We start from the raw sequence: 57671 nt of genomic DNA, 5'->3' as shown, positions 1-57671 counted from the left end.
ACTCGGTCATGACCCGCAGGGCCCGCGTCGCCAGGCGCTGTCCCCTGTGGGCGGGGCCCACGCCGTAGCCGAGGACGCCCGTGACCGGGCTGAGCAGCACCTCGCCCAGGGCCTGCCGCCCATCCGTGGTGATCGCCAGTTGGATGCGTTCGCCGTCGCGCCGCGCCTGCCTGGCCCGGTCCAGGTACCTGCGGGCCGCGGTCAGGTCGAAGGGGGACTCCAGCGGCGTCCAGTGCGCGATGTCGGGGTCGTCGAAGAGCTCGCTCATCACGGCGAGGTCCTCGTCGGACCACTCCCGCAGCACCAGGTCGTGGCCGGTGAGGAGGAGCGGGGCGGGTACGGGGTTCACGGGTGTCCCTCGGGTCGTCGGACGGCATGGCTGCCCTCGCGCGGGCGCCTGCGCCGTGGGTGCCGGGTTCGCCGGGGCCGCGGTGAACAGTCTGCTGGAGGGGGCGGCGCCGCGTCGATGCGCGTTCCGTCGCCCCGGTCGCGCCGCGACTCGCTGCCCGGTACACGAACCGGACCCGGGACGTGCCTACCGGGACACCGGCTCGCCGCTCTCCTGGGACCCGCTGTCGGGGTCCCCCGCCAGCGGGGAGTCCGGGGGCGGCTCGGACTCGGACGCGCTGTCGCTGGGGCTCGGGGAGGGTGAGCCGTCGCCCGGGGACGGGCTGGTGCTCGGCGAGGGGCTGGTAGTGGTCGAGGGCGATGTCTGACCGCCGCCGGGTCGGCTGGCCGACGCGCTGGCGCTCGGTGACCCGGAGGGCGAGGTGGCGGCGGGGGGTCGGTCCCCGCGCGGCGGGGTGGACGGTGACGGCGAGGACGAGGGCCACGACCGCCGCTGCGGCTCGGGGTCCGTCCGCTGCCCCGGGGTGGTCGCGCCGGTCGGCGGCGCGCCGGCCTCGGGCGTGGCCACCGCCGGCGCGGAGTCCTTCGGGGTCGGGCTGCCCGGGTCCCGGTCCTGCGCGGTGTCCACCGGGCCCACGTTCAGCGGGGTGCGGGGCCCTCCCCCGTCCTCCGAGGCGCCGGTGAGGCCGACCACCGCACCCAACACCACGGCGAGCAGCGCGCCCGCCCCGGCCACTGCCAGGTTCCGGCGCGACCGGGCACGGCCCGCCGCACGCAGCCGGTCCCACGGGCGCCGCCCGGCCCGGCTCTGGGCACCCCCGGGACCTGACCGGGCGGCACCGCGCGCAGCGCCCACGGCCGGTCTCCGGATCGTCGCGGCGGCCCGGGTCCGGGGCAGCGGGGCGGTGAGCGCCTCCGCGTCCCGGCCCCGGGGGGACCGGGGAACCAGCCCCAGGACGCGGCGGCCCGCCGCGGTCCCCTCCTGGTCGCCCAGCGCCCCGCGCAGCGCGATGGACGCCTCCAGTTCGGCGCGCGCCCGCTGGACACTGCCGGTGCACAGCGCCAGCACGCCCAACTCGTGGTGGCAGTACGCCTCCGCGGCGACGTCGCCGGCCTGCCGGGCCGCCTCCTGGCCGAGACGCAGCGCCCGTTCCCAGGCGCCCCACCGCAACGAGGCGGCGAACGCCGGGGCCGCGGCGAGCGCCAGCCGTACCGTGGCCTCGTGCTCGCCGTGGTCCCGGCAACTCGCCATGGTCGCGAGCAGGACCTCCGCCTCGGCGTCGACCCTGTCCACGGTCACCGAGGGGTGGGCGGCCCACCAGGCGTAGTAGTGGGCGGCGGACCTGGCGTACCCGGCGGGCCGTCCGGGCAGGTCCTCCAGTTGGGTGCGGACCCCGGGGGCGAGCCGGTGGTGGGTGGCCACCGGAACGGCCAGCCCACGGCTGACCAGCTCGGCCAGCGCCGAGTCCCCCAGGGCGTCGCCGACCAGGGCCGGCAGGTGCGCGGGGTTGGGGCACTGGCCGCCGAGCGCGACGGCGAACCGCAGGGTCTCCCGGGCCGCCTCGCTCACGTCGGCGGCGAGCCGGCTCGCCGGGGCGGCGCTCTGCGCGAACGTCGGCAACGGCACCTGCGGCTGCGAGGTGCGGTCCTCGGCGTCGTCCAGCAGTGCGTCGTCCTCGTTGGCCTCCTGCGGGTCGAACGGGTTGCGGTCGGCGGCCCGCAGTCGCGAGGCCAACTCGGCGCACTGGGCGTCACGCTGCCGCAGCAGCGCGCCGGCCTGCACGAACCGCAGGGGCATCCCCTCGGACTCGAACCACAGGTCGGCGGCCCAGGACCGTTCGTCCTCCGCCAACGGGCGGCGCACCGCCCGGCTGAGCAACTCCTCGCAGGCGTCCTGGCTCAGCCCGGACAGCCGCACGTCCTGGAACGCCGAGTCGGGTGCGAGCGGGGGCGCGTCCGGCGGCGCGACCACGAGGAACGCGCACTCGGGGGCGGCGGCGGCCAGTTCCTCCAGCGCCTGCCCGGAGAGGTCCGCGTCGTCCACCAGCACCACGGCACCGACCCCGCGGAGCAGTTCGAGCAGTCGGTCCCGGTCCGGCCGGTACCGGGGGGCCCGGTACACGGCGTGGAACAGCGCGTGGAGCACGTCGGTGAGGGTGCGTCGGTAGGCGGAGAGCCGAACGACCCCGTCCGGGGCCGCCACGTCGGCGCAGCCGTCGGCGACCGCGCGCAGCAGGGCGCTGCCGCCCGCCCCGGGGCGGGCGGTGAGTCGGACGCAGCGGCCTCCGGCCAGCAGCCGGACCAGGCGGTCGCGGTCGCCTTCCCGTTCCAGCAGCGGCAGTTCCTCCACCGGCTGGCTGCCGACCGGCGGCGGGCCCGGTTCCGTACGCCGCGCGCTGGCGCGTTCTTCGGGACCGAGTCGGTGCGGTACCGGCAGCGCGTCCGGTGGGCAGGGCTCGACCTCGGTGCCGTCCGGTGACCCCAGGGTGAGCACCAGTTCCCCGGCGATGACCGGGGAGTGGCGTTCTGTGCGGCTGGGGACCACCGTGCCGGAGACGCCCCGGGCGGGGAGCGACGGGCCGGCGGGCAGGGCACCGGCCGGGGCGGGACGCGCGGGCAGTGCCCGTGACGGGCCCTCGGCCGGTCGGCGTGCCGGCGCCTCGTCGGGCCCGTTCCGTGCCTCTTCGGGCTCCGCGGACTTACCGGAACGTGGGTTCATGGCTCCACTCCCTGACTGCGGCGGTGCGGGCGCCCCGCCGCAGGCTCCGCGGCCCGACGTTTCGCTCCCGCCTCCCGGTGGGTCCGCTGCTCCGCCCCTGGCGCACGGCGACTCGCTCAGGGGCGCACTCTACTCCGTCCGGACGATGGTCAGTTCGAGTGGCGCAGGGGCCTGGTGGGATTCTCCGGACGGGGTTCAGCCGTCGCCCGACGGGGGCGCCGGGGCGGTGGACGCCTCCCTGGCGTCGGAGACCCCGTCGATCGCCAGGCCGCCCTCGATGGCCAGGATCCGGTGGAGTCGGGTGGCCACCAGCAGCCGCTGCATCTGGGGCGGCACCCCGCGCAGCACCAGTCTGCGGTCGCACCGACCGGCCCTCCGGTGCACGCCCATGATCACTCCGAGCCCGGAGGCGTCCCAGGAGTCCAGCTCGGTGAGGTCGAGAACCAGGTCTCCGTCACCCGCGTCCACCGCGGTGTGCAGAATCGTCCGGGCGTCCGCGGCGCTTCGTACGTCGAGGCGGCCCCCGACGGTGAGCACGGCGTGGTCGCCCCTGATGTGCATGATGCGCTCCTGGGTGTGCTGCCGAATGCGTGCTGCCGGACCCCTGCGGTCGATGTCCTGCGGTGGGACGCCGACCGGCCGGCGTCCCACGGTCGAAAACGGTGTGATCGGTGGTGAGAGTTCATTCCTCTCGGTCGAAAGCACATGTGGTCGCTGTCAACCGTTCAAGAACAGTCAGAAATTCACTCGAACGAGTGAGCCTCTTCGGGGTGAGACGGTGTTCCCCGACAATCCGCCGCTCATGGTCCGAATGAACCTCACCACGCCGACCTTCCCGTGCCGGCGCCGCCACGCCGGCCCTCGTGTCGGTCCGGGGCGCCGCCGTTCCCCGCCGCCCCCGGGCCCCGGCCGGCCGTCCTGGCCCGCCGGCCCTCCGGACCGGCGGTCCGACCACGTGGTCCACGTGACGTCAGATGGTAGACGTAACGCCGGACGGCGCCGCCGGGAGGTACCACCGAACGCCAGTTGGACGAGGCCGGTGACCGCTCGCCGGGATCGGGACCGGGGGCGGCCGGAGGCCGGGGCGGCGCCGCGGACCGGACGGCTCAGTAGTTGTAGAAGCCCCGGCCGCTCTTCCGGCCGATGTCGCCGGCGTCCACCATCCGCCGCATCAGCTCGGGCGGGGCGAACTTCTCGTCCTGGGTCTCGGTGTAGATGTTGCCGGTGGCGTGCGTCAGGATGTCGATCCCGGTCAGGTCCGCGGTCGCCAGCGGGCCCATCGTGTGCCCGAAGCCCAGCCGGCAGGCGGTGTCGATGTCCTCGGCGGTGGCCACCCCCGACTCGTACAGCTTGGTGGCCTCCACCACCAGCGCGGAGATCAGTCGCGTGGTGACGAAGCCGGCCACGTCCCGGTTGACCACGATCACCGTCTTGCCCACCTCCTCGGCGAAGGTCCTGGCGGCGGCGAGCGTGGCGTCGTCGGTCTTGTAGCCGCGCACCAGCTCGCAGAGCTGCATCAGCGGAACGGGCGAGAAGAAGTGCGTGCCCACCACCCGTTCCGGGCGCTTGGTCACCGCGGCGATCTTGGTGATCGGGATGGCCGAGGTGTTGGAGGCGAGCACCGCGTCGTCCCTGACCAGCCCGTCGAGGTCGCGGAAGAGCTGTTGCTTGATCTCGATCTTCTCGAACACCGCCTCGACCACGATCTCGGCGTCCGCCGCCGCGTCCAGCTCCGTGGTGGTGGTGATCCTGGCCAGAGCGGCGTCGGCGTCCGCCTCCGTCAGCTTCCCCTTGGCCACGAACTTCGCGTAACTCGCCGAGATGCCGTCCTTGGCCCGGCCGAGCGCTTCCTCGGTGACGTCACGGAGCACCACGTCGTACCCGGCCTGAGCCGAGACCTGCGCGATGCCGGCTCCCATGAGGCCGGCGCCGATGACGGCAAGCTTCTTCGCCACTGACATGTCCCCTCTCACTATCCCTGGGCGCTGACCTTAACGGTCGTTCACTGTCCGTGGCACCCGGACGAGGTGTGCGTCACATCGCACTGCCCAGGGCGGGGAGGGACGGTCAGCGGGGGACGCGGTGGATGCTCGCCCCCAGGGCACGGAAGTGCTCGAGCAGCCCCGCGTAGCCCCGGTCGATGTGGTGGATCTCGCTCACCGTGGTCTCCCCCTCCGCGACCAGACCCGCCAACAGCAGACCGGCCCCGGCCCGCACGTCGCTGGCCCGCACGGCGGCACCGGTGAGCCGCTCCACCCCGCGGACCACCGCGTGGTGTCCGTCCATCTCGATCCGCGCACCCATCTGGGTGAGCTCGTGGAGGAAGAGGAAGCGGGCCTCGAACACGTTCTCGGTAATCATTGCTGATCCCTCAGCGATCGCGTTGAGCGCCGCGAACTGCGGTTGCAGGTCGGTCGCGAACCCCGGGTAGGGCAGCGTCGCCACGTCCACCGCCGACGGGCGCCGGTCCATCCGCACCCGGAAGCCGTCCGGCGTCCGCACCACCGACGCGCCCGTCTCTGCCAGCTTGTCCAGGACGATCTGCAGGTGGTCCGTCCTGGCCCGCCTGATGGTCACGTCGCCGCAGGTCATCGCCGCCCCGACGGCGTAGGTGCCGGCAACGATCCGGTCCGGCACCGTCTCGTACACCACCGAGGAGAGCCGCTCCACCCCCTGCACCTCGATCGTCGGAGAGCCCGCCCCGCCGATCTTCGCTCCCATCTCCTCGAGCATGGTGCACAGGTCAACGATCTCCGGCTCCCGCGCGGCGTTCTCGATCACCGTGGCCCCGCGGGCGGTCGCCGACGCCATCAGCAGCGTCTCGGTCGCCCCCACGCTGGGGAACGCCAGCGCCACCGGCCGGCCCCGCAGCCCGTCCGGGGCCCGGGCCACCAGGAACCCCTGGTCCATCTCCACCTCGGCGCCGAGCCGCAACAGCCCGTGGACGTGCATGTCCAACCCGCGGGCCCCGATCGCGTCCCCGCCCGGCAAGGCGATCCTGACCTGCCCGCACCGGGCCAGCAACGGCCCGAGCAGACTGATCGACGCCCGCATCCGCCGGGCCAGGCGCTCGTCCACCTCGTGCCCCGGCCGCTGTGGGCTGGTGATCCACGCCGTGCCGCAGTGGCCACCCTCGCCCGTCCACTCGACGTCCACCACCGCTCCGAGGTCATGGAGCAGATCGGCCATGATCTCGACGTCCAGGATGCGGGGGACGTTGCCGAGGCGACTGGTGCCCTCAGCGAGCAGCGTGGCGGCCATCAGCTTCAGCGCGCTGTTCTTCGCTCCCGGGACCGTCACGCTTCCGGCGAGGCGCGCCCCGCCCTGCACTCGGAACCGTTCCATCTGAGAATCTTATGTGTGGTTTGCCGCAAACCCCCGGTGCGGTGTCACCCACTTGCCGTACCCCGCTCGCTAGGCTCACCCCATGGTCAACCTCACGCGCATCTACACCAGGACCGGTGACGACGGCACGACGGCGCTCGGCGACATGAGCCGCACGGCCAAGACCGACCTGCGGATCTCCGCGTACGCGGACGCGAACGAGGCCAACGCCGCGATCGGCGTGGCACTCGCCCTCGGCGGGCTGTCCGAGCCCCTGGTGACCGTGCTCACCCGGGTGCAGAACGACCTGTTCGACGTGGGGGCCGACCTGGCCACCCCGGTCCAGGAGAACCCCGAGTACCCGCCGCTGCGGGTCGGGCAGGGCTACGTGGACCGGCTCGAGGCCGAGTGTGACCGCTTCCTGGCCGACCTGGACAAGCTGCGCAGCTTCATCCTGCCCGGCGGCACCCCCGGTGCGGCCCTGCTGCACCAGGCGTGCACGGTGGTGCGCCGCGCCGAACGTTCGACCTGGGCGGCCCTGGAGGTCCACGCGGACACCATGAACCCGCTGACCGCCACCTACCTCAACCGGCTCTCGGACCTGCTGTTCATCCTGGCCAGGACGGCGAACAAGGAGCGCGGCGACGTGCTGTGGGTGCCCGGCGAGAACCGCTGACACCCTGCCGACCCGGGCCGCCCACCGCCGGTCAGTCCGCGCCCGTCCCGGGAGCCCTCCCTGAGCCTTCCGGACGTTCCGGCTCCGGCTTGGGCCACACGGAGTAGCTGCCCGCGATCAGCAGGTGGATCACGGTCACCGCGACCATCCTGTCCTGCCACCAGGTCAGCGGTTCCGTCCGCCGCGGGTCGTCCACCATCCACACGGCGAGTTGGAGCAGCGCCCCCGCCACCGCCGCGGCGACCAGCGTGCGCAGCCACAGCGCCCACTCGTACCGGGACCTGGCCCGGCCGTACCTCGGCGGTCGCGCCGGCTTGGGCCCCCCGGAGAGACGGTGCGCGGCCCAGGCGTCCACCCGGCTGATCGTCCAGTGGCCGTACCCCACCGAGAACCCGAGGTACACCGCGGCCAGCCCGTGCGAGGAGCTCGCCGCTCCCCCGTCGCGCAGGTCGATCACGGCTGCCACCAGCAGCACGACGTCCACCAGCGGCACCCCCGCGAGCACCACCGTGCTCGTCCTGCGCAGCCCCAGCGCGTAGCGCAGGGCCAGGCCGAGCAACAGCAGCACCCAGAACCCGACCTCGCAGGCGACAACCAACGTCAGCACAGCTCCTCCTCCCGCCTGCCGAGTCTCCCCGGGCCACCCCGGGGACCGCCTCGTCGGCGGTGGTGATTCCGCACTGCATCGTTCGATGTACGACGAGCCCCGGCCCGCCCTCCCCCGTGGCGACGACAGATCGGCCCATCGATGGTGTGATGGGGCGACCCGACGAACGGAAGACACACGATGCGACTGCTCGGGCGGACGCCTCGACCCCACCGACACGATGTGGTCATTGCCGCTGCCGGACTGCTCAGCGGGCTGGTCCTGTGGTCCCTCGGGCTGGCCACCAGCGACTGCCCGGTGCCCCTGGCCGTGCCCGGCGCCCTGACGCTGGTGCCGCTGGCGGTGATGACCGGCGCGGAGCTGCTGCGCAGGACCGCGCCCGCGGTGGCGCTGCCGGTGGCGACGGTCGCCCTCGCCCTCGACCAGGCGGCCGGCTCGCTGCTCGCCACCGTCCTGATGTTCACCGACGTGGTGTACGCGGCGGTCTACTACGGCACGCCCGCCCGGGCCCGCCGCATCCCCCTGGTCTGCGTCGCACTCACCGTCCTCGCCACCGTGGTGCCCCTGGCGGTCACCCGGGACGTGGACACGCTGCTGGTCGGCGCGGTCGTCGGCCTGGTGGTCCTGGCCCCGGCGTGGACCGGCGCGGGGATGCGCGCCCACCGGGAGACCGCCGAGACGGAACGGCTCAGGGCCGAGCAGACCGCCCTCCTCGCCGAGCTGGACCGGCGCGGCGCGGTCCACGCCGAACGGGCCAGGATGGCCCGGGAGCTCCACGACATGGTGGCCAACCACCTGTCCGCCATCGCCATCCACTCCAGCGCCGCGCTGTCGGTGGCCCGGAACGACCCGGAGGCCGCCCAGCAGGCGCTCGGAACCATCCGGGAGAGCAGCGTCGCCGGTCTGGCCGAGATGCGCAGGCTGATCGGGCTGCTGCGCACCGCGAGCGCCGACGAGCAGCCGGCGCCGGTTTCCCGGCTCGACGCCCTCGACTCGCTGCTCGAGCCGGCCGGTGTGGCGGGAACGGCCAGCGGGCTGACGTTCAGCCTCCACGACCGCAGGCCGCGGGCCCAGGCCGTGCCCACGCCGGTGGAGCTGGCCGCGTACCGCATCGTCCAGGAGTCCGTGACCAACGCCCTGAAGCACGCCGCCCCTGGCGCCGTGGACATCACCCTCGAGCAGTGCAGGCAGCGGCTGGCCATCACCGTGGACAGCCCGTTCCGCGCCCGGCCGGGGCCGCGCGTCCCCGGCGCGGGGGCTGGCCTGATCGGCATGGCCGAGCGGGCCGCGCTGCTCGAGGGAACCCTCCTGGCCGGTCCCTCGCACGGCCCGGTGGAGGGGCCCGACGGCGAGCCGCGCCCCGGGCCGGTGTGGCGGGTCCGCGCCGAGCTCCCGCTGCACTCCGAGCCGGTCGGCACCCCGGCCACCAACTGAACCCAGGGAGCACCGTCACCGTGACCATCCGCGTCGTCGTCGCCGAGGACCAGAACGCCGTTCGGGCCGGCCTGGTACTGATCCTGCGGTCCGCTCCGGACATCACCGTGGTCGGCGAGGCGGTGGACGGGGTGGAGGCGGTGCGGCTCGCCCGTGAGCTGCGGCCCGACGTGGTGCTGATGGACGTGCAGATGCCGCGCCTCGACGGGGTCGCGGCCACCCGCGCCGTCGTCGCGGAGGGGCTGGCGGACGTCCTGGTGCTGACCACCTTCGACCTCGACGAGTACGTCTTCGGGGCGTTGCGCGCGGGCGCCGCCGGGTTCCTGCTCAAGGACACCGAGGCGGAACGGCTGCTGGAAGGGGTGCGGCTGGTGGCGGCCGGTGAGGGCATGGTCTCGCCCGCGGTGACCCGGAGGCTGATCTCCGAGTTCGCCCGGGGGAAACCGGCCGTGGCGGCCACGCCGGACGCCGTGCGGGAGCTGACCCGACGGGAGTTGGAGGTGCTCGTCCGCATCGGCGAGGGGCTGTCCAACCAGGAGATCGCCGAGCGGCTGGCCATGGCGGAAACCACCACCAAGACCCATGTCAGCCGGATACTGGGGAAGCTGGGCCTGCGCAGTCGGGTGCAGGCCGCGGTGCTCGCCCAGGAGCTCGGCCTCACCCGGTGACCTCGCCCCGGGCCCGGGTGATCAGGCGACGTTCACCCGCTGGCCCGGCGGGGCGGCCTCCAGCCAGGCCAGGAAGCCCGTGAGGGCGTCCTCGCTCATCGCCAGTTCCAGCAGGGCGCCCCGGTGGCGGCAGGTGAGCACCACGGCGCCGGAGAGCAGCGCCAGCTCCTCCTGCCCGCGCGGGGTGCGGCGGCGCAGCACCTCGATCTCGGCGCGTTCCAGCGCCCGGCGGGGACGCGGCGCGTAGCTGAAGACCCGGAACCACTCCACCCGGTCGCCGCTGTACCTGGCGACCCCGAAGACCCATCCCTTGCCACTGGGCTCGACGGTCTCGCCCAGGACGTCACCGGCGTCGCCGGGCAGCGCGGGGGCCTGGGCCTCGGCGTCGGCGGGCATCCGCAGCCGCAGGGAACAGTCGAAGGTGCCCCCGGAGCGTTGGATCAGCCGGCGGCGCAGCCCGAAGGCGAACAGTCCGAGCAGGGCGACGGCCACCACGACACCGAGCACCTCCAACGCGAGGATCACGCCCACCGACCTCCTCGCTCGAGACGCCGTGCCCCACCTGCCCTACATGTGACCTGCCGAGTACGGTCCGTTGTGCCCTGGCCACCCGGTGGGCGCCCCGTTCGCGTACTGCTGGTGCCGACCGTCGGGCCGGTGGCCCGACGGTCGGTCAGCGTGACGCGCCCGCGGCGGCCCGCAGTCGTACCTCGGCCCGCCGCTCGGCTGCGGCGTCCGTCTCCGACTTGGCCCGTCCCAGTGCGCGCTCCGCACGCTCGATGTCGATCTCGTCCGCCAGTTCGGCGATCTCGGCGAGGATCGACAGGTTGTCGTCCGCGAACGACAGGAAGCCGCCGTGCACGGCGGCGACGACCGTCCCACCGTCCACGCCGCGGATCGTCACCGGGCCGGACTCCAGCACGCCGAGCAGCGGCTGGTGACCCGGCATGATACCGATGTCACCGGACGAGGTGCGCGCGACGACGATGGTGGCCTCTCCGGACCAGACCTTGCGGTCGGCGGCGACCAGCTCGACGTGCAGCTCAGCCACAACGGCTCCTTGGTTCAGCACCGGCCGGGTACGACCGGTGTCGGGTCAAAGAATAACGGGAGTGCGGGTGGGGGGCGGGCCCGGGCCCGCCCCCCACCCCGAGCCGGGGGCTCAGGAGACTCCCAGCTCCCGCGCGTTGCGCTCCAGGTCGTCGATGCCACCACACATGAAGAACGCCTGCTCGGGGAAGTGGTCGTACTTCCCGTCGGCGATGGCGTTGAACGCGGCGATGGACTCGTCCAGCGGGACGTCCGACCCGTCGATGCCGGTGAACTGCTTCGCCGCGTGGGTGTTCTGCGACAGGAAGCGCTCGATCCGACGGGCCCGGCGGACGGTGAGCTTGTCCTCCTCGCTCAGCTCGTCGATGCCGAGGATCGCGATGATGTCCTGGAGGTCCTTGTACTTCTGCAGGATTCCCTTGACCCGGGTCGCCGTGTCGTAGTGCTCCTGGGTGATGAACCGCGGGTCCAGGATGCGGGACGTGGAGTCCAGCGGGTCCACCGCCGGGTAGATGCCCTTCTCGGAGATGGGCCGGGAGAGCACCGTGGTGGCGTCCAGATGGGCGAAGGTGGTGGCCGGCGCGGGGTCGGTCAGGTCGTCCGCCGGGACGTAGATCGCCTGCATGGAGGTGATCGAGTGGCCACGGGTGGAGGTGATGCGCTCCTGCAGGATGCCCATCTCGTCCGCGAGGTTCGGCTGGTAGCCCACCGCGGAGGGCATCCGGCCGAGGAGCGTGGACACCTCGGAGCCGGCCTGGGTGAAGCGGAAGATGTTGTCGATGAACAGCAGCACGTCCTGCTTCTGCACATCGCGGAAGTACTCCGCCATCGTCAGCGCGGTCAGCGCGACCCGGAGCCGGGTGCCCGGGGGCTCGTCCATCTGCCCGAAGACCAGCGCGGTCTTCTCGAGCACGCCGGACTCGGTCATCTCGTCGATGAGGTCGTTGCCCTCACGCGTGCGCTCACCGACACCGGCGAACACCGACACACCCTCGTGCAGGTTGGCGACACGCATGATCATCTCTTGGATGAGCACGGTCTTGCCCACACCGGCGCCGCCGAAGAGGCCGATCTTCCCGCCGCGGACGTACGGGGTGAGCAGGTCGATGACCTTCAGGCCGGTCTCGAACATCTCGGTCTTCGACTCGAGCTGGTCGAACGCCGGGGCCTTGCGGTGGATCGGCCAGCGCTCCTCGACCTTCAGCGAGGCCCGGTCCACGTTCAGGACCTCACCCAGGCAGTTGAACACCTTGCCCTTGGTGACGTCGCCGACCGGCACCGAGATGGCCGCACCGGTGTCGCTCACCGGCGCCGAACGGACCAGGCCGTCGGTGGGCTGCATGGAGATCGTGCGGACCAGGCCGTCGCCCAGGTGCTGGGCGACCTCCAGGGTCAGCGTCTTCTTGGCGCCCTGCTCCGCCGGGTCGTCGACCTCGACGTGCAGCGCGTTGTAGATGTCCGGCATCGCGTCGACGGGGAACTCCACGTCGACGACCGGGCCGATGACCCGGGCGACGCGGCCCGTCGCCGTGGCCGTCTCAACAGTGGTGGTCATATCCTTCAGTCACTCCCCGCGGCGGCGCCGGCGAGCGCCTCGACGCCGCCGACGATCTCGCTGATTTCCTGGGTGATGTCGGCCTGACGGGCCGCGTTGGCAAGCCGCGTGAGCGACTTGATGAGCTCTTCGGCGTTGTCGGTCGCCGACTTCATGGCTCGACGGGTGGCCGCGTGCTTGGACGCGGCGGCCTGCAACAGCGCGTTGTAGACCCTGCTCTCCACGTACCGGGGCAGCAGGGCGTCCAGCACCCCGTCCGCCGACGGCTCGAACTCGTACAGCGGGAGCAGTTCGCCCTTGCCGGTCGACTCCGGCTCGTCGGCACCCCCCTCCAGGCTCAGCGGCAGCAGCCGGCGGTCCACCGGCGTCTGCGTCAGCATGGAGAGGAACTCGGTGTAGACGATGTACAGCTCGTCCACCCCGCCCTCCGCGGTCTCGGTGGTGAACGCGTCGATCAGCGCCGCGCTCACCTCCTTGGCGTCCGCGTAGGTCGGTGCGTCGGTGAAGCCGGTCCACGACTGCGCGATCGGGCGGTTGCGGAAGCCGTAGTAGCCCACGCCCTTGCGACCGACGACGAAGGACACGACCTCCTTGCCCTGACCGTCCAGCCGCTCGGTGAGCTGCTCCGCCGCCTTGATCACGTTGGAGGTGTAACCACCGGCGAGACCGCGGTCACTGGTGATCAACAGCATGGCGGCCCGGGTCGGGCGCTCGGCCTCCGTGGTCAACGGGTGCCTGGTGGTCGATCCGGTGGCCACCGCGGTCACCGCGCGGGTCAGCTCACTGGCATAGGGGGTGGACGCAGCCACCTGGCGCTGTGCCTTGATGATGCGCGAGGCCGCGATCATCTCCATCGCCTTGGTGATCTTCTTGGTCGCGGTGACGGAGCGGATGCGCCGCTTGTAGACCCGAAGCTGGGATCCCATGGGTCAGCCGGTTCCTTCCGTCACTTGGAGGTGCTGACCTTCGGCGCGTCCTCACCGAGCAACTGGCCGTCCGAGGTCTCGAACTGGCGCTTGAAGGTGGTGACGGCGTCGGTCAGCGCTTCGACGGTCTCGTCGGGCAGCTTGCCGGTCTCGACAATCCCCGTGAGCAGGTCCTTCCGCTCCCGGCCGAGGTAGCCGAGGAACTCCTTCTCGAACCGGGAGATGTCCTCCACCGGCACGTCGTCCATCTGGCCACTGGTGCCGGCCCACAGCGAGACGACCTGCTCCTCGATCGGGTACGGCTGGTACTGGCCCTGCTTGAGCAGTTCCACCATCCGCTTGCCCCGCTCGAGCTGGGCCTTGGAGGCCGCGTCCAGGTCGGAGCCGAAGGCGGCGAACGCCTCGAGCTCGCGGTACTGGGCGAGGTCCACCCGGAGCCGGCCGGTGACCTGCCGCATCGCCCTGAGCTGGGCCGAGCCACCGACCCGGGAGACCGAGATACCGACGTTCAGGGCCGGGCGGATGCCCGCGTTGAACAGGTCGGACTCCAGGAAGCACTGCCCGTCGGTGATGGAGATCACGTTGGTCGGGATGAACGCCGACACGTCGTTGGCCTTGGTCTCCACGACCGGCAGACCGGTCATCGAGCCGGCGCCCATCTCGTCGGAGAGCTTGGCGCACCGCTCCAGCAGCCGCGAGTGCAGGTAGAAGACGTCACCCGGGTACGCCTCGCGACCCGGCGGGCGGCGCAGCAGCAGGGAGACGGCGCGGTAGGCGTCGGCCTGCTTGGACAGGTCGTCGAAGACGATCAGGACGTGCTTGCCGTCGTACATCCAGTGCTGGCCGATGGCCGAGCCGGTGTAGGGCGCCAGGTACTTGAAGCCCGCCGGGTCGGACGCCGGGGCGGCGACGATGGTGGTGTACTCCAGCGCGCCGGCCTCCTCGAGGGCACCGCGCACCGAGGCGATGGTGGAGCCCTTCTGGCCGATGGCCACGTAGATGCAGCGCACCTGCTTGGTGGGGTCACCGGAGCGCCAGTTGTCCCGCTGGTTGATGATCGTGTCGATCGCCAGCGCGGTCTTGCCGGTCTGCCGGTCGCCAATGATGAGCTGGCGCTGACCGCGGCCGATGGGGGTCATCGAGTCCACGGCCTTCAGGCCGGTCTGCAACGGCTCGTGCACGCTCTTGCGCTGCACCACGGACGGCGCCTGGAGTTCCAGGGCGCGCCGACCGCTGGCCTCGATCTCGCCCAGGCCGTCGATCGGGTTGCCCAGCGGGTCAACCACGCGACCCAGGTAGCCCTCGCCGACCGGGACCGAGAGGACCTCGCCCGTGCGGTGGACCGCCTGGCCCTCCTCGATGCCGCTGAACTCACCGAGGATGACGACACCGATCTCGCGCTCCTCGAGGTTGAGGGCGAGGCCGAGGGTGCCGTCCTCGAACTTCAGCAGTTCGTTGGCCATGGCCGAGGGCAGCCCCTCGACCTTGGCGATGCCGTCACCGGCCTCGGTGACGGTACCGACCTCCTCGCGCGAGGCCGCGTCCGGCTTGTACGACTGGACGAAGTTCTCCAGCGCGTCCCGGATCTCCTCCGGCCGGATCGTGAGCTCCGCCATCTGGTGTCCCTGCTCTCCCTAGTTGGGCCCGGGCCGCCGTCACCGGCGACCGCGTGTCTGGCACGGCCCAACCCGGGCCGCATCAATCCATGCTTGTTGAGTTGTGCCGACTTCGGCAGGCCGGGCTCAACCGGCCAGCCGGCGGGCCGCCTCGTCCAGGCGGCTGCTGATCGAGCCGTCGATGACCTCGTCGCCGACCCGCACGCTGATCCCGCCGCGGACCTCGGGGTCCACGTCGAGGTTCAGGTGCACGTCGCGCCCGTACAGCCGGGCCAGGACCGAGCCGAGACGGTCCTTCTGCCCGGAGCTCAGCGGGACCGCCGTGGTCACCACGGCGACCATGCGCCCGCGCCGGGCCGCGGCCAGCCTGGAGTAGTTCTCCAGCCCCACATCCAGGCTAAGGCCACGCGGGTGGGTGACCAGCCTGGTGATCAGCCGTTCCGTGACCGCGTGGGCCTTTCCGCCGAGCAGCGAGCCGATCAGGTCCCCACGGGCGGTGCCGGGAGCCGACCGGTCGGTCAGGGCCTGCCGCAGCTCGGTCGAGGACTGCAGGATCCGGCTGAACCGGAAGAGCTCGTCCTCGACGTCGTCCAGGCGGCCCTCCCGTTCGGCGACGACGAGCTCTGCCGTGACCGACAGCTCCTCGACCGCGTCCGCCAGGTCCCGCGGGCGGGACCAACGGGACCGCACCATGCCGCCCAGCAGGTCCAGGGTCTCCCCCCTGACCTGCCCGGTGAGCAACCGACCCAGCAGGTCGGCCTTGGCCTGCCCGTCCTGGGCCGGGTCCGTCAGGAAGCGCCGCAGCGCCACCTCACGGTCGAGCAGGCGCCCGAAGGAAGCCAGCTCGCTGGCGACCGCCCCGGCGTCCACCGAGGTGTTGTCGGTGAGCGCGTCGAGCCGCTCGCGTGCGGCGGCCAGCGCCTCACGACTCGCGCCGTTCATGCCTCACGCTCCCCGTCTCGCGGCGACCTCATCGCCTGACGCCTTCCTCGGCCCGCTCCTCGAGCTCGCCGAGGAACCGGTCGATGATGCGGCTCTGCCGGGCGTGGTCCTCGAGGGACTCGCCGACGATCCGGCCGGCCAAGTCGGTGGCCAGCCGGCCCACGTCCTGGCGCAGCGCCTGCGCCGCCTGCTTGCGGTCGGCCTCGAGCTGGGTGTGGCCGGCCTCGATGATGGCTTCCTTCTGCCGCTGGCCCTCGGCGCGCATCTCCGCGATGAGCGCCGCGCCCTGCTCCTGCGCCTCCTGGCGCAGGCGCGCGGCCTCGTGCCGCGCGTCGGCGAGCTGGGCGCGGTATTCCTCCAGCACCCGCTGGGCCTCGGCCTGAGCCTCGTCGGCCTTCTCGATACCGCCCTCGATGGCTTCCCGCCGCTCGTCCAACACCTTGTTGATGCTGGGCACGAGCTTGGCGTAGAAGAGCCAGAAGACGATCCCGAAGGCGAGCAGACCGACGACGAGCTCCGGAATCTCGGGGACTAGAGGATTCTGCTCTTCCTCTGACGCCATGTGCAGGAGATTCACGTCTGGACCTTCCGTCTGTTTTGGCCGTGTGAATGGGCCTACCGGTCGTCCCGGATCACTTGCCGAAGACGAACGGCATGACGATGCCGATCAGGGCGAGCGCCTCGCAGAGCGCGAAGCCGAGGATCTGGTTCTGCCGGATCAGGCCGGCGGCCTCGGGCTGACGGGCCAGGGCCTGGGTGCCGTTACCGAAGATGATGCCGACACCGATGCCGGGGCCGACGGCGGCCAGGCCGTAGCCGATCGAGGCGACGGAGCCGTGGATGCCGTCGGCGGCGAGGGTCTGGAGAGCGGACATGCCGTTTCTTCCTTCTTCTTCACGGGGCCGGTGGGGTTTGGCCACCGGACGTTCTGGGTGCGGGTGTGTGGTGGATCAGTGGTCGGCGTGCAGGGCACCCTCGATGTAGGTGCAGGCCAGCAGGACGAAGACGTACGCCTGCAACGCCTGGATGAAGAGCTCGAACATGGTCATCACCACGACCATGACGAACGACACCCCCGCGTAGGCGATACCGATGCCGTTGAGCAGGTACCAGCTTGCGATGGTGAAGATCAGCAGCAGCAGGTGGCCGGCGAACATGTTGGCGAAGAGCCGCACCGCGTGGGTGAACGGCCGGACCAGCACGTTCGACAGGAACTCGATCGGGATCAGCAGGGGGTAGATCGCCTTGGGCAGCCCCGGCATGTAGCACAGGTTCTTGATGCCGCCCACGAAGCCGTGGCGCTTGAAGTTGATCGACATCCAGGTGAGCCAGACCACGCCCGCCAGGCCCGCCGGGAAGGCGATGAGCGAGGGCACTGGGAACTGGGCGAGCGGGACGACCGACCAGATGTTCATGATCCAGATGAAGAAGAACATCGAGACGATGAAGGGGACGTACTTCTCGCCCTCCTTCTTGCCGATCGTCTCGTAGACGATCCCCCGCCGGACGAAGTCGTACCCCGCCTCGCCGACCATCTGGAGCTTGCCCGGGACCACCTTCGGCTTGGCGAACGCCGCCCAGAAGAAGCCGCACACCACCAGCGTCGAGAGCAGCGCCAGCAGCATCGGCTTGTTGAACTCGAATCCGCCGACCTCGAACATCGGCTTGAAGAGGAAGGAGCTCAGGCCGGGTGAGGGGAAACCGCAACCGTCGAAGATGTGGCAGTCGGTCTCGAAGGCGAGCATCTGGTCAGCACTCACCGCGAGCTCCTTCGGCATAACGCATGGGTACGGCTACCTCGATGTGTCGGCGCGGCGCGAGCCGCGGAGCGGCACTGGACAGGTCGTGCGGATAGGGAGGGACCGAGGGGCCCGAAAGGCGCATGCGAAAGCGTGGGCCGCCGCCGTCCCGGATGAACGATCCGGGCACAGCGACTGCCCTCGCTCGCTGAGCCGTAGTTGGCACCGGACGATAGCAGGCGCCGGAGATCTTCCCGACACGACCCCTGGTTGTCATGTCCGGGGCTCCGTGAGCTTGGCCGGCCCGTCGGCCCCGGAAGCCGGGTCCACGTACAGGATCTTGGCCTTCATGTGCCCCCGCGCCTGGGCCGCGACCCAGGCCACCGTGCAGCCGATCAGGGTGAACGCGAACGCCTTGGGGTTGAACGCCTCGGTGTCCTTCACCAGCGCGAGCACGATCGCCAACAGCAGGAGCTGCGTGGTGTAGACCAGCATTCCCATCGCCTGGAAGAGGTGCGGCAGCGACCTGGCTGACCGCTGGAGGGCGACGAGCCCCGCGGAGAAGAACGCGAGCACCAGCACCAGGCCGAAGGCCGCGCCGATGGCCCCCTTGCTCCCGGCCACGGCCACCGAGATCCCGATGGCGACGACGCCGACGGCAGCGGTGGGAACAGCGGCGCTCAGCAGGATCCGGGCGTCGTTGGACTGCATGCGGGCAGCTCCGGCGGGTTGGAGGACAGCGGTACTCACGTGACTGACAGTGACGAAGGGGCGGGGAACACCGATCGACGAGCGAGGCACAGCCCGAGGTGGAACTCGAGGCGCACTCCCGGTGGCGAATGGCCGTTCCGTGTGGTCTTTCGGCGCTACCCCTGGTGTTCGTGAACGGTATCACAAACTATTTGATGAGAGCTTTACCTGCCAGATGTGCTCCCTGTCACACGATCCGGCTCTTGCCAACGGGTTCGCGCCAGTGGCGGGACAATGCCTCCGCTACCCCTCTCCCCCCTGCGTTCCCGCCGCGGAGTGCGCGTGGGGGCGGTTCGCGGACCTGTGCCGGCCGCCCATCGCGGTGGCTCCGTTGAGTGACGGCTGCTCTGTCGGCGACGCCTCGCCCAGCCGCCGGGCCGCCCGGCCTCGCCCGGCCCGGTAACGGGGCGGAACGAACGAATGTGACCACTCTGGGGCCTTGGGCCGAAACCTCGGCATCAACAGCACAACGAGACCGATCGCGCACAGGACAATACCGACCAGTGGTAGCACGGTGGAGTTGGACTGCACGGAGAACGCGACGGTGCCGAGGGCGATCAGTGCCGACCAGAAGTACATGATCAACACGGCCCTGCTGTGCGAGTGCCCGATCTCCAACAGCCGGTGGTGCAGGTGCTGCTTGTCCGCGGCGAACGGGGACTTGCCGTTCCAGGTGCGGCGGACCACTGCCAGCACCAGGTCGGTCATGGGCACCGCGATCAGCGCCAACGGCAGCAGTAGCGGGATGTAGACCGGGACCATCTCGTAGACCGCCTCGGTCTGCGAGCCGTTGGCCTCGTTCACCAGGTCGTCGTAGTTGACCTGACCGGTGACCGAGATCGCCGAGGCGGAGAGCATCAGACCGATCAACATCGATCCGGAATCGCCCATGAAGATGCGGGCGGGGTGCAGGTTGTGCGGCAGGAAGCCCAGGCACATGCCGATGAGGATGGCGCTGAAGAGCGTCGCCGGCGCGGCCGACTCGATGTTGTGGCCGAACCACAGACGGTAGGCGTAGGCGAAGAACGCGATGGCGGCGATGCACACCATGCCCGAGGCCAGCCCGTCCAGGCCGTCCACGAAGTTCACCGCGTTGATGGTGACCACCACCAGCGCCACGGTGAGCAGGGTGGACTGGATCGGCGTCAGGGTGAGCTGGCCGATCCCCGGCACCGGCAGGGACAGGATCTGCAGGCCCTGCAGGACCATCACGCCGGCGGCCACCATCTGCCCGCCGAGCTTGATCAGCGCGTCCACGCCCCACTTGTCGTCCAGCACCCCGAGCAGCCAGATCAGCCCGGCCCCGGACAACAGCGCCCGGGGCTCGTCGGTCTCGGTGAAGACCGTTCCGATGTGGGGGAGTTCCGAGGCGACCAGGAGACCCACGCACAGCCCCCCGAACATCGCGATGCCGCCCAGCCTGGGGGTCGGCTCCCGGTGCACGTCCCGTTCCCGGATCTCCGGCATCGCCTTGGCGGCGATGGCGAACTTCCGGACCGGTCCGGTGAGCAGGTAGGTGACGGCCGCGGTCACCAGGAGGGTCAGCAGGTACTCACGCACGGCGGCCCCTCGTCCGGGGTGACTGGTCTCGCTGCGTCCTCACGGATCACACCCTATGCGTGTGGCTCAGGTCACCGCGAACGCCGAAACGACCGTGCCGGCCGACGTTCGGGTGACGGTCAGGAGCAGAAGTGGACAAAATTGCGCACCTGGATGGGGCGGGACGGGACGCCGCTCCCTCGGGGCACCGCACCCGCGGGCTCGGCGCCGCACTGGCCCCGGAGCAACCGCACTGCAAGGAACAGGACGGAAACCAACGGGACTCGGACGATTCACTGCTCGAAACGGACAGAAACCAAAGCGGACGAGACAACGGACGGCCACCGACGGTACTGAGGCTGACAGTGCGGAGACGCGTGAGACGGGGACGGACAGGGCACCGAGGAAGACTCCTGGGCCCGGCGAACGGTTGCACCCGTCGGGACGTCGCCGGAACGGGACACCTGGCCACCGCGGACGGTGACGGTGCCATGACCCGACGTGGTGAGCGTACCGGGGACCCCCACCCGAGTGCCTGGCGGGTCCCCGTAGCGGCTCGGGTGCGCCGTGGCCACCGAGTCCCCCGGGGCGTCACCCTAGCGCCGCCACGGCACGGCCACGGGGCCGGAGACACCCGTCAACGCGGTCACCACCGGGTCGAGGGCGTGGTAGATCTCGTCGCCACAGTTGCGGAAGACCGTCAGCGGCGCCCCGTACGGGTCGTACACCTCGTCCGCGTCCGGGGTGGGGGCCATCAGCCACCCGCGCAGCGCCGCCGCCGCCCGGACCAGGGAGCGGGCCCGGGCGATCACCCCGCCGTCCTGGGGGAGCGTGGCCGGGTCTATGGCCCGCACCAGCCGGGTGAACTCCTTGAGGGTGAACGTGCGCAGGCCCGCCGCGTGCCCCATGGAGATCACCTGGGCGCGGTGGTCCCGGGTCGCGGTCAACACCAGGTCGGCCTCGACCACGTGGTCGTCGAGCAGCTCCCGTCCGGTGAAACCGTCCGGGTCCGCCCCGTACTCGGTGAGCACCGCGGCGGCGTGGCTCTCCATGGGGGCACCCTCGTGCCCCCAGGTCCCGGCGCTCTCCACCACGATCCCGGCCGCTCCCTCGCCGAGCCGCAGGTGTAGTTCGTGCCTGGTCAGCCGCTCGGCGATGGGTGAGCGGCAGACGTTGCCGGTGCACACGTGCAGGATGCGGAAACAGTCGTACGAGGGAGTGTGGCCTGGTATGCCCCGCTGGGGCCCCGCGGTCCCACCCGGCGGCCGGTGGGGCCCGGTCAACTGGCCGCCCCCGTGCCCGGTACCACCGCGCGCAGCTCCTCCAGCGAGATGGCTCCCTGGCGCAGCAGCACCGGGACCCGACCGGTCACATCGACGATGGACGAAGGGACGATGTCCGGGGTCGGTCCCCCGTCGAGGTACACGGAGACGGCGTCGCCGAGCATCTCCTGGGCCGTGTCGCAGTCCTGCGGGGCCGGGCGCCCGGTGGCGTTGGCACTGCTGACCGCCATCGGGCCGGTCTCGGTGAGCAGCTCGATCGCCACCGGGTGCAACGGCATGCGCACCGCGACGGTGCCACGGGTGTCACCCAGGTCCCAGCGCAGCGACGGCTGGTGCTTGGCCACCAGGGTCAGCGCGCCGGGCCAGAACGCGTCCACCAGCTCCCAGGCCTGCTCGGAGAAGTCGCTGACCAGGCCGTGCAGCGTGTTCGGGGAGCCGACGAGGACCGGGGAAGGCATGTTCCTGCCGCGGCCCTTGGCCTCGAGCAGGTCACCCACGGCCTCGGCGGAGAAGGCGTCGGCGCCAACGCCGTAGACGGTGTCCGTGGGCAGCACCACCAGCTCGCCGCGGCGGACCGCGGAGGCGGCCTCGCGCAGGCCGATGGAGCGGTCGGACGCGTCGGAGCAGTCGTAGCGGCGTGCCATCAGGGGGCCTCCTTGGCTGTGTTGCGGCGCGCTCGCCCAAGGCGAGCGCTGGTACCCGGCGCGACATTGTGACGCGTGCGCCGCCGAACGTACGCACCCGGCGGTGTCGCTCCTGGTCGAGCGGTCACGGCTGCCTCGCTCCCTCCTCGTCGTCGCCCGTGCCACCCGCGGTCACGGCACGGCCCTGCGGGCCGTGGTGAACCTGGGCCGGTTGTTCAGGTCCCGGTGGTCGGCGGCGTCGGTCCAGCCGGCGTCCTCGTTGAAGATCCACGGAACCTGACCGCCCTGGGTGTCGGCGTGCTCCACCACCACCACGCCGCCGGGGCGCAGCAGGCGGCGGGCGGTGCGCTCCAGGCCACGGATGGTGTCGAGGCCGTCCTGCCCGGAGAACAGCGCGAGCTCCGGGTCGTGGTCGCGGGCCTCGGGGGCGACGTTCTCCCACTCCTCGAGCGGAACGTACGGCGGGTTGCTGATCACCAGGTCCACCTGGCCGTCGAACCCGGGCAGGGCGTGCAGCGCGTCCTGGTGGTGGAGCACGACCCGGGAGCCGGCGACGTTCCGACGGGCCCACGCCAGTGCCCGCTCGTCCAGCTCCACCGCGTGCACGGTGCTCCGCGGCACCTCCTGGGCGAGCGCGAGGGCGATCGCCCCCGACCCGGTGCACAGGTCCACGACCAGCGGCTCGGCCACGTCCATGGCCCGCAGGGCGTCTATCGCCCAGCCCACCACCGACTCGGTCTCCGGCCGGGGGACGAACACACCGGGGCCGACCCGTAGCTCCAGGTAGCGGAAGAAGGCCCGCCCGGTGATGTGCTGGAGCGGTTCCCTGGCCTCCCGGCGGGCCACCGCCTCCCAGTACCTGGCGTCGAAGTCGGCGTCCGGCACGGTGTGCAGTTCCCCGCGTTTGACCCCGTGCACGTAGGCGGCCAGTTCCTCCGCGTCGAACCGTGGCGACGGCACGCCGGCGTCGGCCAGCCGCTGGGTGGCCTGTGCCACCTCTGCGAGCAGCAGGTTCACGTCACGCCTCCTCGCGCAGTCGGCCGGCGCCGGACGGCGCCCTCACTGGGCGGCGGCGAGTTTGGCCGCGGAGTCCGCGTCCACACACGCCTGGATCACCGGGTCGAGCTCACCGTCCAGCACCTGGTCAAGGTTGTACGCCTTGAAGCCCACCCGGTGGTCCGAAATGCGGTTCTCCGGAAAGTTGTAGGTGCGGATCCGCTCGGAGCGGTCCACCGTGCGGACCTGGCTGCGGCGGGCGTCCGACGCCTCCCGGTCCGCCTCCTCCTGCGCCGCGGCCAGCAGCCGGGCCCGCAGGATGCGCAGCGCCTGCTCCTTGTTCTGCAACTGGCTCTTCTCGTTCTGGCACGAGACCACGATGCCGGTGGGCAGGTGGGTGATCCGCACGGCCGAGTCGGTGGTGTTGACGGACTGGCCGCCGGGCCCGGACGAACGGTAGACGTCGATCCGCAGGTCGTTGGGGTTGATCTCCACCTCGACGTCCTCCGCCTCGGGCATCACCAGCACCCCGGCTGCCGAGGTGTGGATGCGGCCCTGGGACTCGGTCGCGGGGACCCGCTGGACCCGGTGGACCCCGCCCTCGTACTTCAGCCGGGCCCACACACCGGCCCCGGGCTCGACCTGGCCGCGGGACTTCACCGCCACCGAGACGTCCCGGTAGCCCCCGAGGTCCGACTCGTTGGCGTCGAGGAGCTCGGTGCGCCAGCCGACGCGCTCGGCGTACCGCAGGTACATCCGCAGCAGGTCGCCGGCGAACAGGGCGGACTCCTCGCCGCCCTCCCCCGCCTTGATCTCCAGGATGACGTCCTTGTCGTCGCTGGGGTCGCGGGGGACGAGCAGCAGCCGCAGCCGGTCGGTCAGCTCCTCGTTGCGCTGCTGGAGCGTCTTGACCTCGACGGCGAACTCGGGGTCCTCCGCCGCGAGCTCGCGGGCCGTCTCGATGTCCTCGCCGGTGCTCTGCCAGTCACGGTAGGTCGTCACGATGGGCGTCAGCTCGGCGTAGCGCTTGTTCAGCCTGCGCGCCTCGGCCTGGTCGGTGTGGAGCGCCGGGTCGGCCAGCCGCTGCTCCAGGAGGGCGTGCTCGCCGATCAGGTCCTGGACCGCCTCGAACATGGTTGTGGGCTCCCCTTCGCTTGCGCCGCTGTGGTGGGAGGTGGGACTGGTCGCACGGGTGGTGCGGACGCCGGATCGGGACGACAAAGCGCCGGTCCGGTCACCCGTGGGCTGGGCTGACCGAGAACCGGCGCTTGACGGTCGCTACTTCTTGGCGGCCTTCGCGTTCTTGCCGAACCGCGCCTCGAACCGGGCCACCCGGCCACCGGTGTCGAGGATCTTCTGCTTGCCCGTGTAGAACGGGTGGCACTGCGAGCAGATGTCGGCACGGATCTGGCCGCCCTTGGCAGTGCTACGGGTGGTGAAGGAGGCACCACAGGTGCAGGTGACCTGGGTCTCCACGTACTCGGGGTGAATATCGGGCTTCACGGGCTCTCCAAATGTCAGGGAGGGCACCGGGTCGAGCGGCCGGCTGCCGCACGTGAACCGGGGCCGACGCACCAGTTTGCCAGTACAGGTACGCATGGATCAAAACAGGTCCCGGCCGGGGGTTATTCCGCCGTTCCGGGGACCTCACCGGAACCGGGGAACCCCGCCCCAGGTGGGCGCGGGCCGGTGGGCGGTCAGCGCGGTACGGGCGCGAGCCGGGAGGTCACCGGCGGGTGGGGGTCGGTCCTGGCCGGCTCGGGCCTGGCGTTCAGCGCCGACTCGGGCACGGGGCGGTCCGCCCGGAGCGCGGCCCACACCTGGCGGGCCTGTGGGCCGCGGGGGACCAGTCGGTTGGGGTCGGCGGAGTCGTAGTCGACCGGCAGGACCATGGTGGTGAGCCGGTCCGACTTGATCCCCCCGAGGTCGTCGGCGAGGTCGGTGACCCCCTTCACGGAGGCGATCTCCGAGTCGGTGGTCAGGGCCCCGGAGGCGGCGTCGGCGACCCGGTACAGCTTGGCCGGGTTGGTGAGCAGCCTGCGGTCGTGCACCTTGTTCAGCAGTGCGGTGAGGAAGCGCTGCTGGAGCTCGATCCGGGCCAGGTCACTGCCGTCGCCCACGCCGTGCCTGGTGCGGACGAAGCTGAGCGACTCCTCGCCGTCGAGGTGGTGGGTGCCGGCGGGCAACCTCAGTTTGCTGTCCCGGTCGTCGATGGGCTTGCGGGTGGTGACGGTCACCCCACCCAGGGCGTCCACCAGCTTCTTGAAGCCGGCGAAGTCCATCTCCAGGTAGTGGTCCATGCGGATTCCGGTCATCGCCTCCACGGTCTTGACCGAGCAGGCGGGGCCCCCGACCCGGTAGGAGTCGTTGAACATCACACGTTGCCGGGCCGGCGTGTGTCCGCCCCCCGGGCGACGGCAGGACGGGCGGTCCACCAGGGTGTCCCGCGGGATGCTCACCACGGTGGCCTCCTTGTGGCCGGCGGCCACGTGCACCACCATCGCGGTGTCCGCCCGGGCACCGGACGCCCGCCCGTACCTGGCGTTCTGCCCGGCCCTTGAGTCCGATCCCAGGATCAGCAGGTCCATGGTGCCGTTGGGCACGTCCCGGGGGCGGTCGCCGCCGAGCTGGCCGTCGATGTCGATGCCCTCGAGGTTGCCGCTGAACAGGATGTGGAGCAGGGCCACCACCCCGGCCACCAGCAGCACCACACCGATGAGCAGCCAGGTCAGCACCCTCAGGACACGCCGGAGCCGACGGGACCCGGCGCCTTCGCGCCCCGGCCCGACTCTCTCCTCACCACCGCCCCGCTGTGCCATCGGCTCCTCGGTTGCTGCCGGTCAGATGTTCCTCTCCCGGGTTCCCCCGAACGCGGCGGCGAAGCACGGCGTGTCGAAATGACGAACGGGGGCGGGGTCCACAGGCCTGGTGGCCTGCGGACCCCGCCCCCGGAACGCTCGATCGCGCGGCGGGACGACGTCAGTCGTTGTTGCCCATGCCGGGCGTCGTCTTGGCGATCTGCATCAGGAACTCGGCGTTGCTCTTGGTCTGCTTCATCCGGTCCAGCAGCAGCTCGATGGCCTGCTGCTGGTCCAGGGCGTGCAGCACCCGGCGGAGCTTCCAGACGATGTTCAGCTCCTCGCCCGTCATCAGGATCTCCTCCTTGCGGGTGCTGGACGCGTCCACGTCCACCGCGGGGAAGATCCGCTTGTCGGCGAGCTTCCGGTCGAGCTTGAGCTCCATGTTGCCGGTGCCCTTGAACTCCTCGAAGATCACCTCGTCCATCCGCGAGCCGGTCTCGACCAGCGCGGTGGCCAGGATGGTCAGCGAGCCGCCGTCCTCGATGTTGCGCGCCGCACCGAAGAACCTCTTCGGCGGGTAGAGGGCGGTGGAGTCCACACCACCGGACAGGATCCGGCCGGACGCCGGGGCCGCCAGGTTGTACGCACGGCCCAGACGGGTGATGTTGTCCAGCAGGACCACCACGTCGTGACCGAGCTCCACCAGCCGCTTGGCCCGCTCGATCGCGAGCTCGGCGATGGTGGTGTGGTCCTCGGCGGGCCGGTCGAAGGTCGAGGAGATGACCTCGCCCTTGACCGCGCGCTGCATGTCGGTGACCTCTTCCGGACGCTCGTCGACCAGGACGACCATCAGGTGGCACTCGGGGTTGTTGCGGGTGATCGCGTTGGCGATCGACTGCATGATCGTGGTCTTGCCGGTCTTCGGCGGGGCCACGATCAGCCCGCGCTGTCCCTTGCCGATCGGTGTCACCAGGTCGATGATCCGGTTGATCAGGCCGCCGGGGTCGGTCTCCAGGCGCAGCCGCTCCTGCGGGTACAGCGGGGTGAGCTTGTTGAACTCGGGACGGCCACGGCCGCTCTCCGGCGCCATGCCGTTGACGGAGTCCAGCCGCACCAGGGCGTTGAACTTCTCCCGGCGCTCGCCCTCCCGGGGCTGACGCACCGCACCGGTGACGTGGTCACCCTTGCGGAGCCCGTTCTTGCGGACCTGGGCCAGCGACACGTACACGTCGTTCGGCCCGGGCAGGTAGCCCGAGGTGCGGATGAACGCGTAGTTGTCCAGGATGTCCAGGATGCCGGCGACCGGGATCAGGACGTCGTCGTCGGCGACCTGCGGCTCGTTGGCGAAGTCCTCGCGTCCGCGGCGACCCCGACGGTCGCGGTAGCGGCCCCGGCGGCGGCGTCCGCCGCCCTCGAAGTCCTCGTCGTCCTGGGCCTGCGGTCCCTGCTGGCGGTCCCGCTGACGGCCCTCGCCGCCCTCGCCGGCGCCGTCGCCCGCCTTGCGGCGGTCACGCTGGCCGCCGCGCTCCCCGCGCTCCCCGCGCTCCCCGCGCTCGCCGCGGTCCCGGCGGTCGTTCTTCTGGCCCCGACGGCCGTCCTGGCGGTCCTCGCCGGTCCTGGCGCCCTCCGCCGCCCTGCCCTCGGCGCCGTCCGTGGCCGCGGCGGCCCTGGTGTCCTGGCCGGACTCACGGGACTCCCTGCCCTGGCCGGTCTCCGCCTCGGCGGTCACCGTCTCGGGCGAGCCGCTGGGGGCGGTGGCCCGACGGCGGCGTCGTTCCACCGGCGCCTCGTCGGACTGGGGCTGACCGGGGATGTCGATCTGCTGCTGGGTGGTGGTGTCCACCGCGACCGCGGTGTCCCCGGTGCGTGCCCGTGAGGTGGCCCGGCGCTTGGGCTTCTCGGCGGCCGGCTCGGCGGCGCCCTTGTCGGACGCGGCGCGCTCGGCCACGTTGTTGGTGGTGGCCTTGTCGGACGCGGCCTTCCCGGCCGTACCGTCGGACGCCGCCTTGGACGCGGTCTCGGCGCCGCCGAGCGTGGCCTGCTTCTCCTTGATCACCTCAATGAGCTGGCTCTTGCGCATGCGGGCGGTGCCGCTGATGCCAAGGCGGGAGGCAAGCTGCTGGAGCTCCGCCAGGACCATGCCGTTAAGGCCGGTGCCCGATCGGCGGCGCCTGGGGGCGGCACCGGTGGCGGGAGCGGCGGGAGCGTCCGGGGTGGGCGCGGCGTCCGGGCGCACGCCCATCAGATCGGTGGTGTCGCTCACGAAGGGTCCTTCCCTGGAGCGGGCGTCGGCCTGTCTGGCTCGGCGACCGGTTGTGCTGTCCGGATCTGCCACTTGTCGGTGCAGGTCCGGGCGGAGTGGTCCGCCCTACGGCGGTCAGAGGATTCCCTGCCGATCTTGGACGGAAAGGCAGGCGGCGCGAAGTCCGTCGTCGTCACTCGCGCCGTTCCGGTACTGGACAGCCAGCGCCACACAGGCAGGATGCGCAGGTGGTGGGGTGGTTCCCGGAGAGTGACGGTCCCGGTTCTTTGAGGTCACTCCCACGTTTGGGAGGCCAGTGCTGGCCACTCCGGTGCTGGGTGCTCCAGTACTGAGGATTCCAGTTCTGAAGATTCCCATGCCAGAGATTGCGATACCGGAGATTCCCAAGTTGGACACTCCGGCACCTGGATTACCAGTGCTGGGGATACCTCTGAAGTCGGGACACTGAGCACTGCGCCTCTTAGGGCGCCTGGTGCCGACATGAGGTTAACACTACAGGATCCGGCAAACATTCCCCCTCTCCCCAGCCGCTTTTCGTGTCGTGTGGCGGCTGGTTCTCCCGGCGCCCACGGCAACCTCGGGGGCTTGCGTTCCCGTACCCGATGGCTGTTCAAACCCCCTGGTCACGGTCTCGCCTCCCCCCGCGTCGCTCCGGCGACCGGACGTCCGATGGCTTTTCCCATGGCTGTGCTGACCTGCTCCGGCGCACGGCGCCGGTCATGCCCCCAACGGGAGGACACTCGCTCCCGTCAAGTCCAGTTGGAGTCGGTGCGCGGCCCAGCCGTCCCCGGCGAGCGCGGCCACCTTCTCGGCTGTCCCGTCCTCGGCGAACGCCAGCACCGTGGGCCCGGCGCCCGAGATCACCGCGGGCACCCCCTCGTCACGCAGCGCCGTCACCAGCGCCACGCTGTGTGGCATCGCCGGTGCGCGGTACTCCTGGTGGATGCGGTCCTCGGTGGCGGCGAACAACAGCTCCGGGCGGCGCGACAGGGCTTCCACCAGGAGCGCGGCGCGCCCCGCGTTGGCGGCGGCGTCCACGTGCGGCACGGTCCGCGGCAGCAGGCCCCGGGCGGTCTCGGTGGCCAGCTCGGCGGCCGGCACGAACACCACGGGAGCCACCGCGGAAGCCGGCTCGAGGCGCACCGCGCGGGCCGCACCGTGCTCGGTCCAGGCGATGGTGAACCCCCCGAGGAGGCAGGCCGCCACGTTGTCCGGGTGCCCCTCGAGCTCCCCCGCGAGCTCGAGCAGCCCCGCGTCGTCGAGCCGCTCGGAGCCGCCTATGGTGACCGCCCGGGCCGCCACGATGCCCGCGCAGATCGCCGCCGAGGACGACCCCAGGCCGCGGCCGTGCGGAACCCGGTTGGCGCACACCACCTCGAGGCCGCGGGGCTGGCCGCCGAGCAGGTCGAACGCGGTGCGGAGCGCCCTGACCACCAGATGTCGCTCATCCCTGGGCAGGGTCTTGGCGCCCTCCCCCGCGATGTCGACGTGGAGTCCGGAGTCCGCCACGCGGACCACCACGTCGTCGTACAGACCCAGCGCGAGGCCGCAGGCATCGAAGCCTGGGCCGAGGTTCGCGCTGGTCGCGGGCGTGCGCACCCGGACTGCGGCGGCGCGGAACGCGGGACCGGCCATACGCTGTGGACTCTCCTCGTAGGAATCTGCCATTCCGCCCCGTCCACCAGGTGCGGGACGGAACACACCGGGACACCCGGTGATCCGGGGTACTGCTGTGCTGCCGGGAGGCTGCCGGAACCTGATGTGTGCGGAACCTGAACTGAGCGGATGGCGAAGCAACCCCCGAGCCCCCGGCCGGGTGGTCCGTGACGGCGGAACAAGCCGCCGGATGCCCACAGCTTATCGAAGAGAGGTTCCGACGCGACATACGGCGCACGAACGGCGCATCCTGCGTGTCGTGTGCTACCCCGTGCTCCTTCCGGCAACTGTCCAGCTCGCACCGGCGTTTTGGCCGGTGATGAGCGTTGCTGTAGCGGGTCACAAGCCCGGCGAAAGGCTTTTCCGGGGCGCCACTCAGCCGGGGCCGGCGGGCGGTCAGCCCAGGCCGAGCTGCTTGGCCGCGGTGTCGGCGTCCACCGGCACGGTGATCGGCTGCGGCGCGCCGCTCACCGCCCAGTCCGGGTCCTTGAGCCCGTTCCCGGTCACCGTGCACACGATCCGCTGGCCCGGCTCGACCCGGCCCGCCTCGGCGGCCGCGAGCAGACCGGCTGCGCTCGCCGCGGAGGCCGGCTCCACGAAGACGCCCTCACGGGACGCCAGCAGGCGGTACGCCGAGAGGATCTGACGATCCGTCACAGCTTCGATCAGCCCCCCGGACGCGTCCCTGGCCTCCTCGGCCAGCCGCCACGAGGCCGGGTTGCCGATCCGGATCGCGGTGGCGATGGTCTGCGGGCTGGCGACCGGCTTCCCGTTCACGATCGGAGCGGCCCCCGCCGCCTGGAACCCCCACATCCGGGGGGTGCGGCTGGCCACGCCGTCCGCGGCGTACTCCCGGTACCCCTTCCAGTAGGCGGTGATGTTCCCGGCGTTCCCCACCGGCAGCAGGTGCAGGTCAGGGGCGTCCCCGAGGGCGTCCACCACCTCGAAGGCCGCCGTCTTCTGCCCCTCGATCCGCACCGGGTTGACCGAGTTCACCAGGGCCACCGGGTAGCGCTCCGACAGGCCGCGCGCCAGGGTCAGGCAGTCGTCGAAGTTCCCGTCCACCTCCAGGATGCGCGCCCCGTGCACCAGTGCCTGCCCCATCTTGCCCGGCGCGATCTTGCCGCGGGGCACCAGCACCGCGCACACCATCCCCGCCCGTACGGCGTACGCCGCGGCCGACGCGGAGGTGTTCCCGGTGGACGCGCAGATCACCGCCTGCGCCCCGGCCTCCTTGGCCGCGGAGATCGCCATCGTCATCCCGCGGTCCTTGAACGAGCCGGTCGGGTTGGCGCCCTCCACCTTCAGGTACACCTCGCACCCGGTGCGCTCGCTCAGCACCTGCGCCCTGACCAGTGGCGTCCCACCCTCGCCCAGGGTGACCACGGGGGTGTCCGGGGTCACCGGCAACCGGTCCCGGTACTCCTCGATGACTCCGCGCCACTGGTGGGGGCCACGCCCCGGGCCCACCTCGCTGGGCCTGCCGACAACCGCGTTCACTTGGGCTGCTCTCCTTCTACGCGCATGATGCTGGCCACGCCCCGTACGGTGTCCAACCGCCGCAGCGCCGCGACGGTCCCGGACAGGGCCGCGTCCGACGCCCGGTGCGTCACCACGACGAGCGACGCCTCTCCGCCCCGAACCTGCTGACGCACCGTGTCGATGGACACCCCGTGCTCGGCGAAGACCGTGGCGACCTGGGCGAGGACCCCCGCCCGGTCCGCCACGTCCAGGCTGACGTGGTAACGGGTCACCACGTCGCCCATCGGGCGCACCGGGAGCCTGGCGTACGCCGACTCCCCCGGCCCCGTGGTCCCGTTCAGCTTGTTCCGGCACACCGCCACCAGGTCCCCGAGCACCGCGCTCGCGGTCGGCGCGCCGCCGGCGCCCGGCCCGTAGAACATCAGCCGGCCGGCGGCCTCGGCCTCGACGAACACCGCGTTGTACGCCTCGCGGACGCTGGCCAGCGGGTGGCTCAGCGGGATCATCGCCGGGTGCACCCTGGCCGTCACCGAGGCGCCGTCCGCGGTCCGCTCGCAGATCGCCAGCAGCTTCACCACGCAGCCCATCTCCCGGGCACTGGCGATGTCCGCCGCGGTGACCTCGGTGATCCCCTCACGGTGCACGTCCGCGGCCGTCACCCGGGTGTGGAAGGCGATGCCGGCGAGGATGGCCGCCTTGGCGGCGGCGTCGAAGCCCTCCACGTCGGCGGTCGGGTCGGCCTCGGCGTAGCCCAGGGTGGTGGCCTCGTCCAGCGCCTCGGAGTAGCCGGCGCCGGTGGTGTCCATCCGGTCCAGGACGAAGTTGGTGGTGCCGTTGACGATGCCGAGCACCCGGTTGACCGTGTCCCCGGCGAGCGACTCGCGCAGCGGCCGGATCAGCGGGATCGCCCCGGCGACCGCGGCCTCGTAGTACAGGTCCACGCCGTGTTTCACCGCGGCGGCGTGCAGCGCGGCACCGTCGGCGGCGAGCAGGGCCTTGTTCGCGGTGACCACGCTGGCGCCGTGCTCCATGGCGGTGGTGATCAGCTCACGGGCCGGCTCGATGCCCCCGATGACCTCCACGGCGACGTCGATGTCGTCGCGTTTGACCAGTTCGACCGCGTCCGCGGTGATCAGCTCGGGGGGCACCCCCGGTCGGGACCGGTTCGGCCGGCGGACCGCCACCCCGGCGAGCTCCACCGGGGCGCCGATGCGGGCGGCGAGGTCGTCCCGTTGCGTCGCCATGATGCGCGCCACCTCTGAGCCGACGACTCCACAGCCCAGCAGCGCCACCCTCAGCGGTCGCGTACGCATATCCGACCTCGCCTCTTCACCGTCATGGGTCAGTTCCAGTCTCGTGCACCCGGCGGATGTATCCACGCCGGGTCCACCATCTGAGACCGTTTTTCTCGTCAGTCGATGTCCAACCGCAGGAGATCCTCCTCGGTCTCCCGCCGGACGATCACCCGGGCCCGCCCGTCCCGGACCGCGACCACCGGGGGGCGCGGCACGTAGTTGTAGTTGCTGGCCAGGGAACGGCAGTAGGCGCCGGTGGCCGGCACCGCGAGCAGGTCCCCCGCCGCCAGGTCGGCCGGGAGGTAGGCGTCCCGCACCACGATGTCACCGGACTCACAGTGCTTGCCCACCACCCGGCACAGCACCGGCGCCTCGTCCGACGCCCGCGACGCCAGGGTCACCGAGTACTCGGCGTCGTACAGCGCGGTCCTGATGTTGTCCGACATGCCGCCGTCCACGCTCACGTAGGTGCGCAGGCCCTCCAGCGGCTTGACCGTGCCGACCTCGTAGAGGGTGAACGCGGTGGGGCCGACGATGGCCCGTCCCGGTTCCACCGAGAGGCGCGGCACCGCGAGGCCCGCCGCTTCACACTCATGGGTGACGATCTCGGTCAGCGCCTTGGCCACGCTCCATGGGTCCGGCGGGTCGTCGTCGCTGGTGTACGCGATCCCCAGGCCGCCACCGAGGTCGATCTCGGGCAGTTCCACCCCGTGTTCCTCACGCAACCGGCGCAGCAACCCCACCACCCGGCGGGCGGCCACCTCGAACCCGGCCATGTCGAAGATCTGCGAGCCGATGTGCGAGTGCAGCCCCACCAGTTCCAGGGAACCCAGCTTCAGCACCCGGCGGGCGGCCTCCTCGGCCTCCCCGGTGCTGAGCGCGAGACCGAACTTCTGGTCCTCGTGGGCGGTGGCGATGAACTCGTGGGTGTGGGCCTCCACCCCCACGGTCACCCGCACCAGCACCCGCTGCCGCACCCCGCGCCGGGCGGCGACGTCCGCCACCCGGACGATCTCCTGGAACGAGTCCACCACGATCCGGCCCACCCCGGCCTCGACCGCCCGTTCCAGCTCGGCGACCGACTTGTTGTTGCCGTGGTAGGCGATCCGCTCCGGCGGCATCCCGCCGGCCAGCGCGGTGACCAGCTCACCGCCGGTGCACACGTCGAGGTTGAGTCCCTCCTCGTTCACCCACCGGGCGACCGCGCGGGACAAGAAGGCCTTCCCGGCGTAGAACACGTCGGCGCCCGGCCCGAAGGCGTCCCGCCACGCCCGGCAGCGGGTGCGGAAGTCGTTCTCGTCGAGCACGTACACGGGCGTGCCGAACTCGGCAGCGAGCGCCCGCACGTCGATGCCGCCCACGGTGACCACGCCGTCGGCGCCACGGGTCACCCCGCCGGCCCACACCTTGGGGTCCAGGGCGTTCACGTCCACCGGCGGGACGGGACGGGACCACTCAGCCAGCACATCGGCGTGGCGGGGCCCCGCCGGGTGCGCGGAACGGCTCATGACGCACCCGCCCGCGGGTTCCTCCGGCCGGCGGGCAGGGGGCGCCCGCCGAGGCATCCATGACTCACGACTGCTTGCTCCATCACTGTCGGGACGGGCCACACCCTCGGGGCGGGGCCCTGGTTCACGCCCGGGCCGCGGGTGCCCACGGGCCTCCGCCGCACTGGTCGGCACCCGGGGCCCGGGGCGGCCGGTCGGGAGGACCAGACCCTGTTCTTGCGGACCCTGTTCTTGCGGGCCCCGTCCTCACGGGCACTGGTCCGTGAGGTGCCGGTCTGGGGGGCACTGGTCTGGGGGGCACCGGCCGCCGGACACGACGCTGGGCACGGGCGGGCCGGTGGGGGCTGGGGTCGGGTGGTCTGGTCAGCGGAGCTCCGGGGTGTCCCCCGGAGCTCCCCCGTGCTGCGGGCTCGCCGAGGTCCGCCGGGAGCCGCCACGGTGCTGGCCCCTGGGGTCCACGCCTCGCCGTCGGCGTCGCACCGGGGCGACGGACCCGACCCGGGCCCGGAGCGGACCAGGCCGGCGGGCCGAGGTGGCGCGGACCCCATGGTCACATCCGCTCGGGAGCGCTCACACCCAGCAGCTCGAGGCCGTTGGCGAGCACCGTGCGGGTGGCCTCGGCGAGCCACAGCCGCGCCCGGTTCAGGTCGGTGACCTCGTCGTCACCGAACGGGAGGATGCGGCAGGCGTCGTAGAAACGGTGGTACCTGCCCGCCAGGTCCTCCAGGTAACGGGCGACCCGGTGCGGTTCCCGCAGCTCGGCGGCGGTGGCCACCACCCGAGGGAACTCGGCCAGCGACCCCAGCAGCTCGTTCTCCCGCGGGTGGGTGAGCAGCTCGGGCCGGAAGTCCCCCGCCGAACCCTTGTCGATGCCGAGGTCCGCGGCGTTCCGCTGCACCCCGCACATGCGGGTGTGCGCGTACTGCACGTAGAACACCGGGTTGTCGTTCTTCTGGCTGGTCAGCACGTCGATGTCGAGCGTCAGCGTGGAGTCGGTGCTGGACCTGGCCAGGGCGTAACGGGCCGCGTCCACACCGATCCAGTCCACGACGTCGTCGATGGTGATGATGTTGCCGGCCCGCTTGGACATGCGCACCTCGGTGCCGTCCTTGAGCATCTTGACGAACTGCCCGATCAGCACCTCGATGTTGTGCTCCGGGTCGTCCCCCGCACAGGCCACGATCGCCTTGAGCCGACCCACGTAACCGTGGTGGTCGGCGCCCAGCATGTAGACGCACGTCTCGTTCCCGCGGTCCCGCTTGTCCAGGTAGTAGGCCGCGTCCGAGGCGAAGTAGGTGGTGTCGCCGTCCGCCTTGACCAGCACCCGGTCCTTGTCGTCGCCGAAGTCCGTGGTCCGCAGCCAGATGGCGCCGTCCCGCTCGAAGACGTGCCCCTGCTCCCGCAGCCGCTGGATCGCCCGTTCGACGGCGCCCGACTCGTGCAGGCTCCGCTCGGAGAACCACACGTCGAAGTGGGTGCCGAACTCCTCCATGGACCGCTGGATCTCGGCCGTCATCAACCGCAGGCCCTCACGCCTGAAGACCGCCCGCTGCTCGTCCTCGGCAAGCCCCAGCACGTCCGGGTTGCCCTCGACGATCGTCTTGGCGATCTCGTCCACGTACGCGCCCCGGTACCCGTCCTCCGGGACCGGCCGGCCGTTGGCCACGGCCTGGAGGGTGGCGGCGAACTTGTCGATCTGCACGCCGTAGTCATTGATGTAGTACTCGGTGGTGACGTCGGCACCGGCGGCCCGAAGGATGCGCGCCAGCGAGTCCCCGACCGCGGCCCAGCGCACCCCTCCGATGTGGATGGGGCCCGTGGGGTTGGCGGAGACGAACTCGAGGTTGATCCGCAGCCCCTTCGCCGCGTCGCCCCGCCCGTACTCCCGGCCCGCCTCCACGATCTGCCGGGCCAGGTCACCCTGCGCCGCTGTGTCCAGGACCACATTGAGGAAACCCGGCCCCGCGACGTCCACGCGGGCCACCCCGGGCGCCTGGGCCAGCCGCCCGGCCAGCACCTCGGCCACCGCCCGCGGCGGCATCTTCGCGGCCTTGGCCAGCCGCAACGCGATGTTGGTGGCGTAGTCGCCGTGCTCCCGGCTCTTGGGTCGCTCCACCGTGGCCTGCTCGGGCACGGGAACGACCAGCTCACCGTCCGCGACGGCGGATCGAACTGCGGACAGGACTGCCTGGGAGAGCTCTGCGGGTGTCACAGGTCAAGCGTAGGGGAACAGCGGGGTCCCCCCGCCAACGGGTTTCACCCGCTGGGACGCCCCGGACGCGGCGCGGGGGGCGCCTGGGGGCGGCGGTTTCGGCGGCGGGTGGCTCGGGGCCCGGGCACGCGGCACTTCCCGAGGCCACCGCGTCGCCCTACCCGACGCGCGCCTGCCCCCCGCGTGCCCTCGGCTCCCGCCGGCCCGACGGCGGAGCGCCCGCGTCGTTCCGGTCTCGCCCCCGCGGGCTGGCCGTCCCCAGGGGATCAGGGGTGCTGCGTCGGCTGGGAGTGATGGCTGTGCTGGGACTGCGACTCGGTCCGCTCCACGTGCATCAGGCGCCGCACCAGGCGCACCAGCTCTCCCGGCTCGAACGGCTTCCCCAGATACCCGTCAACCCCGGCTGCTTCGCCCCGTTCGAGGTCGAAGTGGGTACACGCGCTGACGATGGCGAGCCTCAGACCCCGCGTCCGCGGATCGGCCCTCAGCCGCGCGGCCGTCCGCAACCCGTCCAGCCGAGGCATGACGACGTCAAGCGTCACCACGTCCGGCCGCACCTGGTGGACGATCTCCAGACACTCGGCACCATCGACCGCGGTCACCACCTCGAAGCCCTCAAGCTCGAGATTGACCCTGATCAGTTGCCGGATCACCTTGCTGTCATCCACGACAAGGACCCGGCCAGACACCCCAGGCACACTGAGAGCCTAGGCCGGCACCGCGCGGTGCGTCCGCGTTTTGCCCACTTCGGCCCCGTGCGAGGGACAGCCACTCGGCCCCCGCCCCGAACAACCACCGAACCACGGCCCCAGGCCCGTCCCGCCCCCTTCCACCCGCAGAAAACCGAGTACCGGGGCACCCCCTGGGAGCTGGTAGTGTTCTGCCCGTCGCAAGGACAAGCCCCCGTAGCTCAGGGGATAGAGCAACGGCCTCCGGAGCCGTGTGCGCAGGTTCGAATCCTGCCGGGGGCACCCACTGTGACCAGCAAAAAGACCCTGTGACCAGGCACAATGCCATGGCACGGGGTTTCTTCGTTGTGCAGCCAGACGCCGGCGAATGCCGCCGGAAGCAGCCGTCTGTCAGTGATCACGTAATGACCACGTAATGATCTTGCTGGCGTTTACGCAGGTCAGCAGGGGTTCTCCACCACCAGTCCGCACCGTTCTCCGGGCATGGCGAAAGCCCCGGATCTCTCCGGGGCTCCCGTCCGTCACAGGTCGCTCAGGTGGTCAGTTCGTCGGGCTCCTCCCCCAGCCCTGCCATGATCCGTTGGTTCATCTCCGTCTCCTGCCCGTCCACGCACTTGGCGTAGATCTTCAGCAGCACCTCGACCGAGTGCCCGGCGCGCGCCGCCACCTCCGCGGCGGGAACCCCCGAGCTCAACCACTGCGAGACGCAGGCGTGCCGCAGGTCGTACGGCCGGGCCGCCAGCACCGAGGAGACCTGGCCCGGTCGTAACGCCAGCTCCCGGGCCTGCCGCCACACCCGGTAGTACGACGAGGCCGCCACCACGTTCCCCCGCTCGCTGGAGAACAGCCGCCCGTCCTCCGCCGTGCCGAACTCCTTCACGTGGTCCCGGAGCATCCGCACCAGCGGAGGCGGGATGGGAACGAGCCGGACCTCACCGGGGCTCCGCTGCTTCAGCCCCCGCCGGTCATGGGCCTCACCGGAATCCGTCCACGCCTTGCCCGCCGTGGGCCGCGTCTCCTCCACCGTGACCCTGCCCCAGCCATTGAGGGGCAACTCGCAGTCGGACAGGCGCAGCCCCAGCACCTCCCCCGGCCGCATCGCCGCGTAGTACATGCACCCGTAGAAGGCCCTCAGCCGGCGACCACTGGCCCGCCGGTACCCACCGACGTAGGTGACCGAGGTCAACAGCTCCCGTGCCTGCCGGGGGTTGACCACGACGCGCCGGTCCACCTCCTGAACCGGCTTGTGCCCGCGCTTGCGCCGTACCTGCCCCAGGGGGTTGGCGGACAGGGTTCCCGTCTCCCGGGCGAACTCCAGCAGGTTGAACACCACGGCCCGGCGCCGCCGGTAGGTCTGGTACGCCGCCGGTTTGCCATCCAGCTTGCGTTCCAGCGCCTCCACCAGCGCCTGCGCGTGACCCGCCTCAGTCAGCTCCGCGACCGGCAATGACGCCCTGGCGATCCAGCTCGCAGCCGCCACCACCTCGTCCGACCGCTCCACCTCCCGACGCGGAGGCGGCAGCAGGTGCGACCGCAGCGCCCGTAGTTCGCATCGAGGAGGTCAAGGTTTTCACGCCCCTGTCCACTCGCACTAGGAGCGCAGTAACGAGCAGACATAGCGCAGGTGAATGGTCGGATCGATTCACGCATTGAACCATTCACCTGCGCACTCAGTGCGAGTTTTACCCGCTCTCACCAGGATGACCTTCGATGCTGCGACGTACTCAGCAAGCTTCTATGCATCACACTGGGAGTGAAAGATAACTAATGGCTCACTCGGTGAATTCTTGGGCTTCCTCGAGTCCTTCTTGAACATAGTTCGGCAGCATGGCCTGAGCGGGATCATCTGGAGGCCACACCTTCACACCATGCCGAGCAACGAAGTTCAGAGGAATTTTGGGGTTGTTGAGGTGAGGACGCGCACCCCCGCCCCGACGAGCATCGATCTCCATCTGTTTCCGAAGCGCCGCTTCCCATTGGGAGAAATACGGCTCAAGATTTCTCGGATGGATCTCGTAGATTGCTTCAGGAGTCGACTGGTCGAAAACCGCAACGATCCAGAGGTGGACCAACCGGTAGCGATCAATGTTGTCGAGAGTGAGCGTATGTTCCGTAGTAATACTGAGACTCTTCTTACGCTCACCTTTGAAATTCAATCTTGCGACAGTCTTGATTTCATACTCGCGTCCCAGCGCATCTGTTGCATCGTTACCGACTCGCCCCCCTCCCTTGGTGAGATTGAACAATTCAAGTAGCAGTAGTTCCTTGTAGCCACCATCGTCAAACACGTTATGGATATGCCGCTCCGAGGCGCTCCTCTGAAGCTGTAAACCTAGTTCTACGATCTTGCGGATGTCACCTTGCGGACGGAGTAGGGACCCCCGACCTTCCTGGTCTCTCTGCCTCGGGATGGGCTGATGTTCAGTCACATAGGAACAGTCGCCTATACCTAGATCAACGTCTACAGACTATAAGCAACTTAAAGGATGCGGAACGCGAGGGTCCGGTGTTCGAGTGCGTAGGGTTGCTGCCTTGGAACTGGTGTACGAGCTCCCACCCGACCCGAGCGCTGGCCTGGCGTCTGAGTAAGTGCCGGATGCAAGAGCGACCACCGGCTGATCTTCGAGTAGAGCGGCCACCCTTTGTTGAGCTGGCAGCCGCCCTCCGGCTACTCGAAGCGCCTACTCGGGCTCGACCAACAGGCCCGTCTTCGGGTCGATACTCCACCCGTCATCAAGCAGCGTTGCCGTCGCCGTCTGCAGGTCGAGGTCCGCGACGCTCCATCCCTCACGAAGCGCGCGGCGGAGCAGCTCCAGATACAGGTGGCTCGGAGAGGCAGGGCCGGCAGCCCCAACCAACTCTCGCGTCGCCGCAGCAACGGCTTCAGCCGTCGGCTGCTGGAACGAAGCCTCAGCGTCGTCCTGCGGAACCATCGTCAGGACAAGGTCGAGCGTAGCGACGTCCTCAAAGCCCGAGGCCAGCCCCTTCACGGAGCGCTGCCCCTTGTTCAGGATGGCGATTTTCTCCGGCTCGATGCGCAGGCCGGCTGCTGCGACTGCTCGCTGGACTACTGCCCAGATCTTGCCCGAGGAGTTACCGAAGACCATCGAGATGCGCCCGTGAGGCTTCAGGATGCGACGGCACTGCTTGAGCGACTCCGTCAGCAGCGCCTCGTAGCGGCCTGCCGTGCGCTTCGTGCCGGTGGAGCGATCGATGACCGCTTCCTTGCCGACGTCCGTGAAGCCATCCAGCCAGCCCTCCTGGAACAGCGCCATATCCGCATAGAAGAGGTTCGAACCAAACGGCGGGTCCGTGAACACGTAGTCCACGCTCGCGTCCGGCAGGGACAGCTCCGCAGCGCTCTCCGTGACGTACTCCGCGGGCACCGTGTCCGCATCCACGTTGCGCGTGAACGCCTGCGTCCGGATCCAGTCATCAGCCTTCAGCACGGCGGTCGTCTTGCGCTCGAAGAGTTCAAAGACGTTCCACTCGTAGAAGACCGGCGCGATGTAGTAATTCTGGTTCGCGGCGTTCAACGGACGTTTGTGCGACCACTGGTACCGCTTGCTCGCCCGAGTCAATGTCGCAGTGAACGCGAACAGTAGCTTTTGGCTCAGGGCGCGGTCCTCAATTGCGCGGATCTCATCGCGCAGGGCCACCAGAGTACGCAGGTTACGCGGCGAATAGAACGAAGCCACGGTCGTGTAGCCGCTCTTGCCCAGCGCAGATGCCCGGTACATCTCCCGGTCAGGCGTAATCTCAACGTGGGGAAAGTCCAGGCCGTCGACGTCAATGCTCGGCGCGGCGACCGCCGGCTGCTCACGCTGCGTCGGGGAACACGCGCAGTTCACATAGTCGACCACGGGCTGCTCACCCACTCGATCAAGCTTGCTCGAAATGTGGGCCGAGCAATGGGGGCAGACCATCTTCGGCTTCGACCACTCCGCAGCCTCGAGCGAGTGGTAGTAGTTCACGGGCTTCTCACAGCCCGCACACCTCACCAGAACGCTCCAGACAGTCTTCGCAAGTTGGCCGTTCCCGCCGCACCCACTGCAGGGGACCTCGTAGATCTTGCCCACAGCGTCCTTAGCCCGCTTAATGACGGCCTGCGCGCTACTGGTGAACTCGTGCCCTTCCACCATGTTCAGGTAATTGGACCCAATGTGCCGGCCCAGCACAGAGATGTCTGACAGGCGCACCTGGCGCCCGGTGATCCGCGCCGCGACCCCCGTCATGCCAGATCCAGCGAACGGGTCGACCACGACGCCGCCGGGCGGACAGTACGCCTCGATGAACGGCGTAATCGCAGGCACGGGAACCTTCGTCAGGTAGGCGTGCGCGAGGTAGGCAGGGTCACCACGGCCCACCACGATCTCCTCAGCCATGCCGCCAATGTTACTCATAGTCTGTAGACCCATCGTCTGCACCGTCCTAGCGTCCTTACATCATGACGCAAGCCTCCGACAAACCCCGCATTCAGCGGCATCGCGAGGCGTTTGGCCGCCGCGTGCGGGAGTACCGTCTCTCGGTAGGCCTCTCACAAGAAGAGCTCGCGGAAGCTGCGGGGATCCACCGCACCTACGTCTCTTCGTTGGAACGAGGTCAGCGCAACGTAAGCCTTGACAACATCATTGCCCTCGCACGTGCACTTAAGGTCGATGCCGCACATCTACTCGAAGGCATTTGATGGGTTTCAAGGAAGATGTTGGTTTCGCTCGGTTCTTGAGCATGGGAGTCTACGCTGCTGACGCGATTACCCCAGACCTCGAACACAACATGGGCACCGCATTATCAAGCTCGAACACTCACAGGCGCCGACGGGAGCGGTCGCCACGGAGCAGTTCGCGGACCACCAGCGTGGTCCAACGGCCGTGCAGGGCCGCCAGCGTGATCTCGACGGGGCATTCGGGGGTGGGCGCGGTGGTGTGGGCGTGCGGGTCGTCGGGGAGCCCTGCCGGGTGACCAACCGTTCGGTGAGTCACGAGATCGCCTCCTAGCGTGTGGGGCACTTCGATTCTCCCGCCCCGGAAGGACGTCTGTCGATCATGCGAGAACTGGCCGATCGCCCCGAAGAGGTGCCCGCGGTGTTCGCCGAGCGGTTCAACAGCGGCGACGCCGCCGCGCTGGCGCAGGTGTACGCGGACGCGGCGGTGCTGGTCCCACAGCCGGGAACGCCGGCGACCGGCCAGGACCTACACGCCGCCAACGGCCGCCTCCAGAAGCTCGGGGTTCCCATCTCGGTCCGTCCGCGGCACGTGTACCGCAGCGGGGACCTGGCGCTGTTGATCGTTGACTGGGTCATCGACGGGACCGACGGGGAGGGACGGCCGGTGCACGTCGAGGGCACCGCCACCGACGTCGCTCGGCGGGGCTCCGACGGGCGTTGGCGGTACGTGATCGACAACCCCTTCGGCACCCGCGCACTGGCCTCCCTCACCCAGGACACCTCGGAACCGACGTCCTGAGCGAGCATCCCCCACGGGCAACGGGGCCCGGTGGGTGCCAGGGGCCCCGGATGCGGTCAGGCGGGGTCGCTCGGGTTCACCAAGACCACCCCGCCGCACCCGCACCGGCCGCGACCGCTACCCGGCCGCGCCCCGCACCCGCCCCGTGCTGGCGCGGACGATCAGTTTGGGTTCGACGGAGGCGGGGGCGGGGGCGGCGTCCGGGTCGGCCACGTGCCGCATCAGGTGGGCGACCGCCAGCGCCCCCATCTCGGCGAACGGCTGGGCGACCGTGGTGAGTGAGGGCGAGCAGTACTCGGCCAGGTCGATGTCGTCCACGCCCACGACGGAGATGTCCTCGGGCACCTTCCTGCCGAGTTCGTGGAGGGCGCGGATCACCCCGAAGGCCATTTCGTCGCTCGCCACGAAAACGGCGGTGACGTCGGGGATCTTGCCCAGGATCAGGCCGTTGCGGTAGCCGGACGCGGGCGTCCAGTCGCCCTCCAGCACCGGCGGCACGGGCAGGCCCTCCGCTTCCAGGGTGTCGCGCCAGCCGGCGCAGCGGCTGGACGCGTCGAGCCACTCCCCGGGGCCCGCGACGTGCCAGATGTTCTCGTGTCCCAGTTCGATCAGGTGGCGTGTGGCCAGGCGCGCCGCCAGGGACTGGTCCACGGCGACGACCTCGGTGGCCGGGGTCCGCGACCCGTCGACGGTGATGGTGGGCACGGAGCGGGTGAGCTGTTCGATCCTCGGGCTCACGTGGACCAGCGGCACGGCGAGGATGACCCCCTCGACGCCCTGGTCCGCCAGCCGCGTCATCGCGTCCTCGATGGCGGCGGTGTCCAGCGACGCGGTGGTCGCGGTGCTGACCGAGTAGCCGGCCTCGCGCGCCGCGGTCTCGATGCCGCAGGTCAGGTTGGCGCGCGAGTAGAAGTTGGTCTGCAGGGTCACGACGCCGATCGTCCGGCTGCGCCCGGACGACAGTACGCGCGCCGCGTTGTTCTTGCGGTAGCCGAGTTGTTCCACGGCCGCGAGGACCTTGGCGCGGGTCTTGGGCTGCACGTTGGGGTGCCCGGCCAGGGTGCGTGACACCGTCTGGGCGGACACCCCGGCGAGCCGGGCGACGTCGGTCATGCCGGGCTGGCGCGCGCCGTCGCCCCCGCTCCGCTTCTCCGTCAGCGTCTTCCCGGCCCTCGGTGTTGCCGATGCCATCGCTCGTTTCCCCCTGGACTTCGCGGCTTCGGGCCGCGTCATCGCGGGCTCCGGTCTCACAGAGCAGTCTACAGCGGGCCACACTATTGGCATCGATAACATCCTGTGTCATAGTTCCGGCCATCAACGCGTGCGCCCAGGTGCGCCGCATCAGACGTTGTGGGCCACAGAGGAGCTGAACCCTCTCCTGCCTGCAGTTATTCAAGGAGAGAGCCGTGAGGAAGCGGATCAGGAGAACGGTCGCAACGGCAGGGGTGCTGGGGCTCGGACTGGCCGCGATCGCCGGATGTGGCGGGGGCGAGAGCAAGGAGGGCGATGGCAAGGCATCGATAACATTCTGGGGCTGGGCCCCGGGCTACGCCGACGCCGTCAAGGCGTTCAACGCCGCGCATCCCGACATCGAGGTCACGTACCAGGAGGTGCAGCCCGGCGCCAAGGGCGGCTACCAGAAGATGCTGAACGCGGTGAAGGCGGGCAACGCCCCGTGTCTGGCCCAGGTCGGCTACGAGACCCTGCCCAGCTTCGCCGCGCAGGGGGCACTGCAGAACGTGGCGAAGTATGCGAACGATGACAAGGGTGACTTCCAGGAGGCCGCCTGGAAGTCCGTGACGCTCGGCGAGAACGTCTATGCCGCCCCCGTTGACACCGGCCCGATGGCTCTCTTCTACAACAAGGAGCTGTTCGACTCGCTCGGCCTGGAACCCCCCACGACGTGGGAGGAGTACCGCGCCGCGGCGAAGAAGATCCACGCCTCCGACCCGGACAGGTTCATCTCGTCGCCCTACCTGGACTACGACTACGCGGGTCTGGCCTGGCAGGCGGGCGCCCCGTGGTTCGGCATCGACGGCGACGCGTGGGAGGTCTCCCTCGCCTCGGAAGCCAACGAGAAGGTGGCGGGGTACTGGCAGGGGCTGGTGGACGACGGTCTGATCAGCGACGCCCCCATGTACGACCAGTCCTGGTACACCGGCATCGGCAGGGGCGAGATCGCCACGGTCGTCGGGGCCGTCTGGCAGGCCGGCGTGATCAAGGGTGGCGCCAAGGACGCCTCGGGCAAGTGGGCCGTGGCGCCCATGCCGCAGTGGACCGAGGGCGGCGACGAGGTAGGCAACGCCGGCGGGTCGTCGACCGCGGTGCTGAAGGACTGCGAGTCACCCGAGGCCGCCTGGGAGTTCGCGCACTGGATGAGCACGGACCGCGAGGTGTTCGGGACGCTGGTGGAGAAGGCGTCGCTCTTCCCCGCCGCCACGTCGCTGCTGGACCTGCCCGCGCTGACGTCGGGTGATCCGTACTTCGGCGGACAGAAGATCTACGAGGTCTTCGCCGAGGCGGCGCCGAGGGTGAACACCGACTGGACCTGGGGTCCGGTCATGACGAAGACGACCGCGGACCTCAACGACGGACTCGGCAAGGCGTGGGCCGGCAAGGGCACCATCAGCGACGCCCTGGGGACCGCGCAGGACAAGACGGTGACCGCCCTGGAGAAGCAGGGCATGCAGGTCTCCTCCCGGTGACCCGCGGACCCGCCGCCGTTCGGAGAAGAGATCCTGTGACCACCACTGCCACCAGGACGGAGGCCGCGCCCGCGGGCCGCGCGGCCGATCCGGTCCCCCGCGGGAGGCGCCGCACGGCGACCCTGCGGACCCCCCTGTTGTTCTGCGGCCCGTTCGTCGTGCTCTTCCTCGCCATGTACCTGGCGCCCATCGTGTACGCGGCGGTCAAGAGCCTGTTCGTCATCCGCCGGTCCGGCCTGGGACTGACGGGGCCCACCGAGGTGTTCGACCCGCTCGCCAACTACTCGCGGGCCCTTGACGACGGTGACTTCACGGCCTCGCTGGGCCGCGTCGCCCTCTTCGGCGTCGTCCAGGTGCCGGTGATGCTCGCCGTCGCGCTGACGCTGGCGCTGCTGATCGACTCGCGTTCCGCACGGGGCCGGGGCTTCTTCCGGCTCTCCGGCTTCCTGCCCTACGCGATCCCCGGGGTGAGCGCCGCACTGGTGTGGTCGTTCATGTACGCCTCGCAGTCCAGCCCCGTCAACCACCTGCTGGAACCGGCCGGCGTCCGCATCCCGTTCTTCGACGACGGCGTCGTCCTGTGGTCGGTGGCGAACATCGTCACCTGGAGCTGGACCGGCTACAACATGATCATCATCTACGCCGCGCTGCAGTCGATCCCTGCGGAGGTGCTGGAGGCAGCCAGGACGGACGGCGCCTCCGCCCTGCGGATCGCCTGGAGCATCAAGATCCCGGCGGTCCGCAGTGCCCTGGTCCTGACCGCGGTCTTCTCCATCATCGGCTCGGCGCAGTTGTTCAACGAGCCGTCGGTGCTGCAACCCATCTCCAGCGGCGCGGTCTCCTCGACGTTCACCCCGATCATGTCGGCGCAGGCGGCGGTGGCCGCCGGCGACTACCCCTACGCCGCGGCGCAGTCGGTGGTCCTGGCCGTGCTGGTGGGCGTGGTGTCGTTCGTCTTCTTCAGGCTGACCGGCCGGGGTGATCAGGCATGAGTTCCGTCCTCAGGAAGCCGGCCGGGCCACGGGCGCGCCGGGACACCACCCCGGTGAGCCGGGCGTTGGTGATGGTGGTGCTCGCCGTCTCCGCCGTCTACTTCCTCTTCCCGCTGTGGTGGCTGCTCGTCGCCGCCACCAGACCGTTCGGCGAGCAGTTCAGCGGCGGCGGGCTGTGGTTCGACGGCTTCGGGCTCTTCGACAACCTCACGCGGCTCACCGAGCAGAACGACGGGATCTTCTGGCGGTGGATGCTCAACAGCGTCCTGTACTGCGGTGTCGGCGCCCTGGTCGGCACGTTCCTGTCCGCGCTCGCCGGCTACACCCTCGCCAAGTACCAGTTCCCGGGGCGCGGGGTGGTCTTCGGCCTGGTGCTCGCCGCGGTACTGATCCCCAAGATCCTCTTCACTCTCCCCCTGTACCTGATGTTCTCCGGCATCGGCCTGGTCAACAACCCGCTCGCCGTGCTGCTGCCCAGCGTCGTCAGCCCGTTCGGCGTCTACCTCTCCCGGGTCTTCGCCGCGCGCTCCGTACCGGACGAGGTCATCGAGGCCGGCCGGCTCGACGGCGCCGGGGAGTTCCGCATCTTCCGCACCCTCAGTGTCCGGATGATGCTCCCCGCCCTGGTGACCATCTTCCTCTTCCAGTTCGTCGAGATCTGGAACAACTACCTGCTGCCCGCGATGGTGCTCTCCGACGACCGGCTCCAGCCGGTCACCGTCGGACTCGTCGGCTGGAACGCCAGCCACGTGGCCGTGCCCCCGCCGCTGGTGGTGATCGGGTCGCTGGTGTCCGTCGTCCCGCTCGTCGTCGCCTTCCTCGCCCTCCAGCGCTTCTGGCGCGCCGGTATGACCACTGGAGCCGTCAAGTGAGCAGCGCCCCACCCCAGGCCCCCGCGCGGCCGGCCCCCGTCCTGACCCACCCCCACGGCACGCTGTTGCGCGACGGCCGTCCGCACCGCGTCCTCGCCGGATCGCTGCACTACTTCCGCGTCCACCCCGAGCAGTGGGCCGACCGGCTCCAGCGGGTCGCGGCCATGGGCCTGAACACCGTGGACACCTACGTGCCGTGGAACTTCCACGAGCCGCGCCCCGGCCGGTACCGCTTCACCGGCTGGCAGGACGTCGAACGGTTCGTCCGGCTCGCCCAGGACACCGGCCTTGACGTGATCGTCCGGCCCGGCCCCTACATCTGCGCCGAGTGGGACAACGGCGGGCTGCCGGCCTGGTTGACCGGCAGGCCGGGCATGCGGGTCCGCTCCTCCCACGAGCCCTTCCTCACCGAGGTCGGGCGCTGGTTCGACGAGCTGGTTCCGCGCGTCGCCGCCCTGCAGGCGGCCCGGGGCGGTCCCGTGGTCGCCGTGCAGGTCGAGAACGAGTACGGCAGCTACGGGGACGACCACGCGTACGTCCGCTGGGTGCGGGACGCCCTGGTCGAACGCGGTGTCACCGAGCTGCTGTACACGGCCGACGGCCCCACCGGGCCGATGCAGGACCACGGGTCCCTGGCCGGGCACCTCGCCGCCGCGACGTTCGGCTCCCGCGCCCACGAGGCCGCCGAGCTGCTGCGCTCACGCCGCCGGGGCGAGCCGTTCCTGTGCGCCGAGTTCTGGAACGGCTGGTTCGACCACTGGGGCGGGAAGCACCACGTGCGTTCCGTGGAGAGCGCTGCGGGAACACTCGCCGACATCCTCGACGCCGGCGGCTCGGTCAGCCTGTACATGGCCCACGGCGGCACCAACTTCGGTCTGTGGGCGGGAGCCCTCCACGGCGGCGACGCGATCAAACCGACCGTGACCAGCTACGACTCGGACGCCCCGATCGCCGAGCACGGCGCGCTGACCCCCAAGTTCTTCGCGATCCGGGATCGGTTGCTGGCCCTGACGGGGGCACCGGGCCGTCCGCTGCCCGCCCAGCCGCGGGTGCTCGCGCCCCGCACCCTGCCGGTCGCCCCGGGCGCGGGACTGCTGGGTGCGCTGGGCGCGGTCTCCCCGGCGGTGGCCTCGCCCCACCCGTTGAGCTTCGAGGAACTGGAGCAGGCCTCCGGCCTCGTCCTCTACCGCGCCGAACCGCGGTTGCCGAGCGGGGCCAACACCCTGACGGTCCGGGGTCTGCACGACCGCGCACAGGTCTTCCTCGACGGCGCCCCCGTCGGCGTCCTCGACCGGGAGACCGCCTCGCTCGACGTCACGGGGGACGGCGAACGGGTGCGGCTGGAACTCCTGGTGGAGAACCAGGGGCGCGTCAACTACGGCCCCCTGCTGGGCCTGCACAAGGGCGTCCTCGGCGCCGTCACGCTCGGCCGCCGCCTGGTGCACGGCTGGACGATGCACCGTCTGCCGCTCGACGAGTGGACCCCGGACGACCTGGCCCGTGCCGTCTCGGCCGCGGAACCGGACGGTTCCGCGGGCTTCGCCACGGCACGGTTCACCATCCCCGAGCCCGCGGACGCCTTCCTCGCCTTCCCGGGCTTCGCCAAGGGCTTCGCGTGGGTCAACGGCCACCTGTTGGGCCGCTACTGGGAGATCGGCCCGCAGACCACCCTCTACCTGCCCTCGCCGCTGCTGGTGCCGGGGGAGAACACCGTCACCCTGCTGGAGCTCCAGCGGCTGGGTGACCGGGTCGAGCTACGCGACCGACCCGAACTGGGACCCACCGAGGAGTACGTCGAAACGTTCTCCTGACCGTGTCCCGCCAGCGACACGCCATCCACCGATGGGGCGTCACAATCTCCCCACGCGACCGCGTGGGTGTCATCCGTACCAGCCAGCACTGTCACCACCTATCCCGTTCCTCACCCGACACGAGAGAAAGCAACAGGTGGAAAACATGACATCTCGATCACCACGACCGCCCAGGGGGAAAGGCTCCCCCAGACCGGGCGCCGTGTCCGCGGCAGCCCTGCTCCTCTCCCTGGGGATGCTCTCGAGCGCCGCCATACCCGCCGCCGTGGCCTCCCCGCAGTCCCCCCGGTCCGGCGTGGCCGCGGCGGCGTCGCCGGTGGAGCTGGCCCGGGGCGGGCTGACCGTCACCGTGGCCAAGGAGTTCCCCCAGGTCATCTCCTACCAACTGGGCGGGCGCACCCTCGGGGGACAGCCGTCCGTGCTGGACAGCTTCACCATCAACGGCACCCCGCACCGCGCCGCCACCACCATGCGGGCCGAGGAGAGCAAGGCCACCTACACCTCCACCTTCGAGGACCTGCCCGACCTCACCATCACCTCGAGCATCACGGTGACCGACGACAGGACGGTCGTCTTCGCCGTCGAGGAGATCTCCGGGAGCGCCGCCGCGACGGTGCGCACCCTGGCGGTTCCCGGGCAGTCCCTGGTCTCCGTGGACTCCTCCGACCCCGGTGCGAGCCTCGCCCGGACGAGGATCTCCGCGGACTCGACGACGACGGCGGACCGGTTCATCCCCATCACGGGTGACACGGTCCCGGACCAGAAAGCCGTCGGCACACCGTACGGGTTCGTCAGCAACGCGCAGCTCTCCGCCGGCATCATCACCAACGCGACCGAGGACTCGCAGCAGAACGACAACACGAACTGGAACAACCGCCTCCAGTCCCAGATCGTCGACGCCGGGGACGGCCGACGCCGGGCGGAACTGTCGGTCGGCACCTACACCTACGCCCCCAAGGACGCCACCGACCCGCGGGTCAGCACCTACGCGTTGCCCCGGGCGACCGTGGTGCTCGCCGCCGACGCCAACGGCGACGGGACCGTGGACTGGCAGGACGGCGCCATCGCCCACCGTGACCACATGGACCGGCCGCTCGGCGCGGACCGGGTGCCCGAGCGCGTCGTCCAGCGCATCCCGTTCAACTTCGCCAGCCAGGCCACCAACCCCTTCCTCAAGACGCTGGACAACACCAAGCGCATCTCCATGGCCACCGACAACCTCGGGCAGTGGGTGCTGGAGAAGGGCTACGCCAGCGAGGGACACGACTCCGCCCACCCCGACTACGGCGGCAACGAGAACGTGCGCGCGGGCGGGCTCAAGGACTTCAACGAGCTCACCAGGATCGGCGCCGACTACAACGCGGACTTCGGTGTGCACGTCAACGCCACCGAGGCGTACGCGCAGGCGAAGAACTTCAGCGAGGAACTGGTCAAGGGCCAGCCCAACGGGTGGGACTGGCTCAACCAGGCGTACCACATCAACCAGCGCCGGGACCTGGGCACCGGCGCCATCCTCGACCGGTTCAAGCAGCTCCGCGCGGAGTCACCCGACCTGAAGACGCTCTACATCGACGCCTACTACTCCAGCGGCTGGCTCGCCGACGGGCTCACCGCCGAGCTGCGGAAGATGGGCTTCGAGGTCGCCACCGAGTGGTCGTACAAGTTCGAGGGCAACTCGGTGTGGTCCCACTGGGCAGCCGACAAGAACTACGGCGGTGTCACCAACAAGGGCATCAACTCCAACATCGTCCGGTTCATCGCCAACTCTGACCGCGACGTGTGGAACGTCGACAAGCTCCTCGGCGGCGCCAACATCGTCGAGTTCGAGGGCTGGACCGGCCACGACGACTGGAACGCCTTCTACCGCAACATCTGGACCGACAACCTGCCCACCAAGTTCCTCCAGCACTACCAGGTGCTGGACTGGGACTTCGGCAAGTCCGCGACGCTCAGCGACGGCGTCAGCGTGCGGATGGTGGGTGACCAGCGCCAGATCTCCATGGGCGACACCGTCGTGCTCAGGGGCGACACCTACCTGCTGCCCTGGGGGAACGCCCCGGAGGGCAACGGCACGTCCTCGCCCAGCGACGCCGACAAGATGTACTTCCACAGCGCCTCCGGCGGCACGCACACCTTCGACCTGACCGACCAGTTCGCCGGGAACCGGGACTTCACCCTCTACCAGCTCACCGACCAGGGTCGGGCACGGGCCACCCGGGTGACCGCCCAGGACGGGAAGGTGACGCTCACCGCCAAGAAGGGGCAGCCGTACGTCCTGGTGCCGACGGGTGGCAAGGCGCCGCACCACAACCCGCACTACGGCGAGGGCACCGGCCTCACCGACCCGGGTTTCAACGCCGGGAACCTCGACGCGTGGGACCCGCGGGGCGGCGCTGAGATCGTGCGCGCCGACAACGGCGACAACGTGGTCCGCCTGGGCAGCCGCGCCTCCGGCATCGCGCAGGAGGTCTCCGGCCTCACTCCGGGCCGGCGCTACACGCTCGGCGCCGACGTCGAGATCGGTCCCGGGGAGCGCCGGGCGACGACGCTGCGGGTGCGCGGCGCCGAGGCGGCGAAGACCTTCGACACCACCCCGGCGCGGAACTGGATGGCGTCCGACGAGAAGCGGGACTCCTACTCCCAGCGTGCCTCCGTCGCGTTCACGGCCCCGCCCAGCGGCAGGGTCACCGTGGAGCTGGGCGCGGCCGCCGGGAAGCCAGCGGTCGTCCTGGACGACGTGCGCATCATGCGGGACACCACCGCGCCGCTGTCCGGGGCGAAGGACGGCACGGTGGTCCGCGAGGACTTCGAGGGCAACCAGCCGGGCTGGGGCCCGTTCGTGAAGGGCGACGCGGGCGGTGTCACCGACCCGCGGACCAGCATCAGCGACCTGCACGAGCCCTACAGCCAGAAGGCGTGGAAGAACACCTACTCCCCGTACAACTCCGGAACGCTCCAGGGCAAGGCGGTGGACGACGTCCTCACGGGGAAGCACTCGCTGAAGTCCCACGCGGAGAACACCGGGCTGGTGTACCGCACGGTGCCCGCCACGGTGCCGTTCACGGCCGGCCACAGGTACGCGGTCTCGTTCTCGTACCAGACCAACATCGAGGGCCAGTGGGCCTGGGTGACCGGGGCGGACCGGGTCGCGGGTGGCACGGTGGAGTCCAGGGACATCACCCGGGACGTCCTGGAGCCTGCCCTGGACACCACCACCCACACCCAGGAGATCATCGCGGGCTGCGGTGACACCTGGGTGGGGCTGCGCAAGCTCGGCGGCGCGCGCGGCACGGACCTCGTCCTCGACGACTTCACCGTGACCGACCTGGGCCCGTCCGGGTCCAGCGCCACCTGCGCCAACGTCACCGCCCCCACCGGTGCCGAGCTGAGCCCGGGGGTGCCCGGCACGTTCGTCACCACGTTCACCAACCACGAGCTGACCGCCGCCACCAACGTCGGCATGCGGCTCCAGGGCCTCCCCGAAGGCTGGAAGGTCGAGGTCAAGGAGGAGGACGGCAACCTGTTCGACACGGTGCAGCCCGGCGAGCGGGTGAGCACCACCTGGCTGTTGACGCCCCCCGCCGACGCCGCGGGCACCTCGCCGTCCTGGAAGGTGACCGCCGCGTACGCCAACTCCGGCGAGACCAAGCAGGTGTCGGCGGACGCCCGGGCGTCGGTGCCCACCGCGCCCGTCCTGTCCCCCGGCCTGATGAAGGCGACCACCGACTCGGAGCACCTGTCCTCGGGGTCGGGAGAGGGGCCGGTGTCCAACGTGCTCGACGGTGACCCGGGCACCATCTGGCACACCGACTACGCCAACGCGCCCACCCCCTACCCCCACTGGGTGACGCTCGAGCTGGGCGGGGAGGCCGACGTGGACGGCTTCGGCTACCAGAACCGGCAGACCGGCGGGTCCAACGGGCGCATCGCCGGCTACCAGGTCGCCGTCTCGCAGGACGGCACGAACTGGACGACGGTGGCCGAGGGCACCCTCAAGGACGTCCCGGAGATGCAGCGGATCTCCTTCGACCGGGTCCGGGCCTCGTACGTGAGGTTCACCGGCCTCAGCGCGCTCAACGGGCAGCCGTTCGCCGCCGCCGCGGAGATGCGCGTGTACGGTACGCCGATCGACCTGCCGACGGGTTACCCCCCGGGCGAGCGGCCCGCCGACGGCGCCTGAACCGGTACCTCCACCCGACCCCCGGGGGCCGCCACACGTGACGTGGCGGCCCCCGGGCCGTGCGGCTCGGTTAGTTTGAGGAGCATGGGTGAGCCCACCGGGAAGTACTCGATCACGATGCCCAGGGACATCGCCGAGGCGGCCCGCGCCCGCGGCGGTCCTTCCGGGCTGTCCGCATACGTCGCCGCGGCTGTCGCCCGCCAGCTCGAACGGGACAACCTCAACGAGCTCATCGCGGTCGCCGAGGCCGAGCACGGGCCCGTCAGCGACGAAGACGTCAGGGCGAAGCGAGAACAGTTGCACCGAGCCAGGGACGAGCAGCGACACGGCGGAGTGGACGCCGCCTGACGCGTCCCACCGCCACGCCGGCCGGCACGTTGGCACTCGACAGCGAGGGCCTGTCCAGGGCCGTCCCACGCGACCGCGAGATCACCGAGTGGCTCGCCCTGGCCCGCGCCGACGACATGCGGGTCCTCACCAGTGCGGCCATCGTCGAGGTGGTCCACCCCCGGATCAACCGGCCGGCCCTGGAATGGACCCTGTCCCGCATCGTCGTCCAACCGGTAACGGAGTCCGTCGCCCGTACCGCGGCCGCCCTGCTCGCGGACACCGGTCTGCACGGCCACGGACACGCGATCGACGCCAGGCTCGTCGCCACCGCCCTGGCCGCACCCGCGCCCGTCACGGTGCTCAGCTCCGATCCCGAGCACCCCACCGCGTTGTGCGGCGGACGCGTCACCGTGATCAAGGTCTGACCCGCACGGCCGGCCAGCAAACGGCCACTGATCAGAACCGGCGGCACACGGGTGCGCCACCTCGACGGCTGTCCGCACGGCACACGGAAGCGCCCGGGCGCGGCGTGCACGCCCGGGCGCGGTCGTCGTTCAGGTGGACAGGGTGCCCCGGTAGCCGACCGGCCCCTCGCCGGGGAACTGTGCCGTGCCCTCGAACCGGCTTCCACCGTCGAAGAAGGTGACGCTCCCCGCCCCGGCCTCAGGGCTGTTCCACGTGACGGTGGTCCCCGTCGGAGGAGCGCCCTCGTCCGGAACGACCTGTCCGCGGTTGGCGATGCTGAGCATGAGGGGCTCGTCGCTCTGCCAGCCGCCGCCCGTGTGGATCTCCGTGTCGTACGTCGCCATGTTCCGTCCCTTCTCGGTCACCGCCGTGAATCGTCCGAACCGAAACGGCGCCGACCGTTTCAAGTGGTGGTTCATCCAGGTTCATCCGCTTCGTTTCTGAATGAGACGATGGCCCTACAAACCACTCGATCAGGTAAGACGGGGGCACGGCTGCCTCGCTCCTGCGATGGAGGATCGGGCCCTTATCGCTGGCGTGTTCGATCCATGTCTCGGTCATGGGACAGGCCCCGCGGACCGCACCGGGCTCCCGGATCTCGGGACGGCTCACCCGCGGACCCGGCCCCCGCGACCGCGGGAACGCCCGGCGCTAGCCGAAGTACGTGTCGAAGTTCCGCATGAACTCCCAGTTGCCGTAGCGGTCCCAGTTGATGGACCAGGTCATCAGGCCCCGCATGGTCGGCCAGGTGCCGTGGGTACGGTACGAGCCGCAGTTGGCGCCCTTGGTGAGACAGTCCAGGGCCTTGTTCACCTCGCTCGGCGGGGTGTGCCCGTTGCCGGCGTTGGTGCTGGCCGGCATGCCGACGGCGACCTGTTCTGGGCGCAGCGCGGGGAACACCCGGTCGGTGTTGCCGGCGACCGGGAAGCCGGTGAGCAGCATGTCGGTCATGGCGATGTGGAAGTCGGCGCTGCCCATGGTGTGGTACTGGTTGTCCAGGCCCATGATCGGGCCGGAGTTGTAGTCCTGGACGTGCAGCAGCGTCAGTGAGTCCCGCAGCGCGTGGATGACCGGCAGGTACGAGCCGCAGCGCGGGTCCTGGCCGCCCCACGGGCCGCTGCCGTAGTACTGGTAGCCGAGCTGGACGAAGAACGTCTCCGGGGCCATGGTGAGCACGAACGCGTCGCCGTACCTGGCCTTGAGCGACTTCAGTGCGGAGATCAGGTTGACGATGACCGGGGTGGTGGGGTTCCGGAAGTCGGTGTCACCGGCGTCGAGGTAGAGGGAGTGGCCCTCGAAGTCGATGTCCACCCCGTCGAGGCCGTACGCGTCGATGATCCCGCTGACCGAGGAGACGAAGGCGTCCCGCGCGGCGGTGGTGGTGAGCTGGACCTGGCCGTTCTGCCCGCCGATGGACAGCAGCACCTTCTTGCCCTCCGCCTGTTTGGCCCTGATCGCCTGCTTGAACTCCTCGACGCCCTCCACGTTGGGGCACTCGGTCTGCGGGCACATCCGGAAGCGGATGTCGCCGGAGGTGGTGGAGGTGGGTTCGCCGAAGGCGAGGTTGATGACGTCCCAGCTCGCGGGGACGTCCGCCATCCGGGTGTAGCCGGAGCCGTTGGCGAAGCTGGTGTGCAGGTAGCCGACGAGGGCGTGCGGCGGGAGGTCCCCGGCGCCGCCACCGGTGTCGCCGTCGGTGGTGGCGTTGACGGTGGCTGACCTGGGTGACTCGCCGGCCGCGTTGGTGGCGGTGACCTGGAACGCGTACGAGGTGGAGGGGGTCAGGCCGGTGACGGTCGCGGAGGTTCCGGTGACCGAGGTGGCCCTGACGCCGTCGCGGTACACGGTGTACCCGGTCGCGCCGCTCACCGCGTTCCAGGCCAGGGACACCGAGGTGGAGGTGGTGGAGGTGACCTGCGGGCCGCCCGGGGCGGCCGGCGGGGTGCCGGGGTCGCCGCCGGGTCCGACGAGGGTGAGGTCGTCGGCGTGGTGGGCGGGCTGGCCGTACCAGCCGTGGACGTAGACGGTGACGGAGGTGGTGGACGCACCGGTGGTGAAGCTGGTGGTCAGTTCCTGCCAGTCGGGGGCGGAGGCGGTCCAGGTGGAGACGTCGGTGGTGCCGGTGCCCTTGGCGCCGAGGTAGACGTACGAGCCACGGACGAAGCCACTGAGGGTGTACTTCTCCCCCGGTCGCACACTGACGGTCTGGCTGCACTGGGCGTTGTCGGAGGCGGTCGGCATGGCCCTGAGCGCGCCAGAGCCGCTGTGCACGGGGCTGGTCACGGTCGAGCCGCTGCCGGCGGTGCAGTTCCAGCCGTCGAGGCCGGTCTCGAAGCCGCCGTTCCTGATCAGGTTCTCCTCGACCGCACCTGCGGCGGTGCCGGCGGCCGTGCCGGAGAGGGCTCCGGCCAGCAGCGCGACGGCCGCGACGACGGCGGCCAACGCCGCGGACAGGGGGCGGGCGGGGCGGGGGGCGCGGGGTCTGGTGCGCGGGGTGCGGTCCACGTCTGTCTCCGAACACTGGGCGTCGGGGGGAGCGCGTAGCACCTCCAAGTTGGTCCAGACCAATAATGGTGTCAAGGACACGCCATAAAAATTCACGCGCCGCACTTCTCCCCTACTCCCCCCACTTCCGCCTCGGGGGTGGGAGGCGGGGGCAGGAGCGGGAGGCACGGGGCGGGCTCCCCCCACCTCGTACCGGCCGCACGAAGTGGAGGGAAGGACCCGGTGCGGTTCAGCCCAGGTTCCAGCCGGTGGCCAGCCGGTGCGCGGCACAGAGGTTGACGTCGAGGAAGTACGCGCCGGTGCTTCCGCACTGCGTGGCACCCGCGCCCGGATCGACGGGCTGGCCGTGCCCCATGCCGGTGATGGCGTACGTCTCCACCACACTGTGGCCCGCGGCGTCCCGGTACACGCGGTGGGGATAGCCGGCGACCGTGTCGGTCACGTCGGGGGTCTGGTCGGTGCCGTGCACGTCGGTCCACTGGTCAACGACGTCGTCCATGTTGGCCGGTGCGACGGTGTAATCGGCGGTGCCGTGCAGCACGGTCACGGTCGGCCACCCCCCGGTGTGCGACCCGGCCGCGGCGCGGACCCGGTCCCCCCACTGGCGCGGGGTCTGGGTGGCGCCGACGTACATGCACACGTACGGCGAACCAGCGGCCTGGGCGCACCCGTACGGCAGTCCGGCGACGACCCCGCCCCCGGCGAACTTCTCCGGGTAGGTGGCGAGCATGACCGTGGTCATCCCACCCCCGGCCGAAAGCCCGGTGACGTAGACCCTCCCCCGGTCGGCCGAGGCGTCGGCGACCTGCCGATCGACCATCTGGGCGATGGACGCGGCCTCGCCCTGCCCCCGGGTGATGTCCCCGGCCTGGAACCAGTTGAAGCAGGAGCTGAGGTTGTTGGTCGCGGTCTGCTGGGGCAGGACGACGGAGAAACCCCAGCGGTCGGCGAGTTGGGTCCAGCCGCTGGCGGTGCCGTAGCCGGTCGCGTCCTGGGTGCAACCGTGCATCGCCACGACGACCGGGCGCCCCGACGGCAGGCCGGAGGGAACGTAGCGGAACATCCGCAGGGCACCCGGGTTGCTGCCGAACCCGGTGACCTCCTCGATCGAGCCGGCGGCGTGCACGGTGCTGGGAACCGGGGGCAGCAAGACGGCCGCTAGCGCGAGCAACAGAGCCACGAGCAGACCCCCGCGGCGGCGACGGAGTGGTGACGGTGATGGTGCGGTTCTCATCGTTGTCATGCCGCTGGACGGTAGAAGCTGGTCACAGTCACCGATATGGGGTGCGCCCCCACATTGCCGGAACTTTCGATGGGGCCGAGGGCCGGGGGTACGGCAGCCCACCGACCACGAACGGGGAGGAGCTGGCCGGCTCCTGCCCAGGCGGGAAGGGTTGCCGACCCTGACCCGACAGCGCGCCGTGCTGTCGCAATCATTCCCCCGCGGGCGTGACCGATGGATACGGTGTTGACGGGCGGGGAACGGAAGGTAGTCGGCTGGTCACGTGGTTTGGCCGCAGACGTCCCGGGGGGCTGGGGTGGGCTTGGGGTTGGGTCCTTTCGACGCGGGTGACTTCGTTCCTGATCCGGTTGAGGACGTGGTCGAGAAGGGCAAGGAGAAGGC

The 57671-nt window shown here is 70.7% G+C and carries 50 protein-coding genes and 1 tRNA gene (1 of these 51 running past the window's edge); 13 read left to right on the top strand and 38 right to left on the bottom strand.

Going from position 1 to position 57671, the window contains the following annotated elements; genetic code table 11:
• The 5 genes from A3IG_RS29365 to murA form a co-directional block, all read right to left on the bottom strand.
• Positions 1-349 carry the 5' portion of a GNAT family N-acetyltransferase gene (locus A3IG_RS29365; protein ID WP_018383698.1) on the bottom strand. It extends 260 nt beyond the left edge of the window, so only the first 349 of its 609 coding nucleotides appear in the window; the start codon lies at positions 347-349; its stop codon lies beyond the left edge, outside the window.
• A gap of 186 nt (positions 350-535) precedes the next feature.
• Positions 536-3067: a hypothetical protein gene (locus tag A3IG_RS29360; RefSeq protein WP_018383697.1), complete on the bottom strand. Its 2532-nt coding sequence runs from the start codon at positions 3065-3067 to the stop codon at positions 536-538.
• A gap of 195 nt (positions 3068-3262) precedes the next feature.
• Positions 3263-3628, bottom strand: a complete 366-nt coding sequence (locus tag A3IG_RS29355) for an STAS domain-containing protein (RefSeq protein ID WP_051087460.1) — start codon at positions 3626-3628, stop codon at positions 3263-3265.
• 545 nt (positions 3629-4173) lie between these two features.
• Positions 4174-5022 carry a 3-hydroxyacyl-CoA dehydrogenase family protein gene (locus tag A3IG_RS0111400; protein ID WP_026220157.1) on the bottom strand — a complete coding sequence of 283 codons (849 nt, stop codon included), beginning with the start codon at positions 5020-5022 and terminating at the stop codon, positions 4174-4176.
• 112 nt (positions 5023-5134) lie between these two features.
• On the bottom strand, positions 5135-6412 hold the full coding sequence (gene murA, locus A3IG_RS0111395) for a UDP-N-acetylglucosamine 1-carboxyvinyltransferase (RefSeq protein ID WP_026220156.1): 1278 nt from the start codon (positions 6410-6412) through the stop codon (positions 5135-5137).
• An 82-nt stretch (positions 6413-6494) separates the two neighbouring features.
• Here murA and A3IG_RS0111390 point away from each other — a divergent pair, with 82 nt between their 5' ends.
• Positions 6495-7067, top strand: a complete 573-nt coding sequence (locus A3IG_RS0111390) for a cob(I)yrinic acid a,c-diamide adenosyltransferase (RefSeq protein ID WP_018383693.1) — start codon at positions 6495-6497, stop codon at positions 7065-7067.
• 31 nt (positions 7068-7098) lie between these two features.
• On the opposite strand, the gene A3IG_RS0111385 is transcribed toward A3IG_RS0111390, so the two are convergent.
• Positions 7099-7674, bottom strand: coding sequence for a hypothetical protein (locus A3IG_RS0111385; RefSeq protein ID WP_018383692.1), 576 nt, complete (start codon positions 7672-7674; stop codon positions 7099-7101).
• 222 nt (positions 7675-7896) lie between these two features.
• Between A3IG_RS0111385 and A3IG_RS0111380 the strand changes: the two genes are divergently transcribed.
• A complete protein-coding gene (locus A3IG_RS0111380) occupies positions 7897-9108 on the top strand; it encodes a sensor histidine kinase (protein WP_018383691.1) in 1212 nt (403 codons plus the stop codon).
• A 20-nt stretch (positions 9109-9128) separates the two neighbouring features.
• A complete protein-coding gene (locus tag A3IG_RS0111375; RefSeq protein ID WP_018383690.1) occupies positions 9129-9776 on the top strand; it encodes a response regulator in 648 nt (215 codons plus the stop codon).
• A gap of 21 nt (positions 9777-9797) precedes the next feature.
• Here A3IG_RS0111375 and A3IG_RS0111370 read toward each other — a convergent pair whose 3' ends face one another.
• From A3IG_RS0111370 to A3IG_RS29350, 24 genes are all read right to left on the bottom strand, one after another.
• Positions 9798-10301 carry a DUF2550 domain-containing protein gene (locus A3IG_RS0111370; RefSeq protein WP_078500319.1) on the bottom strand — a complete coding sequence of 168 codons (504 nt, stop codon included), beginning with the start codon at positions 10299-10301 and terminating at the stop codon, positions 9798-9800.
• Between the two features lie 148 nt (positions 10302-10449).
• The gene (locus tag A3IG_RS0111365) at positions 10450-10827 is read right to left on the bottom strand and encodes a F0F1 ATP synthase subunit epsilon (RefSeq protein ID WP_018383688.1); all 378 of its coding nucleotides are present in this window, start codon (positions 10825-10827) and stop codon (positions 10450-10452) included.
• Positions 10828-10938: 111 nt separating this feature from the next.
• Positions 10939-12381, bottom strand: coding sequence for a F0F1 ATP synthase subunit beta (gene atpD / locus A3IG_RS0111360; RefSeq protein WP_018383687.1), 1443 nt, complete (start codon positions 12379-12381; stop codon positions 10939-10941).
• Between the two features lie 5 nt (positions 12382-12386).
• Complete coding sequence (locus A3IG_RS0111355; RefSeq protein WP_018383686.1) at positions 12387-13307, bottom strand: F0F1 ATP synthase subunit gamma; 921 nt, start codon at positions 13305-13307, stop codon at positions 12387-12389.
• Positions 13308-13327: 20 nt separating this feature from the next.
• Positions 13328-14923, bottom strand: coding sequence for a F0F1 ATP synthase subunit alpha (gene atpA / locus A3IG_RS0111350; RefSeq protein ID WP_018383685.1), 1596 nt, complete (start codon positions 14921-14923; stop codon positions 13328-13330).
• 126 nt (positions 14924-15049) lie between these two features.
• Positions 15050-15865, bottom strand: coding sequence for a F0F1 ATP synthase subunit delta (locus A3IG_RS0111345; RefSeq protein ID WP_018383684.1), 816 nt, complete (start codon positions 15863-15865; stop codon positions 15050-15052).
• 28 nt (positions 15866-15893) lie between these two features.
• Entirely contained in the window at positions 15894-16427 is a 534-nt protein-coding gene (locus A3IG_RS0111340) for a F0F1 ATP synthase subunit B (RefSeq protein WP_040911258.1), read from the bottom strand.
• 70 nt (positions 16428-16497) lie between these two features.
• Positions 16498-16740 (bottom strand): ATP synthase F0 subunit C, encoded by a 243-nt coding sequence (atpE, locus tag A3IG_RS0111335; RefSeq protein ID WP_018383682.1) that lies wholly within the window; start codon positions 16738-16740, stop codon positions 16498-16500.
• Between the two features lie 75 nt (positions 16741-16815).
• Positions 16816-17643: a F0F1 ATP synthase subunit A gene (gene atpB / locus A3IG_RS0111330; protein WP_018383681.1), complete on the bottom strand. Its 828-nt coding sequence runs from the start codon at positions 17641-17643 to the stop codon at positions 16816-16818.
• Positions 17644-17877: 234 nt separating this feature from the next.
• The gene (locus tag A3IG_RS0111325) at positions 17878-18315 is read right to left on the bottom strand and encodes a hypothetical protein (protein ID WP_018383680.1); all 438 of its coding nucleotides are present in this window, start codon (positions 18313-18315) and stop codon (positions 17878-17880) included.
• Positions 18316-18597: 282 nt separating this feature from the next.
• Positions 18598-19914 carry an MraY family glycosyltransferase gene (locus tag A3IG_RS0111320; protein WP_018383679.1) on the bottom strand — a complete coding sequence of 439 codons (1317 nt, stop codon included), beginning with the start codon at positions 19912-19914 and terminating at the stop codon, positions 18598-18600.
• 575 nt (positions 19915-20489) lie between these two features.
• Positions 20490-21125: an arsenate reductase/protein-tyrosine-phosphatase family protein gene (locus tag A3IG_RS0111315; RefSeq protein ID WP_026220154.1), complete on the bottom strand. Its 636-nt coding sequence runs from the start codon at positions 21123-21125 to the stop codon at positions 20490-20492.
• A gap of 47 nt (positions 21126-21172) precedes the next feature.
• Positions 21173-21820, bottom strand: coding sequence for an L-threonylcarbamoyladenylate synthase (locus tag A3IG_RS0111310; RefSeq protein WP_018383677.1), 648 nt, complete (start codon positions 21818-21820; stop codon positions 21173-21175).
• 171 nt (positions 21821-21991) lie between these two features.
• On the bottom strand, positions 21992-22837 hold the full coding sequence (gene prmC, locus A3IG_RS0111305) for a peptide chain release factor N(5)-glutamine methyltransferase (RefSeq protein ID WP_018383676.1): 846 nt from the start codon (positions 22835-22837) through the stop codon (positions 21992-21994).
• Positions 22838-22879: 42 nt separating this feature from the next.
• Positions 22880-23950, bottom strand: coding sequence for a peptide chain release factor 1 (prfA, locus tag A3IG_RS0111300; protein WP_018383675.1), 1071 nt, complete (start codon positions 23948-23950; stop codon positions 22880-22882).
• Between the two features lie 144 nt (positions 23951-24094).
• On the bottom strand, positions 24095-24319 hold the full coding sequence (rpmE, locus tag A3IG_RS0111295) for a 50S ribosomal protein L31 (RefSeq protein ID WP_026220153.1): 225 nt from the start codon (positions 24317-24319) through the stop codon (positions 24095-24097).
• Positions 24320-24513: 194 nt separating this feature from the next.
• Positions 24514-25635, bottom strand: coding sequence for an LCP family protein (locus tag A3IG_RS0111290; RefSeq protein ID WP_018383673.1), 1122 nt, complete (start codon positions 25633-25635; stop codon positions 24514-24516).
• A gap of 160 nt (positions 25636-25795) precedes the next feature.
• Positions 25796-27880 carry a transcription termination factor Rho gene (gene rho, locus A3IG_RS0111285; protein WP_018383672.1) on the bottom strand — a complete coding sequence of 695 codons (2085 nt, stop codon included), beginning with the start codon at positions 27878-27880 and terminating at the stop codon, positions 25796-25798.
• Positions 27881-28597: 717 nt separating this feature from the next.
• The gene (thrB, locus tag A3IG_RS0111280) at positions 28598-29515 is read right to left on the bottom strand and encodes a homoserine kinase (protein WP_018383671.1); all 918 of its coding nucleotides are present in this window, start codon (positions 29513-29515) and stop codon (positions 28598-28600) included.
• A 417-nt stretch (positions 29516-29932) separates the two neighbouring features.
• Positions 29933-31036 (bottom strand): threonine synthase, encoded by a 1104-nt coding sequence (gene thrC, locus A3IG_RS0111275; RefSeq protein WP_018383670.1) that lies wholly within the window; start codon positions 31034-31036, stop codon positions 29933-29935.
• The gene (locus tag A3IG_RS0111270) at positions 31033-32331 is read right to left on the bottom strand and encodes a homoserine dehydrogenase (RefSeq protein WP_026220151.1); all 1299 of its coding nucleotides are present in this window, start codon (positions 32329-32331) and stop codon (positions 31033-31035) included. Before A3IG_RS0111270 ends, thrC begins: the two co-directional genes overlap by 4 nt.
• A gap of 98 nt (positions 32332-32429) precedes the next feature.
• Positions 32430-33821, bottom strand: coding sequence for a diaminopimelate decarboxylase (gene lysA / locus A3IG_RS0111265; RefSeq protein ID WP_018383668.1), 1392 nt, complete (start codon positions 33819-33821; stop codon positions 32430-32432).
• A gap of 550 nt (positions 33822-34371) precedes the next feature.
• Complete coding sequence (gene argS, locus A3IG_RS0111260; protein ID WP_026220150.1) at positions 34372-36033, bottom strand: arginine--tRNA ligase; 1662 nt, start codon at positions 36031-36033, stop codon at positions 34372-34374.
• A gap of 266 nt (positions 36034-36299) precedes the next feature.
• Positions 36300-36701: a response regulator gene (locus A3IG_RS29350; RefSeq protein WP_407701021.1), complete on the bottom strand. Its 402-nt coding sequence runs from the start codon at positions 36699-36701 to the stop codon at positions 36300-36302.
• Between the two features lie 231 nt (positions 36702-36932).
• On the opposite strand from A3IG_RS29350, the gene A3IG_RS0111250 reads away from it, so the two are divergent.
• Positions 36933-37004: transfer RNA gene (locus tag A3IG_RS0111250), tRNA-Arg, on the top strand.
• A gap of 250 nt (positions 37005-37254) precedes the next feature.
• Here A3IG_RS0111250 and A3IG_RS29345 read toward each other — a convergent pair.
• The 3 genes from A3IG_RS29345 to A3IG_RS0111240 form a co-directional block, all read right to left on the bottom strand.
• Positions 37255-38223, bottom strand: a complete 969-nt coding sequence (locus A3IG_RS29345) for a tyrosine-type recombinase/integrase (RefSeq protein ID WP_018383665.1) — start codon at positions 38221-38223, stop codon at positions 37255-37257.
• A gap of 271 nt (positions 38224-38494) precedes the next feature.
• A complete protein-coding gene (locus A3IG_RS34015) occupies positions 38495-39151 on the bottom strand; it encodes a PDDEXK family nuclease (protein WP_157862271.1) in 657 nt (218 codons plus the stop codon).
• Positions 39152-39403: 252 nt separating this feature from the next.
• Positions 39404-41107 (bottom strand): DNA methyltransferase, encoded by a 1704-nt coding sequence (locus A3IG_RS0111240; RefSeq protein ID WP_236719126.1) that lies wholly within the window; start codon positions 41105-41107, stop codon positions 39404-39406.
• Between the two features lie 62 nt (positions 41108-41169).
• Here A3IG_RS0111240 and A3IG_RS32490 point away from each other — a divergent pair, with 62 nt between their 5' ends.
• Complete coding sequence (locus A3IG_RS32490) at positions 41170-41409, top strand: helix-turn-helix domain-containing protein (protein WP_078500307.1); 240 nt, start codon at positions 41170-41172, stop codon at positions 41407-41409.
• 118 nt (positions 41410-41527) lie between these two features.
• On the opposite strand, the gene A3IG_RS32485 is transcribed toward A3IG_RS32490, so the two are convergent.
• Positions 41528-41704: a hypothetical protein gene (locus A3IG_RS32485; protein WP_018383663.1), complete on the bottom strand. Its 177-nt coding sequence runs from the start codon at positions 41702-41704 to the stop codon at positions 41528-41530.
• A gap of 63 nt (positions 41705-41767) precedes the next feature.
• On the opposite strand from A3IG_RS32485, the gene A3IG_RS0111230 reads away from it, so the two are divergent.
• Positions 41768-42187, top strand: a complete 420-nt coding sequence (locus A3IG_RS0111230) for a YybH family protein (protein WP_018383662.1) — start codon at positions 41768-41770, stop codon at positions 42185-42187.
• Positions 42188-42304: 117 nt separating this feature from the next.
• Here the strand turns inward: A3IG_RS0111230 and A3IG_RS0111225 are convergent, their stop codons facing one another.
• Positions 42305-43378, bottom strand: a complete 1074-nt coding sequence (locus A3IG_RS0111225) for a LacI family DNA-binding transcriptional regulator (protein ID WP_040911246.1) — start codon at positions 43376-43378, stop codon at positions 42305-42307.
• A gap of 215 nt (positions 43379-43593) precedes the next feature.
• On the opposite strand from A3IG_RS0111225, the gene A3IG_RS0111220 reads away from it, so the two are divergent.
• The 7 genes from A3IG_RS0111220 to A3IG_RS0111190 all read left to right on the top strand — a co-directional run bounded on the left by A3IG_RS0111220 (position 43594) and on the right by A3IG_RS0111190 (position 53502).
• Positions 43594-44892 carry an ABC transporter substrate-binding protein gene (locus tag A3IG_RS0111220; protein ID WP_236719127.1) on the top strand — a complete coding sequence of 433 codons (1299 nt, stop codon included), beginning with the start codon at positions 43594-43596 and terminating at the stop codon, positions 44890-44892.
• A 35-nt stretch (positions 44893-44927) separates the two neighbouring features.
• On the top strand, positions 44928-45884 hold the full coding sequence (locus A3IG_RS0111215; RefSeq protein WP_018383659.1) for a carbohydrate ABC transporter permease: 957 nt from the start codon (positions 44928-44930) through the stop codon (positions 45882-45884).
• Entirely contained in the window at positions 45881-46756 is an 876-nt protein-coding gene (locus A3IG_RS0111210; protein WP_018383658.1) for a carbohydrate ABC transporter permease, read from the top strand. The genes A3IG_RS0111215 and A3IG_RS0111210 overlap by 4 nt, the downstream gene beginning before the upstream one ends.
• Positions 46753-48567, top strand: coding sequence for a glycoside hydrolase family 35 protein (locus A3IG_RS0111205; protein ID WP_018383657.1), 1815 nt, complete (start codon positions 46753-46755; stop codon positions 48565-48567). The genes A3IG_RS0111210 and A3IG_RS0111205 overlap by 4 nt, the downstream gene beginning before the upstream one ends.
• A 202-nt stretch (positions 48568-48769) precedes the next feature.
• Complete coding sequence (locus A3IG_RS0111200; RefSeq protein ID WP_018383656.1) at positions 48770-52747, top strand: endo-alpha-N-acetylgalactosaminidase family protein; 3978 nt, start codon at positions 48770-48772, stop codon at positions 52745-52747.
• An 84-nt stretch (positions 52748-52831) separates the two neighbouring features.
• Positions 52832-53095: a hypothetical protein gene (locus tag A3IG_RS0111195; protein ID WP_018383655.1), complete on the top strand. Its 264-nt coding sequence runs from the start codon at positions 52832-52834 to the stop codon at positions 53093-53095.
• A complete protein-coding gene (locus tag A3IG_RS0111190; RefSeq protein ID WP_026220148.1) occupies positions 53092-53502 on the top strand; it encodes a hypothetical protein in 411 nt (136 codons plus the stop codon). The genes A3IG_RS0111195 and A3IG_RS0111190 overlap by 4 nt, the downstream gene beginning before the upstream one ends.
• A gap of 129 nt (positions 53503-53631) precedes the next feature.
• Here A3IG_RS0111190 and A3IG_RS0111185 read toward each other — a convergent pair whose 3' ends face one another.
• The 3 genes from A3IG_RS0111185 to A3IG_RS0111175 all read right to left on the bottom strand — a co-directional run bounded on the left by A3IG_RS0111185 (position 53632) and on the right by A3IG_RS0111175 (position 57233).
• On the bottom strand, positions 53632-53907 hold the full coding sequence (locus A3IG_RS0111185; protein WP_236719128.1) for a hypothetical protein: 276 nt from the start codon (positions 53905-53907) through the stop codon (positions 53632-53634).
• Between the two features lie 286 nt (positions 53908-54193).
• The gene (locus tag A3IG_RS0111180; RefSeq protein WP_018383652.1) at positions 54194-56047 is read right to left on the bottom strand and encodes a chitinase; all 1854 of its coding nucleotides are present in this window, start codon (positions 56045-56047) and stop codon (positions 54194-54196) included.
• A gap of 229 nt (positions 56048-56276) precedes the next feature.
• Positions 56277-57233, bottom strand: a complete 957-nt coding sequence (locus tag A3IG_RS0111175; protein WP_026220146.1) for an extracellular catalytic domain type 1 short-chain-length polyhydroxyalkanoate depolymerase — start codon at positions 57231-57233, stop codon at positions 56277-56279.
• Between the last annotated feature and the right edge of the window lie 438 nt (positions 57234-57671).

Origin of the sequence: Wenjunlia vitaminophila DSM 41686 (assembly GCF_000380165.1) — a bacterium.
In the GTDB taxonomy this organism is placed as follows: domain Bacteria; phylum Actinomycetota; class Actinomycetes; order Streptomycetales; family Streptomycetaceae; genus Wenjunlia; species Wenjunlia vitaminophila.
This window is presented reverse-complemented; position numbering and strand designations above follow the sequence as displayed.

Excerpts from the sequence above, each read along its gene's own strand:
- A3IG_RS0111390 (WP_018383693.1), top strand. The coding sequence starts at position 6,495 with ATGGTCAACCTCACGCGCATCTACACCAGGACCGGTGACGACGGCACG.
- atpE (WP_018383682.1), bottom strand. The coding sequence starts at position 16,740 with ATGTCCGCTCTCCAGACCCTCGCCGCCGACGGCATCCACGGCTCCGTC.
- prfA (WP_018383675.1), bottom strand. The coding sequence starts at position 23,950 with ATGTTCGAGGCGGTCCAGGACCTGATCGGCGAGCACGCCCTCCTGGAG.
- A3IG_RS0111240 (WP_236719126.1), bottom strand. The coding sequence starts at position 41,107 with ATGGCTGAGGAGATCGTGGTGGGCCGTGGTGACCCTGCCTACCTCGCG.
- atpA (WP_018383685.1), bottom strand. The coding sequence starts at position 14,923 with ATGGCGGAGCTCACGATCCGGCCGGAGGAGATCCGGGACGCGCTGGAG.
- A3IG_RS0111225 (WP_040911246.1), bottom strand. The coding sequence starts at position 43,378 with ATGGCATCGGCAACACCGAGGGCCGGGAAGACGCTGACGGAGAAGCGG.
- A3IG_RS0111270 (WP_026220151.1), bottom strand. The coding sequence starts at position 32,331 with ATGCGTACGCGACCGCTGAGGGTGGCGCTGCTGGGCTGTGGAGTCGTC.
- A3IG_RS0111210 (WP_018383658.1), top strand. The coding sequence starts at position 45,881 with ATGAGTTCCGTCCTCAGGAAGCCGGCCGGGCCACGGGCGCGCCGGGAC.
- A3IG_RS0111310 (WP_018383677.1), bottom strand. The coding sequence starts at position 21,820 with ATGGCACGCCGCTACGACTGCTCCGACGCGTCCGACCGCTCCATCGGC.
- thrB (WP_018383671.1), bottom strand. The coding sequence starts at position 29,515 with ATGGCCGGTCCCGCGTTCCGCGCCGCCGCAGTCCGGGTGCGCACGCCC.
- A3IG_RS0111230 (WP_018383662.1), top strand. The coding sequence starts at position 41,768 with ATGCGAGAACTGGCCGATCGCCCCGAAGAGGTGCCCGCGGTGTTCGCC.
- murA (WP_026220156.1), bottom strand. The coding sequence starts at position 6,412 with ATGGAACGGTTCCGAGTGCAGGGCGGGGCGCGCCTCGCCGGAAGCGTG.
- A3IG_RS32490 (WP_078500307.1), top strand. The coding sequence starts at position 41,170 with ATGACGCAAGCCTCCGACAAACCCCGCATTCAGCGGCATCGCGAGGCG.
- A3IG_RS0111195 (WP_018383655.1), top strand. The coding sequence starts at position 52,832 with ATGGGTGAGCCCACCGGGAAGTACTCGATCACGATGCCCAGGGACATC.
- A3IG_RS0111345 (WP_018383684.1), bottom strand. The coding sequence starts at position 15,865 with ATGAACGGCGCGAGTCGTGAGGCGCTGGCCGCCGCACGCGAGCGGCTC.
- atpD (WP_018383687.1), bottom strand. The coding sequence starts at position 12,381 with ATGACCACCACTGTTGAGACGGCCACGGCGACGGGCCGCGTCGCCCGG.
- lysA (WP_018383668.1), bottom strand. The coding sequence starts at position 33,821 with ATGAGCCGTTCCGCGCACCCGGCGGGGCCCCGCCACGCCGATGTGCTG.
- A3IG_RS29355 (WP_051087460.1), bottom strand. The coding sequence starts at position 3,628 with ATGCACATCAGGGGCGACCACGCCGTGCTCACCGTCGGGGGCCGCCTC.
- A3IG_RS0111325 (WP_018383680.1), bottom strand. The coding sequence starts at position 18,315 with ATGCAGTCCAACGACGCCCGGATCCTGCTGAGCGCCGCTGTTCCCACC.
- A3IG_RS0111340 (WP_040911258.1), bottom strand. The coding sequence starts at position 16,427 with ATGGCGTCAGAGGAAGAGCAGAATCCTCTAGTCCCCGAGATTCCGGAG.
- A3IG_RS0111355 (WP_018383686.1), bottom strand. The coding sequence starts at position 13,307 with ATGGGATCCCAGCTTCGGGTCTACAAGCGGCGCATCCGCTCCGTCACC.
- atpB (WP_018383681.1), bottom strand. The coding sequence starts at position 17,643 with ATGCCGAAGGAGCTCGCGGTGAGTGCTGACCAGATGCTCGCCTTCGAG.
- A3IG_RS29360 (WP_018383697.1), bottom strand. The coding sequence starts at position 3,067 with ATGAACCCACGTTCCGGTAAGTCCGCGGAGCCCGAAGAGGCACGGAAC.
- A3IG_RS0111290 (WP_018383673.1), bottom strand. The coding sequence starts at position 25,635 with ATGGCACAGCGGGGCGGTGGTGAGGAGAGAGTCGGGCCGGGGCGCGAA.